At 62.3% G+C, this 55,657-nt stretch carries 58 protein-coding genes, 1 pseudogene and 1 riboswitch (2 of these 60 only partly in view); of the genes and pseudogenes, 21 read left to right on the forward strand and 38 right to left on the reverse strand.

Annotated elements, in window-relative coordinates:
* Nucleotides 1–152, reverse strand: partial view of an exodeoxyribonuclease VII small subunit gene (locus WBQ96_RS05315; RefSeq protein WP_165115114.1) — the 5' portion only. The gene continues 100 nt to the left of window position 1, outside the view; the window shows 152 of its 252 coding nt (coding positions 1–152); it begins with the start codon at nt 150–152; its stop codon lies off the left edge, out of view.
* Between the two features lie 3 nt (nt 153–155).
* Nucleotides 156–1,082, reverse strand: coding sequence for a histone deacetylase family protein (locus WBQ96_RS05320; protein ID WP_336548048.1), 927 nt, complete (start codon nt 1,080–1,082; stop codon nt 156–158).
* 122 nt (nt 1,083–1,204) lie between these two features.
* Nucleotides 1,205–1,388: riboswitch (cobalamin riboswitch) on the forward strand.
* A gap of 46 nt (nt 1,389–1,434) precedes the next feature.
* On the opposite strand from WBQ96_RS05320, the gene bluB reads away from it, so the two are divergent.
* The gene (gene bluB, locus WBQ96_RS05325) at nt 1,435–2,157 is read left to right on the forward strand and encodes a 5,6-dimethylbenzimidazole synthase (protein WP_336548050.1); all 723 of its coding nucleotides are present in this window, start codon (nt 1,435–1,437) and stop codon (nt 2,155–2,157) included.
* On the opposite strand, the gene WBQ96_RS05330 is transcribed toward bluB, so the two are convergent.
* Complete coding sequence (locus WBQ96_RS05330; RefSeq protein WP_336548052.1) at nt 2,154–2,753, reverse strand: TetR/AcrR family transcriptional regulator; 600 nt, start codon at nt 2,751–2,753, stop codon at nt 2,154–2,156. The genes bluB and WBQ96_RS05330 overlap by 4 nt on opposite strands.
* A 116-nt stretch (nt 2,754–2,869) precedes the next feature.
* Here WBQ96_RS05330 and WBQ96_RS05335 point away from each other — a divergent pair, with 116 nt between their 5' ends.
* Nucleotides 2,870–4,084 carry an MFS transporter gene (locus WBQ96_RS05335; RefSeq protein WP_336548054.1) on the forward strand — a complete coding sequence of 405 codons (1,215 nt, stop codon included), beginning with the start codon at nt 2,870–2,872 and terminating at the stop codon, nt 4,082–4,084.
* A 67-nt stretch (nt 4,085–4,151) separates the two neighbouring features.
* Here the strand turns inward: WBQ96_RS05335 and ribB are convergent, their stop codons facing one another.
* Together ribB and aroC are read right to left on the reverse strand one after the other, a co-directional pair.
* Nucleotides 4,152–5,249: a 3,4-dihydroxy-2-butanone-4-phosphate synthase gene (gene ribB / locus WBQ96_RS05340; RefSeq protein WP_336548057.1), complete on the reverse strand. Its 1,098-nt coding sequence runs from the start codon at nt 5,247–5,249 to the stop codon at nt 4,152–4,154.
* A 110-nt stretch (nt 5,250–5,359) separates the two neighbouring features.
* Entirely contained in the window at nt 5,360–6,460 is a 1,101-nt protein-coding gene (gene aroC / locus WBQ96_RS05345; protein ID WP_336548059.1) for a chorismate synthase, read from the reverse strand.
* 185 nt (nt 6,461–6,645) lie between these two features.
* On the opposite strand from aroC, the gene WBQ96_RS05350 reads away from it, so the two are divergent.
* Entirely contained in the window at nt 6,646–6,894 is a 249-nt protein-coding gene (locus tag WBQ96_RS05350) for a DUF1344 domain-containing protein (RefSeq protein ID WP_165115100.1), read from the forward strand.
* A 160-nt stretch (nt 6,895–7,054) separates the two neighbouring features.
* Here WBQ96_RS05350 and WBQ96_RS05355 read toward each other — a convergent pair whose 3' ends face one another.
* The 4 genes from WBQ96_RS05355 to WBQ96_RS05370 form a co-directional block, all read right to left on the reverse strand.
* Entirely contained in the window at nt 7,055–7,642 is a 588-nt protein-coding gene (locus tag WBQ96_RS05355) for a histidine phosphatase family protein (protein ID WP_336548062.1), read from the reverse strand.
* A gap of 32 nt (nt 7,643–7,674) precedes the next feature.
* Nucleotides 7,675–8,493, reverse strand: a complete 819-nt coding sequence (gene fabI / locus WBQ96_RS05360) for an enoyl-ACP reductase FabI (RefSeq protein WP_165115096.1) — start codon at nt 8,491–8,493, stop codon at nt 7,675–7,677.
* A gap of 110 nt (nt 8,494–8,603) precedes the next feature.
* Nucleotides 8,604–9,533 (reverse strand): DnaJ C-terminal domain-containing protein, encoded by a 930-nt coding sequence (locus WBQ96_RS05365; protein WP_336548066.1) that lies wholly within the window; start codon nt 9,531–9,533, stop codon nt 8,604–8,606.
* A 376-nt stretch (nt 9,534–9,909) separates the two neighbouring features.
* Nucleotides 9,910–10,347: an RT0821/Lpp0805 family surface protein gene (locus WBQ96_RS05370; RefSeq protein ID WP_336548068.1), complete on the reverse strand. Its 438-nt coding sequence runs from the start codon at nt 10,345–10,347 to the stop codon at nt 9,910–9,912.
* Between the two features lie 76 nt (nt 10,348–10,423).
* On the opposite strand from WBQ96_RS05370, the gene pdxH reads away from it, so the two are divergent.
* Nucleotides 10,424–11,041, forward strand: coding sequence for a pyridoxamine 5'-phosphate oxidase (pdxH, locus tag WBQ96_RS05375; RefSeq protein ID WP_336548071.1), 618 nt, complete (start codon nt 10,424–10,426; stop codon nt 11,039–11,041).
* Nucleotides 11,042–11,121: 80 nt separating this feature from the next.
* Here pdxH and WBQ96_RS05380 read toward each other — a convergent pair whose 3' ends face one another.
* On the reverse strand, nt 11,122–12,063 hold the full coding sequence (locus WBQ96_RS05380) for an adenylate/guanylate cyclase domain-containing protein (RefSeq protein ID WP_336548073.1): 942 nt from the start codon (nt 12,061–12,063) through the stop codon (nt 11,122–11,124).
* Nucleotides 12,064–12,271: 208 nt separating this feature from the next.
* Between WBQ96_RS05380 and WBQ96_RS05385 the strand changes: the two are divergent.
* Nucleotides 12,272–12,732, forward strand: a pseudogene (locus WBQ96_RS05385) (BA14K family protein).
* A gap of 55 nt (nt 12,733–12,787) precedes the next feature.
* On the opposite strand, the gene WBQ96_RS05390 reads toward WBQ96_RS05385, so the two are convergent.
* Together WBQ96_RS05390 and WBQ96_RS05395 are read right to left on the reverse strand one after the other, a co-directional pair.
* Nucleotides 12,788–13,537 (reverse strand): crotonase/enoyl-CoA hydratase family protein, encoded by a 750-nt coding sequence (locus WBQ96_RS05390; protein ID WP_336548075.1) that lies wholly within the window; start codon nt 13,535–13,537, stop codon nt 12,788–12,790.
* 23 nt (nt 13,538–13,560) lie between these two features.
* Nucleotides 13,561–15,339 carry an acyl-CoA dehydrogenase gene (locus WBQ96_RS05395; protein WP_336548077.1) on the reverse strand — a complete coding sequence of 593 codons (1,779 nt, stop codon included), beginning with the start codon at nt 15,337–15,339 and terminating at the stop codon, nt 13,561–13,563.
* 233 nt (nt 15,340–15,572) lie between these two features.
* On the opposite strand from WBQ96_RS05395, the gene WBQ96_RS05400 reads away from it, so the two are divergent.
* Nucleotides 15,573–16,697, forward strand: a complete 1,125-nt coding sequence (locus tag WBQ96_RS05400) for a glycoside hydrolase family 25 protein (RefSeq protein WP_336548209.1) — start codon at nt 15,573–15,575, stop codon at nt 16,695–16,697.
* Between the two features lie 226 nt (nt 16,698–16,923).
* Here the strand turns inward: WBQ96_RS05400 and arsC are convergent, their stop codons facing one another.
* On the reverse strand, nt 16,924–17,331 hold the full coding sequence (gene arsC, locus WBQ96_RS05405; RefSeq protein WP_336548079.1) for an arsenate reductase (glutaredoxin): 408 nt from the start codon (nt 17,329–17,331) through the stop codon (nt 16,924–16,926).
* Nucleotides 17,328–18,602, reverse strand: coding sequence for a phosphoribosylamine--glycine ligase (gene purD, locus WBQ96_RS05410; protein ID WP_336548081.1), 1,275 nt, complete (start codon nt 18,600–18,602; stop codon nt 17,328–17,330). The genes arsC and purD overlap by 4 nt, the downstream gene beginning before the upstream one ends.
* A 137-nt stretch (nt 18,603–18,739) precedes the next feature.
* Here purD and ubiA point away from each other — a divergent pair, with 137 nt between their 5' ends.
* Complete coding sequence (ubiA, locus tag WBQ96_RS05415; protein ID WP_336548083.1) at nt 18,740–19,723, forward strand: 4-hydroxybenzoate octaprenyltransferase; 984 nt, start codon at nt 18,740–18,742, stop codon at nt 19,721–19,723.
* A 233-nt stretch (nt 19,724–19,956) separates the two neighbouring features.
* On the opposite strand, the gene WBQ96_RS05420 is transcribed toward ubiA, so the two are convergent.
* From WBQ96_RS05420 to WBQ96_RS05430, 3 genes are all read right to left on the reverse strand, one after another.
* Nucleotides 19,957–20,523: a DUF6101 family protein gene (locus WBQ96_RS05420; protein ID WP_336548086.1), complete on the reverse strand. Its 567-nt coding sequence runs from the start codon at nt 20,521–20,523 to the stop codon at nt 19,957–19,959.
* A 213-nt stretch (nt 20,524–20,736) separates the two neighbouring features.
* Nucleotides 20,737–22,167 (reverse strand): FAD-binding oxidoreductase, encoded by a 1,431-nt coding sequence (locus WBQ96_RS05425; RefSeq protein WP_336548211.1) that lies wholly within the window; start codon nt 22,165–22,167, stop codon nt 20,737–20,739.
* A gap of 9 nt (nt 22,168–22,176) precedes the next feature.
* Nucleotides 22,177–23,121 (reverse strand): L-threonylcarbamoyladenylate synthase, encoded by a 945-nt coding sequence (locus WBQ96_RS05430; RefSeq protein WP_336548213.1) that lies wholly within the window; start codon nt 23,119–23,121, stop codon nt 22,177–22,179.
* A 188-nt stretch (nt 23,122–23,309) separates the two neighbouring features.
* Between WBQ96_RS05430 and WBQ96_RS05435 the strand changes: the two genes are divergently transcribed.
* Entirely contained in the window at nt 23,310–23,729 is a 420-nt protein-coding gene (locus WBQ96_RS05435) for a hypothetical protein (RefSeq protein WP_336548088.1), read from the forward strand.
* 26 nt (nt 23,730–23,755) lie between these two features.
* Here the strand turns inward: WBQ96_RS05435 and glyS are convergent, their stop codons facing one another.
* The 4 genes from glyS to WBQ96_RS05455 form a co-directional block, all read right to left on the reverse strand.
* Nucleotides 23,756–26,080 (reverse strand): glycine--tRNA ligase subunit beta, encoded by a 2,325-nt coding sequence (gene glyS, locus WBQ96_RS05440; protein WP_336548090.1) that lies wholly within the window; start codon nt 26,078–26,080, stop codon nt 23,756–23,758.
* Complete coding sequence (locus WBQ96_RS05445) at nt 26,081–27,016, reverse strand: glycine--tRNA ligase subunit alpha (protein WP_336548215.1); 936 nt, start codon at nt 27,014–27,016, stop codon at nt 26,081–26,083.
* Between the two features lie 94 nt (nt 27,017–27,110).
* Nucleotides 27,111–29,135: a tetratricopeptide repeat protein gene (locus tag WBQ96_RS05450; protein WP_336548091.1), complete on the reverse strand. Its 2,025-nt coding sequence runs from the start codon at nt 29,133–29,135 to the stop codon at nt 27,111–27,113.
* Between the two features lie 135 nt (nt 29,136–29,270).
* Nucleotides 29,271–30,287, reverse strand: a complete 1,017-nt coding sequence (locus tag WBQ96_RS05455; protein WP_091913752.1) for a polyprenyl synthetase family protein — start codon at nt 30,285–30,287, stop codon at nt 29,271–29,273.
* A gap of 226 nt (nt 30,288–30,513) precedes the next feature.
* Between WBQ96_RS05455 and WBQ96_RS05460 the strand changes: the two genes are divergently transcribed.
* The 7 genes from WBQ96_RS05460 (at nt 30,514) to moaB (ending at nt 36,220) form a co-directional block, all read left to right on the forward strand.
* Complete coding sequence (locus tag WBQ96_RS05460; protein WP_336548096.1) at nt 30,514–32,166, forward strand: alpha/beta hydrolase; 1,653 nt, start codon at nt 30,514–30,516, stop codon at nt 32,164–32,166.
* A 401-nt stretch (nt 32,167–32,567) separates the two neighbouring features.
* On the forward strand, nt 32,568–32,792 hold the full coding sequence (locus WBQ96_RS05465) for a putative signal transducing protein (protein ID WP_091913750.1): 225 nt from the start codon (nt 32,568–32,570) through the stop codon (nt 32,790–32,792).
* A gap of 8 nt (nt 32,793–32,800) precedes the next feature.
* A complete protein-coding gene (locus tag WBQ96_RS05470; RefSeq protein ID WP_336548217.1) occupies nt 32,801–33,580 on the forward strand; it encodes a tRNA1(Val) (adenine(37)-N6)-methyltransferase in 780 nt (259 codons plus the stop codon).
* A gap of 73 nt (nt 33,581–33,653) precedes the next feature.
* Nucleotides 33,654–34,523 carry a S49 family peptidase gene (locus WBQ96_RS05475; RefSeq protein WP_336548099.1) on the forward strand — a complete coding sequence of 290 codons (870 nt, stop codon included), beginning with the start codon at nt 33,654–33,656 and terminating at the stop codon, nt 34,521–34,523.
* Nucleotides 34,524–34,595: 72 nt separating this feature from the next.
* A complete protein-coding gene (locus WBQ96_RS05480) occupies nt 34,596–34,781 on the forward strand; it encodes a hypothetical protein (protein WP_165115067.1) in 186 nt (61 codons plus the stop codon).
* 20 nt (nt 34,782–34,801) lie between these two features.
* Nucleotides 34,802–35,668: a 4-(cytidine 5'-diphospho)-2-C-methyl-D-erythritol kinase gene (locus WBQ96_RS05485; RefSeq protein WP_336548102.1), complete on the forward strand. Its 867-nt coding sequence runs from the start codon at nt 34,802–34,804 to the stop codon at nt 35,666–35,668.
* A gap of 3 nt (nt 35,669–35,671) precedes the next feature.
* Nucleotides 35,672–36,220, forward strand: coding sequence for a molybdenum cofactor biosynthesis protein B (gene moaB, locus WBQ96_RS05490; RefSeq protein ID WP_091913745.1), 549 nt, complete (start codon nt 35,672–35,674; stop codon nt 36,218–36,220).
* Nucleotides 36,221–36,241: 21 nt separating this feature from the next.
* Here the strand turns inward: moaB and WBQ96_RS05495 are convergent, their stop codons facing one another.
* Nucleotides 36,242–36,748 (reverse strand): glycosyltransferase, encoded by a 507-nt coding sequence (locus WBQ96_RS05495; RefSeq protein WP_336548105.1) that lies wholly within the window; start codon nt 36,746–36,748, stop codon nt 36,242–36,244.
* Nucleotides 36,749–37,733: 985 nt separating this feature from the next.
* On the opposite strand from WBQ96_RS05495, the gene WBQ96_RS05500 reads away from it, so the two are divergent.
* Nucleotides 37,734–38,888 (forward strand): PA0069 family radical SAM protein, encoded by a 1,155-nt coding sequence (locus tag WBQ96_RS05500; protein ID WP_336548107.1) that lies wholly within the window; start codon nt 37,734–37,736, stop codon nt 38,886–38,888.
* Nucleotides 38,889–39,148: 260 nt separating this feature from the next.
* Nucleotides 39,149–39,847, forward strand: a complete 699-nt coding sequence (locus WBQ96_RS05505) for a ribonuclease HII (protein ID WP_336548110.1) — start codon at nt 39,149–39,151, stop codon at nt 39,845–39,847.
* Nucleotides 39,848–39,937: 90 nt separating this feature from the next.
* Here the strand turns inward: WBQ96_RS05505 and WBQ96_RS05510 are convergent, their stop codons facing one another.
* From WBQ96_RS05510 to WBQ96_RS05545, 8 genes are all read right to left on the reverse strand, one after another.
* Complete coding sequence (locus tag WBQ96_RS05510) at nt 39,938–40,417, reverse strand: F0F1 ATP synthase subunit B (protein WP_336548113.1); 480 nt, start codon at nt 40,415–40,417, stop codon at nt 39,938–39,940.
* 9 nt (nt 40,418–40,426) lie between these two features.
* Nucleotides 40,427–41,008: a F0F1 ATP synthase subunit B gene (locus WBQ96_RS05515; protein ID WP_165115061.1), complete on the reverse strand. Its 582-nt coding sequence runs from the start codon at nt 41,006–41,008 to the stop codon at nt 40,427–40,429.
* A gap of 66 nt (nt 41,009–41,074) precedes the next feature.
* Nucleotides 41,075–41,299 (reverse strand): F0F1 ATP synthase subunit C, encoded by a 225-nt coding sequence (locus WBQ96_RS05520; RefSeq protein ID WP_091918644.1) that lies wholly within the window; start codon nt 41,297–41,299, stop codon nt 41,075–41,077.
* Between the two features lie 72 nt (nt 41,300–41,371).
* Complete coding sequence (locus tag WBQ96_RS05525; protein ID WP_336548118.1) at nt 41,372–42,121, reverse strand: F0F1 ATP synthase subunit A; 750 nt, start codon at nt 42,119–42,121, stop codon at nt 41,372–41,374.
* 36 nt (nt 42,122–42,157) lie between these two features.
* Nucleotides 42,158–42,568, reverse strand: coding sequence for an AtpZ/AtpI family protein (locus WBQ96_RS05530; protein ID WP_336548120.1), 411 nt, complete (start codon nt 42,566–42,568; stop codon nt 42,158–42,160).
* Between the two features lie 254 nt (nt 42,569–42,822).
* On the reverse strand, nt 42,823–44,010 hold the full coding sequence (locus WBQ96_RS05535; RefSeq protein ID WP_442920796.1) for a cell wall hydrolase: 1,188 nt from the start codon (nt 44,008–44,010) through the stop codon (nt 42,823–42,825).
* Nucleotides 44,011–44,306: 296 nt separating this feature from the next.
* Entirely contained in the window at nt 44,307–45,737 is a 1,431-nt protein-coding gene (gene der / locus WBQ96_RS05540) for a ribosome biogenesis GTPase Der (protein WP_336548122.1), read from the reverse strand.
* A gap of 9 nt (nt 45,738–45,746) precedes the next feature.
* A complete protein-coding gene (locus WBQ96_RS05545; protein ID WP_336548124.1) occupies nt 45,747–46,412 on the reverse strand; it encodes a tetratricopeptide repeat protein in 666 nt (221 codons plus the stop codon).
* Nucleotides 46,413–46,630: 218 nt separating this feature from the next.
* On the opposite strand from WBQ96_RS05545, the gene WBQ96_RS05550 reads away from it, so the two are divergent.
* A complete protein-coding gene (locus tag WBQ96_RS05550) occupies nt 46,631–47,644 on the forward strand; it encodes a polysaccharide deacetylase (protein ID WP_336548126.1) in 1,014 nt (337 codons plus the stop codon).
* Nucleotides 47,645–47,673: 29 nt separating this feature from the next.
* Here the strand turns inward: WBQ96_RS05550 and sbmA are convergent, their stop codons facing one another.
* Both sbmA and WBQ96_RS05560 read right to left on the reverse strand, forming a co-directional pair.
* Entirely contained in the window at nt 47,674–48,930 is a 1,257-nt protein-coding gene (gene sbmA, locus WBQ96_RS05555) for a peptide antibiotic transporter SbmA (protein WP_336548128.1), read from the reverse strand.
* 122 nt (nt 48,931–49,052) lie between these two features.
* Complete coding sequence (locus WBQ96_RS05560) at nt 49,053–50,219, reverse strand: YbfB/YjiJ family MFS transporter (RefSeq protein WP_336548130.1); 1,167 nt, start codon at nt 50,217–50,219, stop codon at nt 49,053–49,055.
* Nucleotides 50,220–50,348: 129 nt separating this feature from the next.
* On the opposite strand from WBQ96_RS05560, the gene WBQ96_RS05565 reads away from it, so the two are divergent.
* Entirely contained in the window at nt 50,349–50,756 is a 408-nt protein-coding gene (locus tag WBQ96_RS05565; protein ID WP_336548132.1) for an MAPEG family protein, read from the forward strand.
* Here WBQ96_RS05565 and WBQ96_RS05570 read toward each other — a convergent pair.
* Nucleotides 50,753–50,956 carry a hypothetical protein gene (locus tag WBQ96_RS05570; RefSeq protein WP_337035870.1) on the reverse strand — a complete coding sequence of 68 codons (204 nt, stop codon included), beginning with the start codon at nt 50,954–50,956 and terminating at the stop codon, nt 50,753–50,755. The two genes, WBQ96_RS05565 and WBQ96_RS05570, sit on opposite strands and share 4 nt — an antisense overlap.
* Before the next feature lie 99 nt (nt 50,957–51,055).
* On the opposite strand from WBQ96_RS05570, the gene WBQ96_RS05575 reads away from it, so the two are divergent.
* Nucleotides 51,056–52,006 (forward strand): LysR substrate-binding domain-containing protein, encoded by a 951-nt coding sequence (locus WBQ96_RS05575; RefSeq protein WP_442920797.1) that lies wholly within the window; start codon nt 51,056–51,058, stop codon nt 52,004–52,006.
* A gap of 33 nt (nt 52,007–52,039) precedes the next feature.
* Nucleotides 52,040–53,293: an aminopeptidase gene (locus tag WBQ96_RS05580; RefSeq protein WP_336548136.1), complete on the forward strand. Its 1,254-nt coding sequence runs from the start codon at nt 52,040–52,042 to the stop codon at nt 53,291–53,293.
* A gap of 91 nt (nt 53,294–53,384) precedes the next feature.
* Here WBQ96_RS05580 and WBQ96_RS05585 read toward each other — a convergent pair whose 3' ends face one another.
* From WBQ96_RS05585 to WBQ96_RS05605, 5 genes are all read right to left on the reverse strand, one after another.
* On the reverse strand, nt 53,385–53,738 hold the full coding sequence (locus WBQ96_RS05585; RefSeq protein WP_336548139.1) for an ArsC family reductase: 354 nt from the start codon (nt 53,736–53,738) through the stop codon (nt 53,385–53,387).
* 35 nt (nt 53,739–53,773) lie between these two features.
* Entirely contained in the window at nt 53,774–54,352 is a 579-nt protein-coding gene (locus WBQ96_RS05590) for a 2'-5' RNA ligase family protein (protein WP_336548141.1), read from the reverse strand.
* Nucleotides 54,353–54,477: 125 nt separating this feature from the next.
* Nucleotides 54,478–54,891, reverse strand: coding sequence for a GFA family protein (locus WBQ96_RS05595; protein ID WP_336548143.1), 414 nt, complete (start codon nt 54,889–54,891; stop codon nt 54,478–54,480).
* Between the two features lie 99 nt (nt 54,892–54,990).
* On the reverse strand, nt 54,991–55,473 hold the full coding sequence (locus WBQ96_RS05600) for an SRPBCC family protein (protein ID WP_336548145.1): 483 nt from the start codon (nt 55,471–55,473) through the stop codon (nt 54,991–54,993).
* Nucleotides 55,470–55,657 carry the 3' portion of an ArsR/SmtB family transcription factor gene (locus WBQ96_RS05605; protein WP_165115033.1) on the reverse strand. The gene runs 142 nt beyond the window's last position, so only the last 188 of its 330 coding nucleotides appear in the window; its start codon lies beyond the right edge, outside the window; it ends in the stop codon at nt 55,470–55,472. Before WBQ96_RS05605 ends, WBQ96_RS05600 begins: the two co-directional genes overlap by 4 nt.

A 55,657-nucleotide genomic window follows, 5' to 3' on the forward strand; every position in this document is an offset into this window, starting at 1 on the left:
TGGGTTTTCAGCGCTTCGCCGCGCTCGTAGATCTTGATCGACTGGTCGAGCGGCACGTCGCCGCGTTCCAGGTCGTCGACGATCTTTTCCAGCGCCTCCAGCGCCTGCTCGAAGCTCATCGCCTTGATCTCATCACTCGGCTCGTTGGCCATGCTTTATCCTTTCATCAGGCGCTTCACATGCGCCGCGACCGAGAACGACAGGCCCTCAAGGTCGTATCCGCCTTCCAGCAGGCTGACGAGCCGGTTGCTGGCATGGCGCCCGGCGCGGTCCATGAGTTCGCCGGTCGCCCAGTCGAAATCGTCTTCGGTCAGGTTGATCTCGGCCAGCGGGTCGCGGTGATGCGCGTCGAAGCCCGCCGAAATGATGATCAGGTCCGGCGCGAAATCGTCGATCGCCGAAAACACGCGCGAGCGCATCGCCTCGCGAAAAATGTCGCTGCCGGTCTGGGGGGCCAGCGGCGCGTTGACGATGTTGCCGGCGCCGGTCTCGCTCTTCGCCCCGGTGCCGGGATAAAGCGGCATCTGATGCGTCGAGCAGTAGAGCACGGACGGATCTTCCCAGAAAATGTCCTGCGTGCCGTTGCCGTGGTGAACGTCCCAATCGACGATGGCGACCCGCTCGGCGCCATGCTTCTTCTGCGCGTAACGCGCGGCAATGGCGGCATTGTTGAACAGGCAGAAGCCCATCGCCGTGGTCTTTTCGGCATGGTGCCCCGGCGGGCGGCTGGCGACGAAGACATTGTCGGCCTTGCCTGAAAACACGTCGTCCACCGCAGCGTTGGCAGCGCCGATCGCCGTCAGCGCCGCAACCCAGCTTTTCGGGCTGGCCACCGTGTCGGCGTCGATGGCGCGGATGCCCTCTTGCGGGATCGCAACCCGCACCTTTTGGACATGACTTTCGGGATGGGCGTAGAGAATCGTTGCCTCGTCGCCCTCCGGTGCCTCGATGCGGTCGAGTGCGGCAAAGGCCTCGTCTTCCAGCACGCGCGCGATGGCACGCAAGCGATCAGGCCGCTCCGGGTGGCCGGGCGGCGTCAGATGCTCGAGATAGATCGGATGTGAATAGAGGCGCGTCGTCATGCAAACATCCTATCAGGAAAGACCGTGCCGCCGCCATGCGTCGGCGCCCGAAGCCTGGGGAAAATCCTCTTTGCGAAATCATAGGTCGGCATCGGGGGATGATTTTGCAAGCGCGCCGGGTTAAGTCTGCGGTGCTGTCAGGTGCCCGCCGCGAGGCGGGAGAATCGGGAACACGGTGAAAATCCGTGGCGTGCCCAACGCTGTAAGGGGAACCGCATCGGCAAAGGCCACTGTTCGCGAGAATGGGAAGGCGCCGGAGGCGGATTGAGCCCAAGCCAGAAGACCGGCCCGGCAGAAATAGTCATCCGCGTGGACGGGCGGAGCGACGTTTTCGATCGCAAGGGGAAATGCGATGAATGCTGTCCGCAACCACGCCTGCCGTGAAAATGCCTTCGAAGACGCCGGGCGCGATGCCGTCTACCGCGCCATCTTCACGCGCCGCGACGTGCGCAGCCATTTTCGCCCCGACCCGATAGACGACGCGGTGCTGGCCCGGCTGCTGCTCGCCGCCCATCATGCGCCCTCCGTCGGCTTCATGCAGCCGTGGAACTTCATCGTCATCCGCGACATGGAGCGCCGGCGGGCGGTGCGCGACCTTTTCCTTGCCGCACGCGAGCAGGAATTGCCTAATATCGCCGAGGAGCGGCAGGCGCTCTACCGCAAGCTGAAACTGGAAGGAATCTGCGAAAGCGCGTTGAACCTCTGCATCACCTGCGACCGTACACGCTCGAAAGATTCACCGCTTGGCCGCTGGCATAATCCCGAGATGGATATCTACAGCACCGTCTGTGCGGTACAGAATTTCTGGTTGGCGGCGCGCACTGAGGGCATCGGCGTCGGCTGGGTCAGCATTCTTGACGCAGAGGCGCTGAAACGGGCGTTGGACATTCCCGACCTCGTCGTTCCGGTGGCTTATCTCTGCGTCGGCCATGTCTCGGAATTTGCGCCGCGACCGGACCTCGAACGGAATGGATGGGGCGACCGCCTGCCACTTTCAGACCTGATCATGAGCGAGACCTTTGGGGGCGAAGGCGAAGACGCGCTGAAGGCCGTCGCCGACGAGGCCCGCCGTTAGGCCCTGTTGACCAACAGCCCGTTAAGCAAAGTCTTGAAAGCCGCGACGGCTTTCCGTGAGGTCGCTTCGGGATCGTCGGAATTCGCGATCTTCTGCGCTGCCTGGCTGCTCGCGCCATTGATCAGCCGCGCTGCCGTCGCCGGATCGAGATCGGGAACAACCACACCCTCGTCCTGCAGATGAGTCAGGTTTTCCGTCATCGAAGCTTCGCAGGCGCTGGCGTTCGGCCATTGCGACGGGTCGCCCAGCACGGCGGGGGCGTCACGGAACATGATGCGCTGGATTTCCGGCTCCAGCGCCAATTCGATGTAACTGGTGCATTCATCGACGAAATACTGCCAGCGCGTCGGCGCCTTTTCGGCGATCTCGCGCACCCGCACCGCCATTTCGCCATCGATCTCGGCGATGACAGCCTGGAGCAGTCCCTTCTTGTCGCCGAAGTGATGATAAAGCGCGCCCCGCGTCAGGCCGGCGGCGGCGGTGAAATCGTCCATCGACGCTTCCGCATAGCCGACCGTGCCGAAAGCATGACGCGCAGCGTCCACCAGCTTGGTGCGCGTTTCGGCTATCATCTCCTTGCGTGGTTTATGCGCCATCAAATCTCCTTCGCATACGGTACGTATATTATTTGACATACGTGGCGTATGCAACTATCTAGATTTCATACGCCACGTATGTAAGTGGTGCCCCTCTGGAAATCCAGGAGCATTCGATGCCCAACCCCTATAGCGAAATCTTCAGAGCTCCGGGAGCCAAAGGCTTCGCCGCCGCCGGTTTCGTCGCACGGCTGCCGATCGCCATGGCACCGATCGGCATCGTCGCCATGCTGTCGCAGACCCATGGCGAATACTGGCTGGCCGGTGCCGTCTCGGCAACCTATGCGCTGACCAACGCCGTCCTTGCCCCTCAAATCTCGCGGCTGGTCGACCGGCACGGGCAAGCGAAAGTGCTTACGCCGACAACGATCGTCTCGGTGATCGCCTTTGCGGCACTGCTGGTCGCAACCAACCAGAACTGGCCGATCTGGACGCTGTTCGTGTCGGCGCTGATGGCCGCGGCAATGCCCAGCATGCCGGCAATGGTGCGGGCGCGCTGGTCCGAGATTTTCCACGACCGTCCTGAACTCAACACCGCCTTCGCCTTCGAATCGGCTGCGGACGAACTCGTTTATATCGCCGGCGCATCGCTGTCTGTGGGCCTAAGCGTGGCCCTGTTCCCCGAAGCGGGAATGCTGGCGAGCACGCTGTTCCTCGCATTCGGATCGGCGGCGTTCATCCTGCAACGCGCGACGGAACCCAGGATCAGGCCGCTGGAACATGGCGGAGGCGGCTCGGCGATCCGGCAGCGGCCAGTCCAGATCATCACCTTTGCCCTGATCTTCATCGGCGCGACCTTCGCGACCGCAGAAGTCAGCGCGGTGGCGATCACCAAGGAACTCGGCCAGCCGAGCGCTGCAAGCCTCGTCATCGGCGTCTATGCCGTCGGTTCCTTCGTGGTCGGCCTGATCATCGGCGCACTGAACCTGACCATGCCTTTGCAGCGCCAGTTGGCCATCGCGGTCGCCATAATTGCGCTGACGACGCTGCCGTTGCTGGTCGTGAATACGGTGCCGATGCTGGCGCTGGCGATCTTCGTCAGCGGCGTGGCGATCTCGCCCACCTTCATCACCGCCTTCGGCCTGATCGAGCGCCGCGTGCCGGCAGCAATGCTGACCGAAGGGGTCACCTGGGTGATGACCGGCATCGGCATCGGCATGGCGCTCGGCTCATTCGCAACCGGATGGGTGGTGGATAATTACGGCGCACATAACGGCTTCTGGGTGTCGGTAGCGGCCGGGACGATTGCGCTGCTGACCGTGCTGTTGGGTCAGAGGTCGCTCGGCGGCGAACGACGCACGGTTTCGGCCTTGCCGCAGCCGGCGGAATAAGCTGGCTTGGAAAAACAAAGGGCTCCGGTCGGTCGACCGGAGCCCTTTGTCTTGCAGGTTTTCCGTTTTACAGGATTTCCGTCTTGGCGATCTTGATGCCAAAACCTTCGAGGCCGATGTAGTGGCGCTCGCGCGAGGCGATCAGGTTGATCGAGGAGATGCCGAGATCCTTCAGAATCTGCGCGCCAAGGCCGATCTGGCGCCATTCATCCTCGCGCCGCAGCGCCTCGGCGTGATCCTCGCGATCGGCTGAAGGCCGGTTGCGGCCCTGGTCGGCGACGCCGACGGAACCCTCGCGCAGATAGACGATGACGCCGCGCTTGCGCTCGCCCAGTGCCTTCATGATCTGGTCGAGACGGCATCCGGTGCCGAACACATCCGTCACCACATCCTCGGCGTGAAGCCGCACCGGCACCTCGACGCCGTCACGGATATCGCCAAAGACGATCGCCAGATGGTGCATCGTGTCCCAGGGCAGCGTGTAGGTGAAAGCCTTGGCCTTGCCGCCGGGTGTCTCGACATCGAAGGTATCGACGCGCTGGATCAGCGTTTCCTGGCGCTGGCGATAGGCGATCAGGTCGGCGACCGACACCTGCTTCAGCCCGTTCTTTTCGGCGAACGCCTGCACCTGCGGGCCGCGCATCACCGTGCCGTCATCATTGACCAGCTCGGAAATAACGCCGACCGGCGGCAGGCCGGCAAGCTTGCACAGATCGACGGCCGCCTCAGTGTGGCCCGAGCGCATGAGCACGCCACCCTCGCGCGCGATCAGCGGGAAGATGTGGCCCGGACGCACGAAATCATTCGCGCCGACATTGCCGTTGGCGAGGTTGCGCACCGTCAGCGTGCGGTCGTCGGCGGAAATACCCGTCGTCGTGCCGTGTTTGAAATCGACACTCACAGTGAAGGCGGTGGTGTGGGCCGAATCATTGTCGGCAACCATCGGCGCAAGGTTGAGCCGCCGCGCATCCTCACGCGTCATCGGCGTGCAGACAATGCCGGACGTATGGCGCACGATGAACGCCATCTTCTCGGCCGTGCAATGCACGGCAGCAACGATCAGGTCGCCCTCGTTCTCGCGCCCGTCATCGTCCATGACGACGACGATCTCACCGCGCTCGAAGGCCCGCAGCGCCTCGACGACTTGTTTCTGGTCATAGGACATGGGGCTCACTTTCGTTCGCAAGGGAGTATGGCAGTAGGGGAATAAGGCAGTAGGGCAATAGGGAATTCGACGGGTAACATACTGCCCTACTCCCCTATTCCCCTACTGCCCTAAACTCTTCCCGTTTGCCCGCGATGGCGCAGATAATGATCGGCGATGGTGCAGGCAATCATGGCCTCGCCGATCGGCACGGCGCGGATGCCGACGCACGGATCGTGACGACCCTTGGTGCGCACCTCGACATCCTTGCCGTCGACGTCGATCGACTGGCGCGGGGTCAGGATCGACGAGGTCGGCTTGACCGCGAAGCGCGCGACGATCGCTTGCCCGGTGGAAATGCCGCCGAGAATGCCACCGGCATGGTTGGACAGGAACACCGGCTTGCCGTCATTGCCGATGCGCATTTCGTCAGCGTTTTCCTCGCCAGTGATGCGCGCTGCCTCGAAGCCGTTGCCGATCTCGACACCCTTGACGGCGTTGATCGACATCAGGTTCGAGCAGATATCCTGGTCGAGCTTGGCGTAGATCGGCGCGCCAAGGCCCGCCGGCACGCCATCGGCCACGATCTCGATGACCGCGCCGACCGAGGAGCCGGCCTTGCGGATGCCGTCGAGATAATCGGCAAACACCTGAACCGAGCCGGGATCGGGCGTGAAGAACGGGTTTTCCGGGTCGTCGATAAAATTCCAGTTCCAGCGGCTGCGATCGATCTCCTTGACGCCCATCGAGATCAGCGCGCCGCGCACCGTCATGCCCGGCACGACCTTGCGGGCGAGCGCACCGGCGGCAACGCGTGCAGCCGTCTCGCGCGCCGAGGACCGGCCACCGCCGCGGTAATCGCGAATGCCGTATTTGACGTCATAGGTGTAGTCGGCATGGCCGGGACGATACTGCCGGGCGATCTCGCCATAGTCCTTGGAGCGCTGGTCGACATTCTCGATCATCATCGACACCGGCGTTCCGGTGGTGATCATCGTCTCGCCATCCTCGTCCATGACGAAGCCGGACAGGATTTTCACCTCGTCGGGTTCGCGGCGCTGGGTAACGAAGCGCGACTGGCCGGGGCGGCGCTTGTCGAGTTCGCTCTGGATCTCGGCCTGGGTGAAGCGGATGCCCGGAGGACAGCCATCGACGACGCAGCCCAGGGCCGTGCCGTGGCTTTCGCCCCAGGTGGTAACGCGGAACAGATGTCCGAAAGTGTTGTGCGACATGAGAAACAGCCCTGCCCGGCCGCTAGCCGGTTTCGTGCTGCGTTCTATTGGCGTTTTCGGCGGTGGTCAAACCGTCATCCGAAAGGATTAAGTTTTGACACATTCACGATGTTAATGAGCGTCTCGCTCTATCATCCGCTGTTCGCTGCCACCCGCTGGCGCGTAAGGAATTTGGGAGGACACCCATGCGTACCCTGATCGGCGCTATTGCCACTGCATTGATGATTTCAAGCGCCGCGTATGCTGCCGAAGCTGAAGGCCACATCAAGAAGATCAACCGCGATGCTTTGACCATCACCCTCGAAGACGGCAAATCCTACAAGCTGCCGGACGAGTTCGACGTGGCTGCGCTGAAGGAAGGCATGGACATCGTGCTCGCCTATGACGAGGTCGGCGGCGTCAACCAGATCACCGACATGCAGTTGCCGGAATAGACGTTCGCTCATTTCTCAGAGACCGTTTGATAACTCGCCCTGCTGAGACATATGGCGTGGTTTTCGAGAACCGGAGCGGAGCGTACATTTAAGTACGTGAGCACCGGAAGCGCAGAAAACCGCGGCAGATGGCCGACAGGGTAGAGTTAGCAACGGTCTCTTACTGCCATTCCAGATAATCATCCTGCAGCCGCAGCACCATGTCCTGAGGCACTTCAAGTGCTGCGGCCTGACGCCCCGGCATGTTTTCGACCAGCCGGAAGATGGTGCGGATGACGCCGCCGTGGGTCACGCAGACCGTCGGCCTTCTCAGTGCCTCGAACCACGGCTGCACGCGCTCAAGCAGCATCTGGTAGCTTTCACCGGCATCGCCCGGCGGAACGAATTCCCATTTGTTGGTCTTGCGAGGGCGCGTGCAGCCTGGCTCGCGCGCTTCCAGTTCGGCAAAGGTGGACCCCTGCCAGTCGCCAAAATGCACCTCCATGAGACGCGCGTCGGTGCTGTAGCCGGTGGGGTCGAGCCCCATGACGGTGCGCACGCGCTCCATGGTCTCGCGGGTACGCCGCATCGGGCTGGCGACGAAGTCGAAGCGTAGCGGGTTTTCGATCAGCTCCGCCAGCCGAGCGCCATTGCGGTCGGCCTGGGCGCGACCGACATCGGTGATGTCGGTGTCGGCCTGTCCTTGCAGGCGGCCTTCGGCGTTCCATTCGGTCAGGCCGTGGCGCACGAAATACACGAGCGGGGGCATAGCAATTCCAAAAATGCGGGATGGCCCGACTATCAGTCCTTGACGGTCGAGATGTCCGGCGCGTCGACGGCCTTCATGCCGACGACGTGATAACCCGAATCAACATGATGCACTTCGCCGGTCACACCGCGCGACATGTCCGAGAGGAAATAGAGACCCGAATCGCCGACTTCCTCGATCGAAACGGTACGGCGCAGCGGCGCATTGTATTCGTTCCATTTCAGGATGTAGCGGAAGTCGCCGATGCCCGACGCGGCCAGCGTCTTGATCGGACCGGCCGAGATCGCGTTGACGCGAATGTTCTTCGGGCCGAGATCGACGGCAAGATATTTGACGCTGGCTTCGAGTGCTGCCTTGGCGATGCCCATGACATTGTAGTTCGGCATCACCTTTTCTGCGCCGTAATAGGTCATGGTCAGAAGCGAGCCGCCATCGGTCATCAGCTTCTCGGCGCGCTGCGCGATCGCCGTGAAGGAATAGACCGAGATATCCATGGTGCGCAGGAAATTGCCATGCGTGGTGTCGACATAGCGGCCGGTCAGCTCATCCTTGTCGGAAAAGCCGATGGCGTGGACGACGAAATCCAGCTTGCCCCATTCTTTCTCGATCTTGGCGAAGCAGGCATCGATCGTTGCCATGTCGGTGACATCGCAATGGCCGCAGACAAGCGCGCCAATTTCGGCCGCAAGCGGCTCGACACGCTTCTTCAGGGCCTCGCCCTGATAGGTGAAGGCAAGCTCGGCGCCCTGGTCGGCGCATGCCTTGGCGATGCCCCAGGCGATCGACCGGTTGTTGGCCACGCCAAGAACAAGACCGCGCTTGCCGGCCATCAGGCCCTGTCCAACCGCCATGTGATCATTCTCCGCGTTCTGAAATCAGGAGATGCCCCTATCGCATAGCCACCGGGCACCTTCAAGCTTTCAAAAAAGCGGATGAGACACCCGAGCGACCCGCGAAGTGGTTACTTGACCGACTTCTTCATCAGCATTTCGAGTTCCGGATCGCCGTGTTCCGGCAGCATGACCCGGACATGAGCGTAAAGATCGCCATGGCCGCCGGCCTTTTCCGGCAGGCCCCGGCCCTTGAGCCGCAAGACCTTGTCGGAGCTCGACCAGGCCGGCACGTTGACCGCGAGCCGCCCGGTGGGCGTTTCCACGGCAACCTTGGCACCAAGCACGGCATCGTTCAGCGGCACCGGAAGATCGGCATGTAGATCGCGGCCCTCGACGCGGTAACGCGGATGCCTCCTGAAGCGGATTTTCACCAGCGCATCGCCCGGACCGCCGGGACCCGCCTCGCCCTGCCCCTTCAGGCGAATCGTCTGTCCGTCCTCGACATAGGCCGGCAGCTTCACCGCAATCTTGCGGCCACCGGGAAACATCGCCATGACCTTGGCAGCCGTGGCGGCATCCTCGATGCTGACATCGAGCGTCGCGTTGAGATCGGCGCCTGCCGGTGCACGCTGCCCGCCCGCGCCGCCAGGACGCTGGTTGAAGGCGTGACCGAAGAGTTCGCTGAAGATATCGCTGTTGGAGCCGAACGGATCGGGACCCGTGCCATCGGTACGGAACTCGAAGCGTGAGCCGCCCGGACCCTGGCCCTGCTGGCGCCGGAAGCCGGCGAACGGGTCGCCGCCACCGGGATGACCCTCAAAACCCTGGAACTTCGGCTTGCCCTCGGCGTCGATCTCACCGCGATCGAAAGCGCCCCGGCTCTTCTCGTCGCCGAGGATCTCATAGGCCTGGTTCGCAGCCGAAAACCGGTCCTTCGCCTTGGGATCGTCCGGGTTCTGGTCCGGATGGTGCTTCTTGGCGAGCTTGCGGTAAGCCGATTTTATCTCTTTGGCCGATGCGTTCTTGGCAACGCCCAGCACTTCATAGGGATCGCGCATGCTTGTGTAACTGCCTGCCGGAATCTTCTGGAATTCTTGCTCGCCCCCTATATGCGCCTGCGTAGGAAGAAATTCCAGCCTTTGGGGCAGAGACTGCGCTTAAAACCATGATCGGGTTTGGCGCCCTACGTTTCCCCCTCTGGCCTGCCGGCCATCTCCCCCACAGGTGGGGAGATCAGCAGTTTCGTTCACACCGCCCATTCTGCAACGTTGAAGGTTAGCGAAAGTCGTGATGACAGCTAATCTCTCCACCTGTGGGGGAGATGGCCGGCAGGCCAGAGGGGGGCGCGACAGAACGTAAGCCGAGCGCAAGTTCAGGCTGGAGTGCTAGGATGCTTCGAGATTCAGGCAGGCAGTTAGGGCTCGACCGCCGCCCCTAAGACACCGGCTGGAAGGCCAGCATGCGCCACGCCCCGGCATCGGCCAGGCAGGCTTCGCCCTGATAGAGGCTGACGCCGTCGAAGCTCTCACGCGAGGCGGTGAACTTGCGGCAGAGCGCGCCGTTTTCCTTGTGCTCGATCATGTTGCTGATGGCGCCGCGCGAGCCGGTGTTGGCGTTTGCCCAGGCCAGCGGGCTGGTGCCGAGACCATTGATGTCGGCAGCCGAAACGGCATTGCGGATGGTCGATTCGTCGGAAAGCCTGTCGGCGTCGACCGGAGCCTGCGGATTGGAGGCGACCGTTCCCGTCAGCAGCGAACGGTCGACCTCAGCCTTTTCGAGGCTGAAACCGCCGGCTGCACAGGCAGAAAGTGATAGGCCAGCGGCTATCACGGCCGCCAGTTTCAGGCAGTTCGACCGGAAAAGGCACGACAAACCATCTCTCCACGCTTGCGCAAGGCGCGACAATCGGCAATCTCCCGGGCCAGCAACATCACATTGAGCGGAAACTATGGCTGAGACAGACTTAACAGAAGGTGACTTCACCGACAGTCCTGAACCGTTTCGGCTTTTTGCGCAATGGCTGAACGACGCTTCCAAGAGCGAAATCAACGATGCGAACGGCGTTGCGCTCGCAACGGTCGATACCGACGGCATGCCGGATGTGCGCATGGTGCTGCTGAAAGGCTTCGACGAGCAGGGTTTCGTTTTCTACACGAATTTCGAAAGCGCCAAGGGCCGCGAGATTCTCGCGACCATGAAAGCGGCCATGTGCTTTCACTGGAAATCACTGCGCCGGCAGGTGCGCGTTCGCGGGCCTGTCGAGATCGTCAGCGACGCCGAGGCCGATGCCTATTACGCCACCCGCCCGCGCGGCAGCCGAATCGGCGCGTGGGCGTCAAAACAATCGCGCCCGCTGGAAAGCCGCTTCGCGCTGGAAAAGGCGGTTGCCGAGTACACCGCGCGCCATGCGATCGGCGACATCCCGCGCCCGAAACACTGGTCCGGCTTCCGCATCGTGCCACAGCAGATCGAGTTCTGGCATGATCGCCCTTTCCGGCTGCACGACCGGATCGTTTTTACGCGAGCGAGCGACGGCGGCTGGGACAAGGAGCGGCTTTATCCGTAGAGCAATTCCGTCCGGAATTGCGAAAAAACAAATACCTAGAGCGGTTCGTTCCTATCAACAACTGAACTGCTCTAGAGTGATCAGGTACGTTTCCGGCGCATCGTCCTGCTCAACCCCGCGGCGATCGCTATGGCCAGCAGCGGCCATTTGGCCCAGAAGGTGTCGGTCCAGGTCAGAAGGTTGATTGCGACGAGCATCGCGCCGATTACGCCGAGCGACGCCAGCTTGCGGTCGACGAGGTTGGTGGTTCCGGCCCATGACAGCCCGGCAAGAACGCAGTAGGCGAGAACCGGCCAGGCAGCCCAGAACGTGCCATGCCAAGTGAACAGATTGATCGCCACAAGGCCCGCAGCGACCAGCCCCATGACCGAAAAGCTGCGGGAAACGGTTTTCTTCGATGGAACTTGCGTCCAACCGGTTGTCCGCCCCCACTCGGCCGCAGCGGCCTGCGACCTCGCCTCTTCTTCCGCGCGAGCCGCATATGCCCGCGCATTTTTCACGTCGCCGACCTGGACGGCATAGCTCGGCACGGCCTCGCTGATGTTCTTGACCGACAGCTGGCCGAGGAACTCGAAGCCAACCGTCATCTTGTTGCGGACCTGATCGTGCACCGTGTTCGAGATCACGATGCCGCCAGGCGCTGCCGAGGTCTGAAGTCGCGCGGCGATGTTGACGCCGTCGCCGTAGATGTCCTCGCCATCAGCGATAACGTCGCCGAGGTTGATGCCGATCCGGAATTCCATCCGGGCTTCGCTTGGCTGATTGGCATTGCGGCCTGCCAGCTCGTTCTGGACGTCGATCGCCGCGCGCACCGATTCCACCACGCTGGGGAACTCGGCAATCAGCCCGTCGCCCCAGGTGTTGATGACGCGGCCGCCATGGGCCTCGATCAGCCGCACCATGGCATCGCGATATTGTTTCAGCGTAGCAAGCGTCTGCTCTTCGTTCGCCTCCATGAGGCGCGAATAGCCCTGAACGTCCGCCGAGAAGATGGTCGTCAGTTTGCGATGCGTGGTTGCCATCGACGTCCTGCAGTCAGTCGATTCCAGTCATTGTGTTTCTAGACCAGCGAAAACGGCGGCGCTAGGCACAAACGATTTTTCCGGTGCCCAGATGCCGGTCGGCAAGGGCACCAACGTTACAAATAATTAATGATTTCATTCAGTTGGCATTCATAGTCCAAGCACCAGATTGCCGTGCATGGGCTTGGGCAAACCGAATGAGGAAACGATGAAAAAGATCCTGACCACAGTATGCGCAGCCGCCATGGCACTGACTGCAGTCGCTTCGACGATGACGTCTGCGGGTGCCGTCACCATGCCGCTGCCGAAGCTGGAATCGGGCAACACCGACGTTCAGCAGGTCCGTGACGGACCGGACCGCTTCTACCGTCGCGGCGGCAACTATTACTACAACGGCCATCGCGGCTACCGTAACCACCGGCCCGGCTGGCGTCAGCGCAATGGCTACTGGTTCCCGCCGGCAGCCTTCATAGCCGGCGCCATCATCGGCGGCGCGATCGCCAACCAGCCGGGACCGGCCTATCGCCCCGCGCCCGCCTACCGGCCGGCAAGCAATGCCCATGTGCGCTGGTGCTATACAACCGCTATCGCTCCTACCGCGCGGCGGACAACACCTTCCAGCCGAACTACGGCCCGCGCCAGCAGTGCGCATCGCCCTATATGCGATAAGCCTCGGCAGTTGCAGAAATGGCCCCGCTTCGGCGGGGCTGTTTGTTTCGGCTGGTTACTTCTTCCGGCTCATGAAGGCGACGAACGCTGCCTTGGCCTCGTCGGATTTCAGCCGCTCGCGGAAGTGCTCGCCTTCCTGCTTGATCCGGGCGATCAGTTCGCCACGTGGTGCCCGCATCAGGTCGCGTGAGATTTTCAGCGCCTGCGGCGGCTTTGCGGCGATCGCCTCGGCGGCGGTCAATGTCTCGGCCTCCAGCCTGTCTTCTTCGACCACCGCATAGATCAGCCCGGCATCGCGCGCACGCTCGGCCGAAAAGCCTTCGCCCAGCCCCAGCAGCGCGAAAGCCTGCTGACGGCCAAGCACGGCCGGCGCAAGCAGGCTGGAGCCGGCTTCCGGCACGAGGCCGAGATCGACGAACGGGGTCTTGAACACCGTGCGTGGCGTGGCGAAGGTCAGGTCGCAATGCAGATTGAGCGTCGTGCCGATGCCGACCGCGATGCCATCGACGCCCGAAACAAGCGGCTTTTCCGACTCAGCCAGCGCCAGCAGGAAATCCCAGACTTCCCCACCACCGTCGCCGCCCATGGCGACCGCCATGAAATCGGCGAGGTCGTTGCCGGCCGAAAACGCACCGGGAACTCCGAACACCACATTCACCCGGATTTCAGGATCGGCATCGGCCGCTCTGAGTGCCGCGGAGAAGGCCGCATACATGGCGCGGGTCAGCGCGTTCTTCTTGTCCGGGCGGTTCATCCGGATGATCTGCACGGCGCCCCGCCGTTCGATGAGAATATGCTCGGTCACGGTCAAATCCTTGTTGGGATGCTTCAGGCAGAAATCAGGCTCTTGGCCGCGGCCGAAAGGCTCGCCGCGCCGCCGACGACACGATCCTTAAGCGCCCGCGTTTCGCCGAGCAGATTTTCGGCGAAGAAGCGGCAAAGCGCTTGCCGTGCTTCATTCTCCTCGGCCAGCGCGCCGCGCGCCAGATAGGCGCCACCGGAGGCCAGCGCGAACAGGCGCAGGTAAGGCGTAGCGCCGGCCAGCGCTTCGTCAACGCGCCCGTCGGCTGCGAGCTTTTGCAAATGCCGCGTTGCGTTGGAAAGATCGTCCAGAGCATTGTCGATAGCATTGGCAGTCTGGCCGAAGCCATGCAGGTTGGAGGTGCGCAGCTCGCTAACGATCTCGGCCAATTCGGAAATATAGCCGAAGACATGCTCGCCGCCGCCCTGCGGCAGTTTGCGCACCACAAGGTCGATCGCCTGGATGCCGTTGGTGCCTTCATAGATCGGCGCGATGCGGGCGTCGCGGTAAAGCGCTGCCGCGCCCGTTTCCTCGATGAAGCCCATGCCGCCGTGGATCTGCACGCCGAGCGAGGCGACATCGACACCGACATCGGTCGAGAACGCCTTGGCGATGGGCGTCAGCAGATTGGCGCGGTCCTGCCAATGCTGCCTGTCCTCTCCATCGGATGCCCGCACCTTGTCGGTGGCGTAGGCGCAGGAATAGCTGATGGCGCGCGCGATCTGCGTCAGCGCCTTCATCGTCAGCAGGTTGCGCTGCACGTCAGGGTGATGGACGATCGGCGCCATGCCCTCGCCCTGATAGGTCGAAGCCTTGCCCTGCCTGCGATCATTGGCATAGGCGAGCGCCTTCTGGAACGCGGCTTCCGCTACCGCCACGCCCTGCATGCCGACGGCAAGACGGGCGTTGTTCATCATGGTGAACATGCAGGCGAGACCCTTGTTCTCCTCGCCGATGAGCCAGCCGACCGCGCCCGCTTCACTGCCCTTCACGAAGCCATCGCCATAGATCATCGTGCAGGTCGGCGAGCCGTGAATGCCGAGCTTTTCCTCGAGGCCCGAGCAGAAAACATCATTGCGGCCACCGAGCGAGCCATCCTCGTTGACGAAGAATTTCGGCACCAGGAACAGCGAGATGCCGCGCGTGCCGGCTGGCGCATCAGGCAGCCGCGCCAGCACCATATGCACGATGTTGTCGGTGAAATCATGCTCGCCATAGGTGATGAAAATCTTCTGGCCGAAGATGCGGTAGGTGCCGTCGCCGGCGCGCTCGGCACGGGCGCGAAGCGCTGCCAGGTCCGAACCAGCCTGGGGCTCGGTCAGGTTCATCGTGCCCATCCACTCGCCGGAGACGAGCTTTTCGAGATATTTTTTCTTCAGATCCTCGGTGGCGTGCTTTTCCATCGCCTCGACCGCTCCCATGGTCAGCGTCGGGCCTATCGCAAAAGCCATGGAGCCGGAATTCCACATTTCGAGCGCTGCAACCCCGAGCATCGCCGGCAGCGCCTGCCCGCCATATTCCTCCGGGCCTTGCAGCGCGTTCCAGCCGCCATCGATCCAGCGGCGGTAGAGCTCTTTCCAACCGGGCGGCGTGGTTACCGCCGCATCCTTCAGCACGGCGCCCTTTTCGTCGCCGACCTTGCGCAGCGGCGCAACCTCGTCGGTGGCGAAGCGGCCGGCTTCCTCGAGGATCGCGTCGACCAGATCTTCGCTCAGCTCGCCAAACGCGCCTTCGTCCAGCCCGGCTTTCAGCCCGGCCACGTGTTTCAGCGTGAAGGAAATCTCCTCGACAGGTGCACGGTACATGTTTGGCTGCTCCTCCTCAGGCACGTTTGACGCTCGCCCGGCACCCTATGCGGTGCGGGTGCTCACCGCTAGTTTCTTTTGACGTTTACGTCAAATTTCACGCAGATGTAGCGCGTCCACATATTTCATTAACCATGATGGCCCAGGATGCCCCCTTGAATCCCGGGAACCGTCCTTTGCGCCTTTTCGACCATCGTCTTCGCCGCAATGCGCTTCTGGCGCTCGGCGCGGCAATGGCTCTTCACCTTGCACCCGCCATGGCCGCGGATTTTTCCGAGCCGTGGAAGAGTTCCGACCGCGCGCTGGTGGTCGATGCCTATGAGTACAACGCCATCGACTGGCAAAAACTCGCCACCGACAAGCGTATCGTCGGCTTCATCAACAAAGCCTCCGACGGGCTTTCGCCGCCCTATACCTGCTCCGGCAACGAAACCGAGGTTAAGCTGTGCAAGGCGCTGTGGAAGCGCCATGCGGTTGCGCGCGAGCTCTACCAGACCCGCAAATCCATGGCCAAGGCGCTCGGCCTGAAATGGGGCGCCTATCACCTCGCCCGGCCCGGCAATCCGATCGACCAGGCCAATAATTTCATCGATTTCGCAGCACCCGACGCCGACGACCTTATGGCCATCGACATCGAGGAGAACGACCCGACGAAGTGGATGTCGCTGGAGGATGCCGAGGAGTTCGTGCGCCACATCCAGCGCCGCACCGGCCGCTTTCCGATCCTATACACAAATGGCACCACCGCGCAGCACATTGCCGATAACCGCGATAAATACCCGCTGCTGTCGCGCCTGCCGCTCTGGTATGCGCGCTACAAGCCGGAAATCGGCCTGCATTTCCCGAAAGGCAACTGGCAGAGCTACGCGCTGTGGCAATTCTCCGCGCAGGCCAATTGCAGCGCGCGCAGCTGCCCCTATCGCGTGCCCGGAACCGAGATCGACATCGACGTCAATGTCGCGCCGATGAACGCGGAGGACCTGCGCAGGGCCTGGCCCTTCGGCGGGTTGCTCGACGTGCCAATGGAAATGATCGCCAGCGTGCCTGTGCCCATTGGCCGCGAAGCGGGACTGGCCGGCAATGTCACGCTGTCATACGCTTCCGTTCAGCCGGCCAGCGCGATCGCAGCACTCGAAAACGCCTTCCAGGTGCGCGGCCAGCAGCATCCGGACCGATTTGGCATGGAAGTCGTGGAAGAGCCGGCAATCGCCTTGGCTAAGATCGAGGCCGGCCTTTTCAGCAAAGTGGCCGCTTATTTCGCGTCGCTGAAGCAGAGGGTTGTATTGGCGTTCAGCGACACGCCGGGGATTGATCCCATCACGACGGCGACTATCCCGGCGAGGACGGAAGTGCCCTGAGTGGGTGCGACTCCTTTTGAGGTTTCGCCCTACGTTGCCCCCCCCTCTGGCCTGCCGGCCATCTCCCCCTCAGGTGGGGAGATTAGCAGCGGCTCTCGCCTCGCCCATCCTGCAGCGTTCAAGATTGGCGAAAGTCACGATGAAGGCTGATCTCCCCACCTGTGGGGGAGATGGCCGGCAGGCCAGAGGGGGGCGCGAAGGAACGCAGCCGTCCCGAACCCCACCTCTAACCCTGTTTACCGGCCACCACCTCGCCGTCTTCCTTGGTAAAACCGCCAACGGGCTTCGCCAAAACCTCCAGCACCTTCTCCGAGGGCCGCGCCAGAACCGCACCCATCTGCGACACCACGATCGGACGGTTGATCAGGATCGGATGCGCCATCATGAAATCGATCAGCTCATCATCGCTCCATTTGGGATCGTTCAAGCCCAGTTCGGCAAAGGGCGTGCCCTTCTCCCGCAGAAGCTCGCGCGGCGTCATCTTCAGTAGCCCGAGCAGCTCCACCAGCCGCTCCCGCGATGGTGGCGTCTTCAGATATTGGACGATCACCGGTTCCTCGCCGGAAGCGCGGATCATCGCCAGCGTGTTGCGCGAGGTGCCGCAGGCCGGATTGTGATAGATGGTGAGGGTCATTTTTTCCCCTCCCGCTCCACCGCGCGCCAGCCGATGTCGCGCCGGCAGAAGCCTTGCGGCCAGTCGATACGGTCCACGGCTTCATAGGCTTTCTTCTGCGCCTCGCTCACCGTCTTGCCCATCGCGGTAACATTCAGCACGCGCCCGCCATTGGCGACGATCTCACTGTTGCGCGAAGCTGTGCCGGCGTGGAAGATTTCAACGCCGTCGGCAGGATTGTCGAGCCCGCGTATGACGGACCCTTTCTCTGGCGTGGCCGGATAGCCGTTTGCCGCCATCACCACAGTCAAGGCAGCATCATCACGCCAGCGCGCCGACATATGCGCGAGTTGGCCGTCGGCAGCGGCATTGAGCAGGACCAGAATGTCGTCCTTCAGCCGCATCATCAGCACCTGGCATTCGGGATCGCCGAAGCGGGTGTTGTATTCGATCAGTTCCGGCCCCTTGTCCGTGAACATCAACCCGGCAAACAGGACGCCGGAGAATGGCGCGCCCATCTCGGCCATGCCGCGCATGGTCGGCTCGATGATTTCGCGCATGGTACGCTCGATCATTTCGGGCGTCATCACCGGAGCCGGCGAATAGGCGCCCATGCCGCCGGTGTTGGGTCCGGTGTCGCCCTCGCCGACGCGCTTGTGGTCCTGCGCCGTGCCGAAGGGCAGCGCCGTCTTGCCGTCGCACAGGCAGAAGAAGCTCGCCTCCTCGCCGGTCAGGAATTCTTCCACGACCAGTTCGGCACCAGCACCGCCGAATGCGCCGTCGAAACAGGCATCGATGGCCTCGAACGCTTCGTCATTGGTCATCGCCACCGTCACGCCCTTGCCGGCGGCAAGCCCGTCGGCCTTGATGACGATCGGCGCGCCGAGCTTTTCGACATAGGCTTTTGCCGGACCGGCCTCGGTAAAGCGCTCGTAAGCTGCGGTCGGGATGCCATATTTGCGGCAGAGATCCTTGGTGAAGCCCTTCGATCCTTCGAGCTGCGCCGCATTTTTCGACGGCCCGAAGACGCGGATGCCGGCGGCGCGCAGATCGTCGCCAAGGCCAGCGACCAGCGGCGCTTCCGGCCCGACGACGACGAGGTCGATCGCCTTGTCCTTGCAGAAGGCTGCGATTGCCTGATGGTCGGTCGCATCGAGGCCGACGAGTTCGGCCTCCTTCGCAATGCCGGGATTGCCGGGCGCGGCATAGAGTTTCGTCAGCATCGGCGAGGCCGCGATCTTCCAGGCCAGCGCGTGTTCGCGGCCACCCGAACCAATCAGAAGAACCTTCATGCTGTCGCTCCGTGCCTTCATGCCAATCGGCGAGCTTTCCGGTATGGCGCAAGGGCGCGCGGGTCAACCTTGACCGTAGCTTATCAAGGACAATTCATCGTCTTGACGCCCGCTTCGGCTGCTGTCACGTCAGACGCATGGAAAATATTCAGTCGAAAGAGGCGCAGGGCCGTGTTGCCGATGCGCCAAGCGGCCACTGGGTTTACCGCGTCCTGCCGCGGTGGATATGGCCCTATGCGCAACTCGCCCGCTGGGACCGGCCTATCGGCTGGATACTGCTGCTCTGGCCATGCTGGTGGTCGACCGCACTTGCCGCCAGCGCCTACTGGCTGCCGGGCGACTCGCTGAAGTCGCTGCTGCCTGACCCGTGGTATCTCGGCCTGTTCCTCGCCGGCGCCATCGCCATGCGGGGTGCGGGCTGTACTTTCAACGATATCGTCGACGAGAACATCGACGCCAAGGTCGAGCGCACGCGCTCACGCCCGCTACCGTCTGGCCAGGTCACCCGCCGCCAAGCCTGGACCTTCCTCGTGCTGCAGGCGCTCATCGGCTTCCTGGTGCTGTGGCAGTTCAACTATTTCGTCGTGCTCGTCGGCCTGTGCTCGCTCGGCATCGTCGTCATCTACCCCTTCATGAAGCGATTCACCGACTGGCCGCAACTCTTTCTCGGCCTTGCCTTTTCCTGGGGCGCGCTGATGGGCTGGGCGGCAGAGTTCGCCGACATCGATGGCCCTGCCATCATGCTCTATATCGGCTCGATCCTGTGGGTGATCGGCTACGACACCATCTATGCCCATCAGGACAGGGAGGACGACGCGCTGGTCGGCGTGCGCTCGACAGCGCGCCTGTTCGGCGAGAACACCAAGGTATGGCTGATCGGTCTCTACAGCGGCGCGCTGTGTTGCTTTGCGCTGGCTTTCGCCTTCGCCGAAGCGCCGATGCCGGCACTCGCCGGCCTCGTCGCCGCCGGCGCGCATATGGCGCGCCAGATCCGGGTCCTCGACATCAATGACCCGGATCAGTGCCTGAAACTGTTCAAATCGAACGGCACTGTCGGCTGGCTGATCTTCCTCGGCCTGCTCGGCGGTGCGGCATGGGTGGCGCTGAAACCGTTGGTTTGAGGTCGCGACTTAGGCAGGCAGACAAGCGCGGGGACGTTGCTTCGTTCACCCGGCGCAAGAACCCCTCTCCGTCTCGGCTTCGCCGAGCCACCTCTCCCCATTTCATGGGGCGAGGAACCTAAATCCTGACATGCAGCTGCCTAGCAAAACTTGGGTTCCTCGCCCTGCTTGCGGGGAGAGGTGGCGCGCGAAGCGCGACGGAGAGGGGAAACTTCAACCCTCGCCGATATCTCCTACTGCCGGGCGATAATCTCTTCGCCATCGATCACCAGGCGCATGCCGAGATCGCCGGACTTGCGGCGGGCGAGAAAACGCGGGCGGCGCATCGGGGTGGCGCGGCCCTTTCGGCGTTCACGCGGCGGCGCGACCTTGATCGCGGCACCCAGCGATTCCTCCAGTGTACGGGCGACACCGTCGGCCTCGATCAGCAGCATCGGCAGGCGATAGGCATCGGCCCAGGCGCGCCAGTCGGCGGCGACATCTTCCAGATTGTCGGCCACCAGCAGCGGCACCGACAGCATCGGGTCGTTGTGCAGGAGTTCGAGCGTCACCGTGACGTTGTACTGTTCGTCCTCCAGCGCACGGGCGGCCACGCCGCGGAAGGCGTTGGCGGGCAGCACCACGGTTGCCGGCAGGCCGCTGTGCTGAAGGATGCGCCGGACGATCGCGCCGCGCTGGTCGATGGTGAAACTGACGTCGCCATAGTCGTCGCGGGCGGCGTAGCTGGTCATCTGGGGCAAGCGGAAAGGGTCGAGGCGCATGTTGCGTCCCGCCCAGACTGGCTTCAGTCCGGTGCTCATTGATTATGCCTTCTTCCTGTTACTCCTGAGAGCCGGTGTTCCGGTCTCTCCGAACCGGTTTTCCCGGTCTCGTTATGGGAAGAAGCCTAGCGTGGGGTTCTTACCGCCGCGCTTAAGAAAGTCGGTTAAATTTTTCTGATCTATGGAATGGTTATCGGAATCCCACCGGCCACAAGATGTTGTAAAGGTGTGTGAAGAGGTGGTGAATGGGGCTCAGATCACCTTGCCGGGGTTCATGATCCCCGCAGGGTCGAATGCCACCTTCACCCGTCGCATCAAATCTATGCCGACGGGCGGCGCGGTGGCGATGAGTTCGTCGCGCTTGAGCTGGCCGATGCCGTGCTCGGCCGAGATCGAGCCGTTAAGCGCGCGCACGATGTCGTGCACCGCCTTGTTCATCGGGCGATAGAGTTTCAGGAATGCCTCGCCATCGGCACCCGCCGGCTGCGAGATGTTGTAGTGCAGATTGCCGTCGCCCATATGGCCGAAGCAGGCGATGCGCGCCTGCGGGCTGACCGAGGCCACCGCCGCAGCACCCCGCTCGATGAACTCGGGAACCGAGGCCACCGGCACCGAGATATCGTGCTTGATCGACGCGCCCTCCGGACGCTGCGCATCCGACAGGCTTTCGCGCAACCGCCAGAAGGCAGCCGCCTGCGACAAGTTCGAAGCAATGACGGCGTCGCCGACAATGCCGGCCTCGAAACCAGCCGTCAGCACCTCCTCCATCAGCGCGCTTGCGTCCTCGGCGGAACGGCCCGACGAAATCTCGATCAGCACGTGCCACGGCCATTCGCTTTGCAACGGCCGGTGCGTATCGGCAATGTGCTCCACCGCAAAGCCGAGCACCATTTCGGAGATAAGCTCGAACGCGGTCAGGCCGCTGCCCGCCTGGTCCATCGCGCGACCGAACAGGTCGAGCGCTGCTTCGGGCGAGGACAAGCCCACCCACGCAACCTCCCTGCCCTTCGGCTTGGGAAACAGTTTCAGCACCGCAGCGGTGATGACGCCCAGCGTGCCCTCTGCACCGACGAACAGGTTCTTGAGATCGTAGCCGGTGTTGTCCTTCTTCAGCTTGCGCAGATCGTCGAACACCTCGCCCGTCGGCAGCACGACCTCGACGCCGAGGCAAAGCTCGCGCGCATTGCCATAGGCCAGCACGCCGGTGCCGCCGGCATTGGACGACAGATTGCCGCCGATCTCGCACGACCCCTGAGAACCGAGCGACAGCGGGTAGAGCCGGTCGACCTTGTCGACGGCCGCGTGCAGCGTCTCCAGTACGACGCCGGCCTCGACCGTCACCGTGTTCGACAGCACGTCGATCTCGCGGATGCGGTTGAGCCGCGACAGCGACAGCACGACCTGCCCGCCAGAACGGTCCGGCATCTGCCCGCCGACCAGCCCGGTATTGCCGCCCTGCGGCACGATCGGCGTTCCCGTTTCGGTAGCGAGTTTCATGATCGCGCTCACCTCCTCGACGCTGCCCGGCCGCAGCACCAAGGGCGACAGGCCGGCAAAAAGCCCGCGGGGTTCGATCAGATAGGGCTCGATATCGGCCCCGGCGCGCACGGCATGGCGTTCGCCGACGATTGCCGCGAAGCGGTCGAGCAGAGCGGGGTCGAGAGCGGTCGAATTGTGAGTCATCTCGGTCACTTATGAATCGATGCTGATGTTGTCGCGGGGTGCTGCGGCCCGGGCCAGCCGGTCGTTGATCGCCTCGCCCAGACCATGATGCGGTACCGGCTCGACGGCGATGGTTTTCGCGCCGCTGCGGTCCAGCGCTTGAAGATGAGAGAACAGGTTGCTCGCCGCCTCGCGCAGGTCGCCGCGCTCGGAAAGGTTCAGCATGGCTGCCGCGCCTCCGGCACCCGCCACCCGCTTCGGCCCGAATGCCAGCAGCGCCTCATGCGGCTCGACATTAGAAACGTTCAGCCGCACGGCAGCGCCCGGCGCATAATGCGATGCCATCATGCCCGGCGCCTCGATGCCGGCCTTGGCGTTGCGCAAAAGCTTCGTACCGGCCACCGCCTCAAGCTCTTCGGCCGGAACGCCGCCCGGCCGCAGCAGCCGCAAGCGGCCGTCCTCGACCTTGACGATGGTCGATTCCAGCCCGACAGGCGTCGCGCCGCCATCGACCACCAGTTTTATCCTGCTGCCCAGATCGGCGGCCACGGCCTCGGCCGTCGTGCCGCTGATCTTGCCCGACGTATTGGCGCTGGGTGCTGCCAGCGGCCGGCCCAGCCTGCCGATGAGTTGTGCGCCAAGGCCCTTCGGCATGCGCAGCGCGATCGTGTCCAGGCCCGCCGTTACCAGCGGGTGAATGCCGCTTGCCGCGCGGTGCGACAGCACCATGGTCAGCGGCCCCGGCCAGAATTTTTCAGCGAGTTTTTGGGACAGCGGGTCGAAGTCGGCGATGGCCTCGGCCATCTCCATCGAGGCGACATGGGCGATCAGCGGGTTGAAGCGCGGCCGGCCCTTGGCCTCGAAAATACGCGCCACCGCCTCGCCATTGGTGGCGTCGCCGGCAAGGCCGTAGACCGTCTCGGTGGGAATGGCGACGACATCGCCGGCCGCCAGCAGCGCCAGCGCCCGTTCCATTGCCCGCTCACCGTCGAGGATTTCCGCCACGCAACCGACCTCGTTCAAGACTGCGCCTGCCTATCGCGGACGGCGTGCAGCGGCAAGGGCCTCGCCGGTATTTCGCCGGATCGCTAAAATGCCACGCTTCGCCGCAAGCGGGCATCAACGCCAAGCCGCTATGACAAGATAGCAACATGGGTGGGGCTATGCGTATTCAGAGTGTTTTTCTTCTCGGCGGCATCTTCCTGACCGGTACGGCGCAGGCCGGTTCGATCCAGCATCTCGAGGCGATGACGGTACCGCTCGGACCATCGATGGTGCTGGAGGGCACAGCAACGGTGCCGGCGAAGCCTGCGCAGGCAGGCGAAAAGATCAGCACCTCGGTGATCGCGCTTGGCGATGCGATGCCGAATGTCGATGGCGCGAAGGTCGCGGCGATCCCGCCGGCCGAGCCAGCGCCGAAGCCGCGTCATCAGCAAGCGCCGATGGTCATGCGCGGCGGCATTTCCGGCGACACGTTCGTCCGTGGCACCGGCGTGAGCACGCCGGCTCCGACGCAGGTCGCGGCTGACACGCCGGCGAAGCCGTCAGGTCCGCCGCTTGCTCCGATGGCCCCGGCGAAATAGGCCGAAGACCGAGCCGGGTCTCCGGCTCAGCCCGCGATCTTCGAGAAATCGGCGACCTTGTCGGTCGCCGCGCGAATACGCGACAGCAGCGCCAAACGGTTGGCGCGCACGGCCTCGTCCTCATCATTCACGAGAACGCCTTCAAAGAATGAATCAACCGGCTCACGCAGCACGCTAAGTGCGAGCATGGCGGCAGAAAAGTCTTCATTCTGAATCGCTTGCGCGGCTTGGCTCTCAGCGTGATTCACCGCAGCAAACAGCTTGTGCTCTGCCTCCTCGCAGAACAGCGCGGGGTCGACGGCGTCGGCAACACGCGTGCCCTTCTTCTCCTCCGCCGCCAGAATGTTGGCCCCGCGCTTGGTGCCGGCCAGCAGGTTCTTGCCGTCCTCGGTGTCGAGGAAGGAGCCCAGCGCTTCGACGCGGCGGACGATTTGCAGGAGGTCGTCGTTGGAAGATTGCCCCTCACCCTTACCCTCTCCCCGTAAGGACGGGGAGAGGGGGGCGTCAGCGTTGCGGCCATCCTCCTTCTCCCCGTTTTTACGGGGAGAAGGTCCGGCAGGGGATGAGGGGCCTGCGCCACCGCCTGCCAGCACCGCATCAATCAGATCATGCCGCGCACCTTGGTCACGGAGATAGACTTTCAGGCGATCGTGGAAGAAGGAGAGGAGGTCAACGTTGCGTACCGGACGCATATCTGTCTTCGACAGTGGCGTTGCCGCTTCAATATTCTCGGGTGCAAGGGAAGTTTCCCAGAACGAGAAAATTGGCCCAAGTCCCAACCGCACCCCATTCTCGATCAATGTCCGCACCACCCCCAACGCCGCCCTGCGCAGCGCATAAGGGTCTTTACTCCCCGTCGGCTTCTCATCAATCGCCCAGAACCCGACCAGCGTATCGAGCTTATCGGCCAGCGCTACGGCAACCGATACCGGGTCGGTCGGCACGCGGTCGGACGGGCCTTGCGGCTTGTAGTGCTCTTCGATGGCAGCAGCTACCGAAGGATGCTCACCCTGAAGCAACGCATATTTGCGGCCCATCGCTCCCTGCAGTTCCGGGAACTCCCCGACCACTTCCGTTTGCAGATCGGCCTTGGCGAGCACGGCGGCGCGCCCAGCGAGGACCGGATCAGCACTAACTATCGGTGCAATCTCATGCGCCAATTGCCTGATGCGCTCCACCCGCTCGCCCTGCGTGCCGAGCTTGGCATGGAAAGTCACGCCGAGATGGTCGAGCCGGGCCATGCGCTGGTCGAGGGGCTTGGCCATATCGAGCCCGAACTTCTCGCCAGAGTCCGTCAGCTGGTCGAGGTCGGGCAGATCGTGCTGGTCGGTCGTCCAGAAATAGAGCGCGTCCGACAGGCGCGCGCGCACGACCTTGCCGTTGCCGTGGGCGATTTCCTTGCCGCCGTCCTTCGCCTCGATGTTGGCGGTAAGGATAAAACGGTTGGAGAGCTTTTCCGTCTCGCCCTGCACGCGCGTCACGAAACACTTCTGGTTGGCGCGGATCGTCAGGCGGATGACCTCGGCCGGAATGGCAAGGAAATCCTGCTCGAACTCGCCCATCAGCACCACCGGCCATTCGACGAGGCCGGACACTTCCTCCAGCAGCAGATCGTCCTCGACCAGCTCAAGCCCGTTGGCGAAGGCGAGGTTCCTGGCATCCGCCAGGATGATCTGCTTGCGGCGGTCGGCATCGAGCACGACCTTGGCCGCTTCCAGCTTGGCGATGTAGTCCTCGAAACGGCGCACGGTGATGGCGCCCGGCGCGTGGAAGCGGTGGCCATAGGTGACGTTGCCGGCGCGGATGCCGTCGATCTCGAAATCGACAACCACCGGCTCTTCCGTTTCCGGGCCGAAGGTGCAGACGATGGATTGCAGCGGGCGCACCCAGCGCAGGCTGCCCGGCTTGGCCGAGGCCTTGCCCCAGCGCATCGATTTCGGCCACGGGAAGGTGCGGATGATCCCCGGGATCAGCTCGGCGATGATCTCTTCCGCCGCCCTGCCCGGCTTGGAAATATGGGCAACATAGAAGTCGCCCTTCTTCGGGTCGGAATGGATATGGGCCTGGCTGATGTCGGTCAGGCCGGCCGAGCGCAGGAAGCCGGCAATCGCCTGCTCCGGTGCCTTGGTGCTCGGGCCCTTCTTCTCCTCATGCACGTCCTTGGAGCGCGCGTTGAGGCCACGGATGTCCAGCGTCAGCCGGCGCGGCGTCCAGTATTCCACCGCCGCCTCATAGGTCAGGCCGGCTTCCACCAGCCCGTCCGTCACCATCTTCTTCAGGTCGCCGGCAGCCTTGCGCTGCATGCGGGCGGGGATTTCTTCGCTGCGAAGTTCTAGAAGCAAATCAGGCATTTATGCAGCCTTGTCGTTTAGTTGGAACCCGCCTGCGTCTGTCTGCAGGAAGGCTTCGCCGCAGGCCTTGGCAAGGTTGCGCACGCGCAGGATATAGCTCTGCCGCTCGGTCACCGAGATGACGCCGCGCGCGTCGAGCAGGTTGAAGACATGGCTGGCCTTGATGCACTGGTCGTAGGCGGGAAACACCATCTTGTGCAGCGGCTGGTTGTCCTTGGAGGACGGCGCGCCGGCGTCCAGCAGCGCCTTGCACTCGGCTTCCGCGTCCTCGAAATGGCGCAGCAGCACCGCCGTGTTGGCGTGTTCGAAATTGAAGCGCGAATATTCCTGCTCGGCCTGCAGGAAGACCTCGCCATAGGTGACCTTCTCGTCGCCCTCGCGGCCGTTGAAGTTCAGGTCGTAGACATTGTCGACGCCCTGCACATACATGGCCAGCCGCTCCAGGCCGTAGGTCAGCTCGCCGGCCACCGGCGCGCATTCGATGCCGCAGACCTGCTGGAAATAGGTGAACTGCGACACTTCCATGCCGTCACACCAGCATTCCCAGCCAAGGCCCCAGGCGCCCAGCGTCGGGCTTTCCCAGTCGTCCTCGACGAAGCGGATGTCATGCAGCAGCGGGTCGATGCCGATCGCTGCCAGCGAGCCGAGATAAAGCTCCTGCAGGTTCGATGGGTTCGGCTTCAGGATGACCTGATACTGGTAGTAATGCTGGAGCCGGTTCGGGTTCTCGCCATAGCGCCCGTCCTTGGGGCGGCGCGACGGCTGGACATAGGCGGCATTCCACTTCTTCGGCCCCAGCGCGCGCAGTGTAGTGGCCGGGTGGAAGGTACCGGCGCCGACTTCCATGTCGTAGGGCTGCAGCACGACGCAACCGTATTCGGCCCAGTAATTGTGCAGCGTCAGGATCAGCCCCTGGAACGAGCGGCTGGGGTGCATATGGGCAGGCAGACTGGCGGTCACGGGATAAGCCTCAGAACATCGGGGCCAAAAGACGGCCCGTCCTATTCCGGCCTGCCGGAAGCGTCAAGTTTCAGTTCGGCTGAACCGGCAGGATCAATTGCTGGCCGGGAACGATGCGTCCGGGATCGCCGCGAAGCTGCGGGTTGAGGTTGAGAATCTCCTGATAGCGACCGCCATTGCCGAGCACCTCGTTGGCGATCGACCACAGCGACTGCCCGCGCTGCACCTTGTAGGCGGCCGGCGTCGCGGAAATCTTCTCGACCGGGGAGGATTGCGGCGTGGCAGCAGGTGTGTCGCTCTTCTTCTCCGCATCGGGTGCGGGAGCAGGCGCGACCTCGGGCACCGAAGGCGTGACAGGCGGTGCTTCTGCCGCGGTCTTGCCTTCCAGCGGCGGCAGGCCCTCGCTAAGCTTCTTCAGCACGGTCGCCAGCACATCCGGCTCCGGCTTCATGTCGCGGGCATGGCTCCACTGGAAGGTGGCTTCCAGCTTGCGGCCGACGCGCCAATAGGCGTCGCCGAGATGGTCGTTCAGCACGGGATCATCGGGCTTCAGCGACACCGCGCGCTCAAGCTCGGTCACCGCTTCGTCGAAGCGGTTGAGGCGATAATAGGCCCAGCCAAGCGAATCGACGATGTAGCCGTCGCTCGGACGAAGGTCGACCGCCTTGCGGATCATGTCGAGGCCTTCATCCAGGTTCATATTCATGTCGACCCAGGAATAACCCAGATAGTTCAGAACCTGCGGCTGGTTCGGCATCAGCTTCAGCGCTTCGCGGAAATTCGGTTCGGCCTTCGGCCATTCCTTCAGCCGCTCATAGGCGATGCCGCGCTGGTAGTAGATGTTCCAGTTGCTGGCGTCCGGCGTCTTCAGCCGCTCGACGGCCTTGTCGTAGATGTCGGCAGCGGAACGGTAATCCTCCTTGGAGGAATAGACGCCGCCGAGCGCCAGATAGGCGCGCATGTCGTCGGGGCTCTCGTCGAGCAGCGCCTTGAGATGGGTGATCGCCTCGTCATGGCGCTTGAGGTCGGCAAGGTTCAGGCCGAGCTGCAATTCGGCGGCGCGCTTGAGCGAGGAATCGGCCGGCACGCGGCGATAGAGCTCGATCGCCTCCTCGGCGTTCTCCTGCTGCTCGGCAACGGCTGCAAGCTGCAGCAGCACGGCGTCGCTGTCGTGCTTCAGCGCCAGCGCATATTGCAGATAGAGCCGCACGAAGGGCTCGCCGCCGCCGCGGTTCAAAGCGCTCGCCAGATCGAGCAGGATTTCGCTCGCGCCGTCGGCGGGTCCTGCGACCAGCGGCGTGATCTTCTCGCCCTTGTTGATCTTCTCGCGCAGCGCCATCAGCGGCAGGCGGCCGGTGGCGAATTCGTCGGCCTTGTCGAGCACAGCCAGCGCCTTGTCCTTCTCGCCGCGACCGGCGAGGAAGCCGGCATAGGCTTCGGCCGCGCGCAGCCATGTCTCGGGCGCGGCACCGCCGGCGGCGACATTGTCGATAGTCTCGCTATAGATCTTGTCGGCTTCCTTGGCATTGCCCGCAGCCTCGGCGATCAGCGCGCGATGATAGGTCGTGAACAGCGTGAACCATTCGGGCCCCTGCAGCTTTTCGAGATAGGCGAGCGCGTCCTTGGCATCGCCAGCACCGGCCTTGGCCCAGGCTGTCATGACGCCGGAAATCAGCTTGTCGAGATCGGATTCCTGCGCAAGCTTCAGGAAGGTCTCGGCCGAGCGGTATTCCTTCTTGCGGATGGCATCGACCGCCAGCGCGAGCCGCGAGAAGCGCTCGATATCCGGTACCGACTTCAATTTTTCGGCATAGGGCAGCGATTCGTCGAAACGGCCCTGCGAAATCAGCGCCAGCATCAGGCTCTGCTGCAGCTGCTGGTTCTCGGTGTCGAAGGCGAGCGCGCGCTTGTAGTAGGCGATTGCGCTGTCGAGATCGTTGTCGACTTCCGCCACGCGTGCGGCAAGGTAAGCGCCGGAAAACGAGTTGATCTGCACCGGCTCTTCGGACTGCTTCGCCAAAGCCGGCTGGCCGACCACCATAAGACCCGCCAGTGCCGAAACACCTGCAAGCCAGCCCACATTCTTACGCCGCATTATCGTCCTTCCCGCCGCGCCGTCCCTGTGACAGCATGACTCGCTCAAGCGATAGTTCGCAAAAGCATGGCCTTTTTGCGGTCGCGGTTCAATCGTTACTGTTTCACAATCCGGTCAAAGCGCGGGCAACCGCCCTCAGACGACGCGGCTTATGCAGAAATCGATGACATCGATAAGGGCTGCTTTCTGCGGCGTCGCCTCCAGCGGCGCCAGCGCATCACGCGCAATTTCGCCGAAATGGCGGGCACGGCCGATCGTGTCGGCAATGGAGCCGTGGCGCGTCATCAGGCCGACCGCTTTTTCGAAAGCGGCGTCGTCGGCATTGTTTTCCTCGATCGAGCGCTTCCAGAATTCGCGCTCGGCAGCGGTGCCGCGGCGGTAGCTCAGGATCACCGGCAGCGTCACCTTGCCTTCGCGGAAATCGTCGCCGACATTCTTGCCGAGGTCTTTGGAATTGCCACCATAGTCCAGCGCATCGTCGATGAGCTGGAAGGCGAGGCCGAGATTCATGCCGTAGGAGCGCAGCGCCGCACGCTCGGGCTTCGAGGCGCCGGCAATGACCGGGCCGACTTCTGCGGCTGCCGAAAACAGCGCTGCCGTCTTGGCCTTGATGACGGCGAAATGCTCGTCCTCGGTGGTTTCGAGGTTCTTGGCGGCCGCAAGCTGCATGACCTCGCCTTCGGCGATGATCGAGGCGGCGGTCGAGAGGATATCCAGCGCGTCGAGCGAACCGACCTCGACCATCAGCCGGAATGCCTGGCCGAGCAGGAAGTCGCCAACCAGCACGCTGGCCTGGTTGCCCCAGATCATGCGCGCTGTCTTCTTGCCACGCCGCATGCCGCTCTCATCGACCACGTCGTCGTGCAGCAGCGTTGCCGTGTGCATGAACTCAACGCTGGTGGCGAGCTTGACGTGGCCCTCGCCCGAATAGCCGAACATCTGGGCGGCAGCGAGCGTCACCATCGGGCGCAGGCGCTTGCCGCCGGACGAGATGAGGTGATTGGCGATCTCGGGAATCATCTCGACATCGGAGCCGGCCTTGGACAGGATCAGCTTGTTGACGCGCCCCATGTCGGACGCCGTCAGGTCGATCAGCTCCTTGATGGAAGCGCCTTCACGCTTCCCGTTATCGATGTTGAGAACGACACCCACGACAAACTCTCCGTCCTTAGAGACGAGCCTTCAGCCCTGAGCATGATTTAGGTCGGCAAGGCCTAGCTGGGCAAGAGGCGAATTGGCGCGGCAATCGCAACTCACTGTTGCCGTATGCGCGACATCGGGTAATTCTGCTGCAATAGACGCTCTTCTCGTGAAGCCGTTGGGTCCGTTCACTTTTCAGCGACCGGGCTGGCGGCCTTCAAACCAGGCAGAGAGACCAATGGATGTGATTCAGCGCTGGATAATCAGATTTTGGCTGTCGTTCTCGACTGTCGGCCTGCTGGTCGGCACGCTGTTTTTCGCGGCATCGCTCACACCCTCGCTCATTCCGCGCAGTTTTTTGATGCAGGGCATTCTCTCCGGATTCTCCTTCGCGGCGGGCTACGGCATCGGCGTGTTCGGGCTGTGGCTGTGGACCTATCTGGAACTTCCACAACCTCGCGAGCGCAACGCGCACATCATCAAGCTTGCTGCCGCAGTCATTTGCGCGGCAATCGCCCTCGTCTTTCTGTGGCGTGCTTCGGGCTGGCAGAACTCGATCCGGGTGCTGATGGACATGCAGCCGGTGGACAGCGCGCACCCGCTGCGCGTCGGCGCGATAGCCTTGCTGACCTTCATCGTGCTGCTCACATTTGCGCGCCTCTTTCAGCTCACCTTTCTGTTTCTGGCGGGCAGGCTTCGGCGCTACGTCCCCCGGCGTATCGCCTATGTCATCGGCATTGCGATTGCCGCCGTGCTGTTCGGCACGGTCGTCAACGGCGTCATCTTCAGATATGCGCTGCATGTCCTCGACGGCTCCTATCAGAAGCTCGACGAGCTTGTGGAAGACGACACCATCCAGCCCACTGATCCCAACAAGACGGGAAGTGCCGCCTCGCTGCTCAGCTGGGAAGAACTCGGGCGCGCAGGACGCGACTTCATTGCGGCCGGACCTACCCAACAGGACTTACAGACCTTCCTGAATCACGACGCGCTCGACCCCATCCGCGTCTATGCCGGATTGCGTTCGGCTGATACGCCCGAAGCAAGAGCCAAGCTGGCGCTTGCGGAACTGAAACGCGTCGGCGGGTTCGACCGGTCTGTCCTCGTCGTCATCACGCCGACCGGCACCGGCTGGATCGACCCTGCCGCCATGGACACGGTCGAATATCTGCACGACGGCGATATCGCCAGCGTGGCGATCCAGTATTCCTATCTCGCAAGCTGGCTGTCGCTGCTGGTCGAGCCGAGCTATGGCAGCGAGGCTTCGCGCGCGCTGTTTTCCGAAGTCTACGGCTACTGGACGACGCTGCCGAAGGACAAGCGGCCAAAGCTCTATCTCTATGGCCTGAGCCTCGGCGCCAAGAACTCGGAACAATCCAGCGAACTGTTCGAGGTGCTCGGCGATCCTTACCAGGGCGCGCTTTGGGCCGGCCCACCCTACTCCAGCCGCATCTGGCGCTCGATCACCGCCGACCGCAACGCTGGCTCACCCGCCTGGCTGCCGCGCTTCCGCGACGGCTCCTATGTGCGCTTCACCAACCAGAAGAACGCGCTGACCATCCCCGGCGCGCATTGGGGGCCGATGCGCATCGTTTATCTGCAATATGCCAGTGACTCCGTCACCTTCTTCGACCCGCAATCCGTCTACCGGGCACCCGCCTGGATGGCCGAGCCGCGCGGGCCCGATGTTTCGCCGCAACTGCGCTGGTATCCGATCGTGACGTTCCTGCAGTTGCTGGTCGACATGGCCGTCGCCACGACGACACCGATGGGCCACGGCCACGTCTACGCGCCGGAGCATTACATCGACGCCTGGATGGAGGTGACGGATGTGCAGGGCTGGTCGGGAGAGGACGTGGCGCGGCTTAAGGAGCATTTTGCGCGGCGGTAAATTTGGCATGAGAGGCTGGAAACTTTGGCCCGAAGGTATTCTGAACCACATGCGGCGCTTCGACGTTCAGGCATGGATTCCCGACACTCTCCGCTCGCTGACGCTCGCTCACGAGGTCGAGAATGACGAACTTAACGTAGGCCGCAACCGCAAATCTCCAACGTTGGAAGATCACCGACAAGCCTAAATGCAATTCGTCATTCTCGACCTCTTGAGCGAGGAACGAGCGGAGAGTGTCGGGAATCCATGCCTCAAAAGAACAAGACGTCAGAGTCGGTTCAGAATGCCACCCGAGGCTCGATCTCATGGAAAAGGCGATCCTACCGGCGTCGGGCAAAAGGACCGACAGACAGATACCCCCACCCGTTTACTTCCCCCAGGCAACCTGCGAGTTTCAGCGCATGATCGAGCTCATCCGCACCAACGATATCGTTCTCATATCCTTCATCGAATCGCTGCTGCGCGATGCGGAGATCGAATTCCTTGTCGCCGATCAGAATATGAGCATTCTGGACGGCTCGATCGGCATCCTGCCGCGACGGGTGCTGGTGTCTGACGACGATGCGATAGCGGCTAGGCGTCTCCTGACCGACGCCGGTTTCGCCAAGGAAATGCGCGAAGGCTGATGGCGTCTATGACATCCGAGCGCGAGCCCGCGGACCATACGATCGACGCCTTCCACCGCGGCAATTTCTGGCTGGTGCAGCCGCGCGCCGGACATCGCTCCGGCATGGATGCGCTGATGCTGGCGGCTTGCGTGCCGTCGGATTTCAAGGGCGTGCTTTGCGATTTCGGCGCAGGTGCTGGTGCGGCCGGTCTCGCCGTTGCCGCGCGATGCCCCAAGGCGACGATCAACCTCATCGAGCAGTCGCCCGGAATGGCGGCTTTCGCACAAAAGTCCCTCGCCCATGAAGGCAACGCCCACCTGCGCGACCGCATCTCGGTCCTCGTCGCGGATGTCGCGCTCACCGGCAAGGCGCGCGTGAAAGCCGGCCTTGCCGACAAATCCTGCGATTTCGTCATCATGAACCCGCCTTTCAACGAAGCGCGCGACCGGGCGACGCCTGACGCCCTTCGAAAGCAGGCGCATGTGATGGAGGACGGGCTTTTCGAAAGCTGGCTGCGCAGTGCGGCCGCCATGGTCAGGCCGCGCGGCGGACTGGCTTTGATCGCACGTCCGCAATCGCTGGCTCCGATCCTTGCAGCGCTCGAGGGCCGCTTCGGCTCGGCCGAGATCGTGCCGGTTCACCCCCGCGCCGACAAGCCCGCGATCCGCATTGTGCTCAGGGCGCGGCTCGGCGCGCGCGGTGCGCTTTCGCTCATGCCGCCGCTCATCCTTCATGACGACGGCAACGCACTTTCGCCACACGCGGACGCGATCAGCAACGGCCGCGCTTCACTTTTCGGCGATTGAGCAGCCTGCGCGGGATTGTGGTTTGCGCTCAGATACCTACATGCGAAGCATCAAGGACCGGAGAAACACATAAGTGAGACGACTGCTCAGCCGCCTTCTGCCGAAATCGATGCGCTCGCAGGCAGTCACGATCCCGGTCATCCGGCTTCACGGAACCATCATGTCGGGCGGCGGCCAGTTCCGGCCGAGCCTGTCGCTGGCTTCGACCGCCAGCCTGATCGAAAAGGCATTCGCCTTCACCGACGCGCCCGCCGTCGCCATCTCCATCAATTCACCCGGCGGCTCGCCGGTGCAGTCGCGGCTGATCTACAAGCGTATCCGCGATCTCGCCAATGAGAAGAACAAACGCGTGCTGATCTTCGTCGAGGACGTCGCGGCGTCCGGCGGCTACATGATCGCGGTGGCCGGCGACGAGATCATCGCCGATCCCTCCTCCATCGTCGGCTCGATCGGCGTGGTCTCCGCCTCCTTCGGCTTCACCGAGTTGATGAAGAAGATCGGCGTCGAACGCCGTGTCTACACCGCCGGCAAAAACAAGGCCGTGCTCGACCCGTTCAAACCGGAGAACAAGGCAGACATCGAGCGCCTCAAGGCGCTGCAGCTCGAAGTGCATGACACCTTCATCGATCTGGTCAAGGAACGGCGCGGCTCGAAGCTCAAGGACGATCCCGATCTGTTCACCGGCCTGTTCTGGACGGGCAAGAAGGGGCTCGAACTCGGCCTGGTCGACGCGTTGGGCGACATGCGCACCGTGCTGAAGCAGCGCTTCGGCCCCAAGACGCGGCTGCAGCTGATCACGCCGCCGCGCGGCTTTTTCGGCCGCCGGCTTGGCATTCTCGGCTCAGCTTCTGGCTTCTCGGCGCCCGACATTGCGGGTGCCGCGGCCGGTGGCCTAATCGATGCGGCGGAAGAGCGCGCGCTCTGGTCCCGCTTTGGACTTTGAAAAGCCGTACCATTGTGCCTATGATGGGCTCTCCCTGACCGGCAGCCCGAACCTCCAGGAGGACAAGGACAGATGCCACAGATTATCTTTTTCGCCCTCGTCGGCCTGGCCGCCTATTACGGCTATCGCTCCTTCGTCAAGGAAGCCGAGCGCGTGACGGCGAAAGTCCGCCGCGCCGAGCGCCAGTCTGCCAACGGCACGATCGGCACGCTGGTCAAGGATCCCAAGACCGGCGAATACCGTCTGGCCAAGGACTGATCAGGGTACCTCAGAGCATCATGGATTCCGGCTTCGTGTCGTCCGCCGAACACGCGCCGGCGAAAATCAACCTCGCGCTCCACGTCACCGGGCAGCGCGCTGACGGTTTTCATCTGCTCGAAAGCCTCGTCGTCTTCACCGAATTCGGCGACCACATCACCGTTGCCGCCGCCGAAGAAGACAGCTTCGTCGTCATGGGCCATTTCGCCGCCCAGGTGCCGCTGGATGGCGGCAATCTCGTAATCCGCGCCCGCGATGCCCTGCGCGAGGCCTATCCCGACGCTGCCGCCGCGCCCGTCGCCATCACGCTGGAAAAGAACCTTCCCATCGCCTCGGGCATAGGTGGCGGCTCCAGCGATGCGGCAGCGGCCCTGCGCGCGCTGGCGCGTCACTGGAACATCGATGCCGACCTGTCGGTTCTGGCCCTGCGGCTCGGCGCCGACGTGCCGATGTGCCTGCTCGCCCGCCCGCTTTTGGCACGCGGCATCGGCGAGATCGTCGATCCGCTGGAAAATTACCCGGCCCTGCCGCTGGTGCTGGTCAATCCCGGCATCGGCGTCGCGACGCCGGACGTATTTCGCGCGCTCGAAAGCCGCGAGAACCCTTCCTTTTCACCGCCGCCCGCCGACCCGGAGCCGGCGCATGTGATCGAATGGCTGCGCGCCACGCGCAACGATCTCGAAACGCCGGCAAAGGCGCTTGCCCCGGCCATCACCGAGGCGCTCGACGCGCTGCGCAGCACGGGTGCAGCCTTCGTCCGCATGTCAGGTTCGGGCGCCACCTGTTTCGGTGTCTTCGAAACCACGGGTGCTGCCGCAAACGCTGCAAATGCGATCGAACAGGCCAAGCCCGGCTGGTTCTCGGTCGCGACCTCGAGCATGAGATAGCCAATGGCAAACGAAACGCGCCCCTTCATCCCCGTCCGCATCGCAGTGCTGACCGTCTCCGACACGCGCACGCTGGCCGATGACAAATCCGGCCAGACGCTTGCCGACCGCATCACCGAGGCCGGCCACATGCTTGCCGCACGTGACATCGTCACCGACGACAAGGACAAGATACGCGCGCAGGTTCTGGAATGGTCGCGCAACGACGCCATCGACGTCGTCATCACCACCGGGGGCACCGGCTTCACCGGCCGCGACGTGACGCCCGAAGCGCTGGAACCCATCTTCGAAAAGCGCATGGATGGCTTTTCCGAGGTCTTCCACCGCATTTCCTACGACAAGATCGGCACCTCGACGATCCAGTCGCGGGCGACCGGCGGCGTCGTCAACGCCACCTTCGTCTTCGTCCTGCCCGGCTCGCCCGGCGCCTGCAAGGACGCCTGGGACGGCATCATTAAGGCGCAGCTCGACTACCGTCACATGCCCTGCAATTTCGTGGAAATCATGCCGCGGCTCGACGAGCATCTCAAGCGCGGCGACAAGACGGCCTGATCTTGGCCGCTCTGCTATGGGTTATTTGCGCAGCGGCGCCACACGAATTTCGGCCGAAATCCGCTTCGTCGCCAGTCCGCGCGCAACCGCTTCGGCGTCTGCCGCATAGCGCGACAGGGGAAGCGCCTGCGACTTCCTGATGACCAGCCCCTCGCTCAGTGCTGTTCTCGAGGTCAGCACGCGCGAGAAGAAGGGCTGCCTGTCCAGCCGCGAGCGGGAAAAGCGGGCAGGCATGGCCATCATCTCCATGTGGTCCTGCACGGCCTCGGTCCAGCCATCCACCAACCGCGCCCCGGGTTCCAGCAGCAGCAGCCAGTCGCTCTTGGCCTGCGCCACGCCGGCACCTATGCCGCCGGTGATGTAGTGACAGCCGGCCTGATCGGCGACCTTATGCGTCTGATCCGACGAGCCGAGATCGCACACGATAACCTCGCGCACCGTGCCCTCAACAGCAGCACCAACCAGCGACGCCAGCGTGCGGGCCAGCGCTTCCTCGTTGTTCCGGGTTTCGATTACAACCGACAGCATAATATTCGCGTAGCCTAAACTTTTACCGAGCGCCACTTCGTAATTAGCCGGTTAGGGTTCAGCGGGCTGAATCTGTGTGGCACGCGCCTGCGTTGACGATGAGCGAAGACGGAACATGCAGTTCGTCATCCCGGGCGGAACATACGCGAAGCGGATGCGCAGACCCGGGATCCATGCCGGAACATCTGTGACGGCTGCCGCGGTGCAGAACTTCTAACGCTGAAAGTGGGGAAAGATTCTCACTCGATTTCGACCCAACCCACTGTTTTCCCTCACCCCACACATTTTTTCACGCCCAATCTATCCACACCCCAAAAAACCGCCTGCATAATCCCCACATCGCTCTTGCGGGACCGGGTTCTGGAACCGGGATCGGGGAGAGCGGCGGTGACCTCCCGCCCTGGTGTGGTAGCCAGGGCCCCGAGGGCCCGACACAGGCCGGCGTCCTGCGGCCGCATGCTCTGGCTGGAAGCTTCAGGTGAAAGCCTGTGGCGGAAAGATCAAGGGCAGATCGCGCAGGATGCGGAGAACCCGCGGCGTCTTGTCCATGGAATGTACATGGAGCGGGCGTTGTGACCGGCCGACTTCGGGACAAGCACCGAGCGGGGTGCAGAAGCTGCGCCACGTATTTTACACTAGGAAGGCACGGCCATGCGCCCCGCTTCCCGGCTCTTTGACAATGGCCAGATGCGAAAGCAGGCGTGGCGATGATGAAGCGCGCCTCTCCTTCTCCCCTTGTGGGAGAAGGTGGCCAACCCGAAGCGGAGGTCGGATGAGGGGTGTTGGACGGAGTGTGGACGCCGGAATTTCTTCCAACACCCCTCATCCGTCTTGGCGCTGCGCGCCAATCCACCTTCTCCCACAAGGGGAGAAGGAAAGGGACCTAATTCACAAAGTTCTTGCTTTGTTCTCATTTTCAAAATAGGAATAGTTTCATGAACGGCGCGATTCGCGCCCCCGCAAAACCCGGTTGGAGAACAGCGGAATGGAACCGATTGCACGCGCAGATGTTGCGGCTTTCAGGAACGGAGGTTCCGCGATGGCCAATGCGATGATCGAGGAAAGCGGCATCCGAATTCACGACGAACGCCGTCGTGGCCGCGCTGCCGGCATCAATCCGACCGGCCGGTTCGAGCCGGTGACGCGTCACGTCTTCGACGATGGCTGGAACAGTTTTGAGGAACTGCCGCCCTTCAAGACGGAGGTGCAGACCGAAAAGCCGCGCACCATCATCACCCGCAACACCTCGCCTGACATTTCCTTCGACCGTTCGATCAATCCCTATCGCGGCTGCGAGCATGGCTGTGTCTATTGCTTCGCCCGGCCGACCCACAGCTACATGGGCATGTCGCCGGGGCTCGATTTCGAATCCAAGCTGTTCGCCAAGCCGGATGCGGCAAAGCTGCTGGACAAGGAGCTTTCCAAGGAAGGCTATCAGGCCCGCACGATCGCCATCGGCACCAACACCGACCCCTACCAGCCGATCGAAAAGCAGTGGCGCATCATGCGCGAAATCCTGGAGGTCCTGGAGGCGCGCAACCACCCGGTCGGGATCGTCACCAAGTCGGCGCTGGTCACGCGCGACATCGATATCCTGTCGCGCATGGCCGAGCGTGGGTTGGCCAAGGTGGCATTGTCGGTGACAACACTGGACCGGATGCTTGCCCGCACCATGGAGCCGCGTGCTTCGACGCCGACCAAGCGCCTGGAGGCCATTCGCCAGTTGAGCGATGCCGGCATTCCGGTCGGCGTGATGGCCGCGCCCATCATTCCCGGTCTCAACGACCAGGAGATCGAGCGCATTCTGGACTCGGCTCGTGCCGCCGGCGCGCGCGAGGCAGGCTATGTCATCCTGCGCCTGCCGCTGGAGGTCAGCCCGATCTTCAAGGATTGGCTGCTGCGCCACTATCCCGACCGCTACCGGCACGTCATGTCGCTGATACGCTCGATGCGCGACGGCAAGGATTACGATGCCGAATGGGGCAAGCGCATGAAGGGCACTGGCCCCTATGCTTGGCAGATCGGCCGCCGCTTCGAAATCACCGCGCGCAAGCTCGGGCTCAATGTCGAGAGAAAGCAGCTGCGCACCGACCTGTTCGTCGGCGTCGAAAAGAAGAACGAACAGCTGATGCTGCTTTAGCCTTTGGTTTGTTGAGATTCGGGTCAGGCCGAGTCGAAAGTGATGGTTTTTGAGAACCGGAGCGGAGCGTACATTTGGGTACGTGAGCACCGGAAGCGCAGAAAGCCATCACTTGCAGGCCGGCATCACCCGAATATCGATAAACCGAAAATCCCGTCGGCTTTTCCCCGACTGCCGACGGTACCTTCCCTGCCCCCGCCCCTCGGCTCGGCTCGGAAGGACTTGCGGAGAATCGGGGCCGATGCGACCATCGCCGCACCATGGCTCGCGCACGCTCCGATTCTCCGCCCCTCTTCGAAATCCTCGAACGACCCGACTTTTCCGTCGAGACGCGAGCGATCGCGCGCGGTCAGTGGCCGGTCGCAGGAATGGACGAGGCCGGCCGCGGCCCGCTCGCCGGGCCGGTGGTCGCGGCAGCCGTCGTGCTCGACCCGCAGCGCATCCCGGCAGGGCTCGACGATTCCAAGCGGCTCACCGGCATACAGCGCGAGGAGCTGTTTTCGGAAATCCTTGCCACCGCTCTCGGCGTCTCGATGGCGTCGGTCTGCGCTGAAGGCATCGACCGCAGCGACATTCGCAAGGCCAGCCTGGAAGCCATGCGGCGTTCCTTGTGCGGCCTGCCGCTGGCGCCGAAACTGGCGCTTGCCGATGGCCGCGACGTGCCGCCCGGCCTGCCCTGCGATTGCGAAGCGCTGGTCAAGGGCGACCAGCGCTCGCAGTCGATCGCTGCGGCTTCGATCGTCGCCAAGGTCATGCGTGACCGCATGATGACCGGCTGCGGCCAGACCGACACACGCTACGGCTTCGAAATCCATATGGGCTACGCGACTGCGCGCCATCGCGCGGCTATCGACATCCACGGCGCGGTTGCGCGCTGGCACCGCGTCTCGTTTGCGCCATTCCGGCTTGCTGAAGAGCTGCAGGCTGGCGCTGCCAACGACGACGAACTCGCGCTCTGATGGCCCCTGCACCGCACAAGAAAAAAGCCGCCGGAATTTCCAGCGGCTTTTTTGATCTTTGAATTTCCGGCAAGAGCCAGAAGCAAAAACTCAGTTGAGCTTAGACTTAACTTCCTGCAGCGACGCCTTGAAGATGTCGCCGTCGGCCTTTGTATCTACCCTGCCGGCGAGCAACGCCCGCGCTGCTTCGACCGCCAGATCTACCGCGCTCGAGCGCACTTCATTGACGGCGTCACGTTCAGCCTGGCCGATCTTCTGCTCGGCAAGAGCGGTGCGGCGGGTAACGTAGTCTTCGGTCTTCTTCTGCGCTTCTGCGACAAGAAGTTCGGCTTCGCGCTTGGCGGCCTCGACGATTTCGGCAGCTTCCTTCTCGGCTTCCTTCCGCTTGCGCTGGAATTCGGCGAGAAGCTGCTGGGATTCCTCGCGCAGCCGGCGGGCTTCTTCGAGTTCGTCGCTGATGCGCTTGGCGCGCTCATCCAACGACTTGCCGATCACGCCAGGCACCTTCAGGTAGAAGACGACGGCGAGGAAGATAACGAGGGCTACTGTTGCCCAAAATGTTGCGTCCATGGCCCTCTCCTACTCCCGAACCGCTTTCACGGCGGCAGCGACGGCAGCCTTGTCGGCCTTGCCGCCGATCAGTTCCTGTACGATGGCAGCGGCCGTGTCCTCGGCGATCGTGCCGACTTCCTTCATCGCTGAAGTCTTGATCGAGGCAATGTGAGCTTCTGCCTCACCGAGCTTCTGCTCGAGCGCTGCTTCAACCTTCTTGCGTTCGACGTCGGCGTCGGCCTTGGCACTGTCGCGCGCCTGCTGGCCGATGGTATTCGCCTTGGCCTTGGCTTCGGCAAGTTCCTGCTCGTAGGCAGCAACTGCCGCATCCGCCTCGCTTTTCATCAAGGCAGCCTGATCGAGATCCTGCGCGATGCGATCGCGACGGACTTCCAGAATGCCGCCGATGCGTGGCAGGACGACCTTTTTCAAAAACAGGTAAAACAGGCCGAACGTGATGGCCAGCCACAGGATCTGCGACGCGAAGGTCGAAGAATCGAATGGCGGAAACGACGGCTTGCCGCCAGCTTCATGGCCCGCACCGGTTTCGGTGTGGGTTTCACCTTCAGCGGGGGCAGCTTCCTGCGCGTATCCCGGTGTCACAAACATCTGCTTCCCCTGTCCAGACAAACCGGCCGCACTGCGCGGCCGGCAGTATCATCGCTTTCGCAACTCTTATGTGAAGAGGAGCAGAAGAGCGACGAGGAGCGAGAAGATGCCCAGAGCTTCGGTCACGGCGAAGCCGAAAATCAGGCGGCCGAACTGACCGTCGGCAGCCGACGGATTGCGCAGTGCGCCCGCCAGATAGTTGCCGAAAATCGTGCCGAGGCCAATGCCTGCGCCACCCATGCCGAGGCAGGCGATGCCCGCGCCGATTGCCTTTGCTGCGTCTACTTCCATGTCCAACTCCTTGTGGATCGTAATTCAGTCAATGCTTTCGTTTGGCGGAAGGAACCCGCCGGCGACAGTTTCCTAGTGGCTCGGGTGCAGAGCATCGTTGAGGTACATGCAGGTCAGCACCGCAAAGACATAGGCCTGCAGGAAGGCCACGAGAAATTCGAGGGCGGTGATCGCAACCGTCATGGCGAGCGGCAGGATCGAGCCGGCGACGCCGACCGCGCCAAGCGTGCTCAGCGAGGCGACGAAGCCAGCGAAAACCTTGAGCGTGATATGTCCGGCCAGCATGTTGGCGAACAGACGAACAGAAAGGCTGATCGGCCGCGACAGGAACGAGATAACCTCGATGAGCACCACGAGCGGCACGAGAATGCCCGGCACGCCCTGCGGAACGAAGAGTTTAAAGAAGCCGAAACCGTGCTTCATGATGCCGTAGACGACGACGGTTCCGATCACCAGCAGCGCCAGCATGAAGGTGACGATGATGTGGCTGGTGATGGTGAAGAAATACGGGAAAAGCCCGAGCAGGTTCGCGACGAGCACGAACATGAACAGCGAAAACACCATCGGGAAGAACTTCATCCCCTGCGAGCCCGCCGCATCTCGCAGCATGGATGCCACGAATTCATAGGACATTTCCGAGATCGACTGAAGCCGGCCGGGGATCAGGCCGCGGCTCGAGGTCGTCAGGAACAGGAAAAGGCCGGCGGCTGCGACGGTCGCAACCATGAAGGCGGACGAATTGGTGAAGGAGAAATCGAGACCGCCGATTTCGATCGGAATCCATTTCGTGATGTGAAACTGATGGATCGGATCGTTGGCCACCTGGACCCCCTCGGCATGAAGCGCCCGCAGGCGCGATTACGTATTATCTCGATCCTCAGGGCCTTTCTTCGGCACCCTCGGACCCGTATCTGCAACGACGCCCGCGGAACGCAGGACATTGAGAACCCCAGCGCCAAATCCCAGGAGCAGGAAAATGATCAATCCCCATGGCGAAGTCCCCGCCACTCGGTCGATCACCCAGCCGAGCCCGACACCAACCGCTATTCCCGCGATGAATTCGCTGGACAGCTTCAAGGCCTGACCATAGCCGGCAATACCGCTCGACTTAGCACCCTCTCGACTGGCGCTTCCATCCGGTCTTCTTGTCGCAAGAGATGCTTCAAGCTGACGCCGGCGGCGCTCCAGGTCGTCGTCGCGGAAGTCCAGCTTGTCTTGATCTCCAGGCCCGGTTTTTCCGGTTTCGTCTGGCCTTTTCTTGTTGGCCACCGCAACCCCCTGCCTGGATAGAACAGCACCGTCCATCCGCTTCAAAGTCGCCGGCAACATAGTTAGCGGGGCCATCCCCGTCAAGCCACGGAGTGGGTGGTCAAACCATGTATTTTACGAAGGAAAATCAATAGCTTAAAAAAGTGCGACAACCTGCCCGACATATATCGCGCATCATGGCGCGCGAATCCGCGGGGAATCCCCTCCGCAGGCTACCCGGCTCAGGCCGCAGACAGGAGGCTGGCTTACGACAATCAGCTCCAGCCGCCGCCATAGGTGCGGTAGAAAATATGAAGACCGATTTTCTTCATCTTCTCCATCGTCCGCGCCCAGCGCGGGCTCACATATTCCGCGTAATAATGCGTGGAGGAGGCAACCTCGGGAATGAAGATCTTTCCGGCCGTGACCGCCATGGCGATATCTTCGGCGATCTTGTAGTGCTCGCGGCTGGTCACGACCTTCTTCCTGCCGTCGCAGGCGAAGGAGAACTGGCAGCGGTTGAGCCAGTTGTCGTTCTGGTAGACGACGCCGCAGATCGTGCTGGGATAGGCGGGGTTGCGGACGCGGTTCAGGATGACCTGGGCGACAGCCGCCTGCCCTTTCAGGCTTTCGCCGCGCGCTTCGAAATAAATGGCCGTGGCCAGGCACTTCTGCTCGGGCTTGGAGAATACGCTCGCCGGCAGCGGCTTGCTCATCCAATTGTGGTCCCCCTCCGATACCGGCGGAATGAAGCGGCCGTCATTCGGCGTTTCATCCTTGAGCAGGCTCTCGAAAGGAGAGGACTTGGCGTAGTCGGGCTCGGCGGGGGCATAGGCCGTAGCCAGAATGTCGGGCGTGTCGTTGTTGACGAGATCGGCGAGCATGGCGGGAACGCCCGGCGCCACCTTCTTGTCTTCCTTGACGTAGAAGGCGGTCGCGATCTGGATCTCCTTGCCCTTGATCGTCGATTTGACGAAGGCCTGCTTGAGGCCGGCATCGAATTGCGGGAGAATGAGAGAACTGGTGCGATCCAGCACCGAGCCGGCATTGAACGCCTTGGGCGGGGCGACCGGCGTGACATTGACGATGCGCCCTTTCTTCTCGCTGCGATTGATGCGCTCTTCGTCCGGCACGTCGTTGGCTGCGGCACCCTTGCTCTTGAAGGCAACGGAGCCGATGCCGGGAGCGTTGACGCCCGAGCCGGAGATGGAGCCCGTGGGCATGTTTGTATCGGCGAACGGCATTTCGGCCGCGTGCACCGAACCAGCGACAGAGGTCTGCACGAAGGCATTCCAGCGCGTCTGCGATGTTTCGACACCGGACACCAGGCTGCGCATGTCCTGATAGGCCACCGTGGTCGGAAATCCGACCCAGATACCCAATCCGACAACAAGGGGAGGCAGGAACGAACGCTTTTTCAGATTGGCAACAACCATCTGCAGCGTCGGTAGACGTCGATGCACAGAAACTCTCCAGAACGCAACAGAAACCCTCTGAAGAGAAAATCGTCTATTAACCTTGATGCATGGTTAACAGCCGCCGCCAATATTCGACGGCGGGCCTCGATCGGGCGCGGCGGATCGCGCATTCATGAATTTGCACGATTTCACGCGACGATGATATGGAACAGTCGCCCTTAGCCAAGCCGGGAGGCAAGACCTGGCGAGGGGAAAAGCTGGGGCTCCGAAAGGAGCAGAAGGGTTTCTCCCTCCCAGCACAAGTCAGCGTCCTGATGTGCACGCTGATGCAGACCGAGGCGTTAGGTTCGCTTCTTCGCGCGTCCGGCAAATGGATTTTCGGAAGCCCTGAGCGCCATGCGAATCGGTACGCCCGGCATGTCGAAGGATTCGCGCAGGCTGTTGACCAGATAGCGCACATAGGACTGTGGCATCGAGTCCGGCCGTGTGCAGGAGAGCACGAAGCCCGGCGGGCGCGTCTTGGCCTGCGTGATGTATTTGATCTTGAGGCGGCGGCCGGCAACGGCGGGCGGCGGATGATGGGCGAGGATGCCCTCAAGCCAGCGATTGAGACGTCCGGTCGAAATGCGGCTGTTCCAGACCTTGTGGGTCTTGAGGACCGCGTCCATCAGCTTGTCGAGGCCGCGGCCGGTTTCAGCCGAGATCGGCACCGCCTGAAGCCCGCGCACCTGCGGCAGAAGCCGCGTGGTTTTCTCGCGCAGCTCGGCAAGCGTTTCCTGCGGGTGCTCGATCATGTCCCATTTGTTGAAGGCAATCACCAGCGCCCTGCCCTCGCGGATGATCAGGTCGGCGATCTGGAGATCCTGCTTCTCGAATGGAATGGTCGCATCGAATACGACGACCACTACTTCGGCGAAACGGATGGCGCGAAGCCCGTCGGCGACGGAAAGCTTCTCGAGCTTTTCCTGCACCTTGGCCTTGCGGCGCATGCCAGCCGTATCGAAAAGCCTGATGAGACGGCCGCGCCATTCCCAGTCGACCGAGATCGAATCGCGGGTGATGCCGGCCTCAGGGCCGGTCAGCAGCCGCTCCTCGTCGATGAGCGCGTTGATCAGCGTCGACTTGCCAGCATTCGGCCGGCCGACGACGGCAATGCGCATCGGCTTGGTGTCGTCATATTCGTGCTCGGCGTCCGGGTCGGCAATGTCTTCCCCGACCAGCACTTCGGTGACGGCGATTTCGTCTTCGTCCTCTTCGTCCTCGCCGAAGACGCGCGCATGGCCGAGAGCGTCGACGACAGCGTCGCGAAGATCCGGCAGTCCCTGCCCGTGCTCGGCTGAAATCGGGATCGGCTCGCCGAGCCCGACTTCCCAGGCTTCCAGCATTCCGCCTTGAGAACCGCGCGCTTCTGATTTGTTGGCAACCAGCACCACCGGCTTGCCCGCGCGGCGGACGATATCGGCGAAGGCCTTGTCGTCCGGCATCAGGCCGGATTTCGAATCGACTACGAAGAAGATGAGATCGGCTTCGCTGATGGCGATCTCGGTCTGCGCCCGCATACGGCCCTGAAGCGTGGTGGGTGCAGCCGTCTCGAAGCCTGCCGTATCGATCACGTCGAAATGGAGATCGTAGAGCTTTGCCGCATGCACGCGGCGGTCGCGCGTTACGCCCGGCGTATCATCGACCAGTGCCAGCTTCTTGCCGACGAGACGGTTGAAAAGCGTAGACTTGCCGACGTTAGGCCGGCCGATGATTGCGACTTTGAATGTCATCTCTCAGCATCACGACGCAGCGCCCGAACCGCGGATCAGTTCGGACATGAGGGTGGCACGTTCGCGTGCGTTGCGCGGCGCGCCGTCGTCGGATGAAATCTGCTCGAAAAGCTTCAGTGCGTCGCCGGCCTTGCCTTCCTTCCAGGCGGAAAGGCCGAGTGCCTCGCGTGCAGCGTGGCGCAGCGTGTTGGTGTCGGCGGTCAGGTCTTCGACGCGCTTGGCGACGTCTTCATAGGAGCCATGATCGACCAGCACCAGGCCGGCACGCAGACGGGCCATATCGCGGATGGGGGCGGGAATGGCAGTGTCGGCCGCAACCGCGTCGAACGCCTTCACCGCGCCGTCGAAATCGCCCTTGTCGACAAGCACGGTGGCCGAACGCATTCGCGCCAGCACCGGATAGGCGCCGTAGCCTTCCGTCTCCAATGCCTTCAGCGCTGCCAGCGCCTCGTCGGGCTTGCCGGAATTGGCGAGCGTCAATGCCTGCGAGAATTCGTCGCCGGAACGGTTTGCCTGGTTTCCGGTCCAATATTCATAAGCCACGAAAAGTGCTGTGCCGAGAACGACCAGAACGGCAAGCACGATCAGTGCGGGGCCAAAACGCTCCCACAGATCCCTGGCCCGCTGCTGGCGGATCTCCTCGTTGACTTCGCGGAAGAAACTGTCGTCCGACATACACTCTAACCATGTTTGCCCGCTCGGGGCTGTTGTGAGCCAGCGTTTTAGCGATATTTCGCCGGCATGGAAGGGGCGTGAAGCCAAAAATCAAAGAAACCGGCCTGTAATGAAGCTCAGAAGCCGTCGCACCTGGCGTGCGGCTACCGCTTTGTCCGCATCCGTGCCATATTCGAGCCCTAGCCCTCCAAGCTGATCCCATCATTTAGAATTGTATCATGTCTGTAGCCTTCCGCGTTTGTCTGTTTGCCAGTGTCTCCCTTTCCCTCGCCATGCCCGCCTCGGCAAAGCCTGCGGAGCTACCTGTTTCCGCCAAGCCGCAATATGTCATCATCTCCTTCGACGGCGCGCACGAACTGGCGCAGTGGCAGCGCAGCCGCAACCTTGCCGCCCGCACCGGCGCAACGTTCACCTATTTCCTGTCCTGCGTTTTCCTGCTGACGCGCGAGGACCGCAGTCAATATCTTGCTCCCGGCAAATCGGCCGGACGCTCCAATGTCGGCTTCGCGCAGTCCAAGGACGAAGTGCGCGCCCGGCTCGGCCAGATCTGGCTGGCACGTTCGGAAGGCCATGACATTGCCAGCCACGCCTGCGGCCATTTCGACGGCAAGGACTGGACCAAGGCGGACTGGCTGAAGGAATTTTCCGCCTTCTCGACGATCCTGCGCGACGCCTACGCGACCAACGGCATCGCCGGCGAGCCGAAAGGCTGGCGGCAGTTTGCCGAAACCGAGATCAAGGGTTTTCGTGCGCCGTATCTTTCGACCAGCAAGAACCTTTACGCAGCACTTGGCGAAGCCAACTTCTCATACGACGCAAGCGGCGTTTCGCGCGGCCCGGCCGAGCCTGCAACAGTCAACGGCATTGCCCGCTTCGCCCTGCCGCAAATCCCTGAGGGGCCGAACAAGCGCCGCGTCATCGCCATGGACTACAATATGTTCGTGCGCCATTCCGGCGGCTTCGAGCGCGAGGACAAGGACGCGGCATTCGAAAACCGCGCCTATGATGCCTTCAAGACTGCGTTCGACGGCGAATACAAGGGCAGCCGCATTCCGTTGGAAATGGGGTTTCACTTTACCCTGATGAATGGCGGCGCCTATTGGCGCGCGCTGGAGCGCTTTGCCGGCGAAGTCTGCGTGAAAGCCGACGTGAAATGCGTCAGCTATGCGCAGTATCTTGCCGAGACCGGGCAAAAGCCCGACCCACAACAGACATCCGCCCCCGGCGGCTGAGACCGAAATCAGCCACCTTCCCCGAAAGCTTATTCGACAGTCTGAGCCTGCTGTTCCAGATAGTGCCGGTCGAGTTCCGGCAGCGGTGCATCCTCAAGTGTGGCTTCGAACGCGCGCAGACGTTTCTGGATGGAGATGAGTTCGACGATCGTCGGCCATGCATTGACCAGATATTGAAATGACGAGCTGACCTGGCTGAAGGCCGTTGAAACCTGCTGCCATAGGCCCATTGTGATCGCGCCGGCCGCGATAGTGGGGATAAGGATCACGCTGGCAAAGATGGCATCTGCTTGGATGTAGCCGGAGCGTACTACGTTGAAATAGGCGTAGTGAAAATAGAGCGTGAAATAGTTGCGCCTAACATGGAAAAAGAGTTCGGCAACCGTCGGCGGCTGCGCCCGCGCAGCGTCATCCTCGCCATAGACAAGTTCCTTTCGATAGGCGGCCTCCACTCGCTGGTTCTTGAATTCCAGCCCCGGCAGTTTGACGCCGGCAATCATCAGCAGCACCGTGCCAAAGATCGACCAGGTAACCGCGGCCACGACCAGCGAATAGGGAATTTCGCCGACAAGCGGCAAGACTTTCACATGGGTCGAAAGCTGTGCAAGCAGCGGGAGGAACGCAATCAGCGTCATCACGGAATCAATCAGGGAAACACCCAGACCCTCCATGGTGGTGGAGAACCGCATCGTATCTTCCTGCACGCGCTGAGATGCACCTTCGATGTGCCGCAGCTTTTGCCAATAGCTCATGTAGTAGTCGTTCATCGCCGTGCGCCAGCGGAAGATATAGTGGCTGACAAAGAAGCGCGTGATCACGAACAGGCCCATCCCGGTTGCCCCGATCCAGGCGTAAATCGCAAACTTCGAATAGAGTTCGCCGGTGGAAACCGAATTGGGCGTCGTTATCGCTTTCTGAAAGAGATCGTAGAAAGGTCCGCGCCAGTTGTTGAGAGCGACATAGATCTGGACATTGAGATAGGTCGAAAACAGGATGAGCGACGACCCCAGGATCGACCAATTTTGCCAAGGGTGCGGAGAATAGACGCGCCAGAAAGCGTAAAAGGCTCCAACGAGAAAGCCGAAATATATGTAGAACCAGAGGAATGGCTTGGTCCACAAAACCGGAATGCCAAGAACCGGCGGAGCCTCCGCCGCAGCCGGAGGCAAACCGAAGACAGCGCCAAGCTGCTCACCGCCGAAGAACCAGAACAGAATTCCGGCCAAACACCAAATAGTCGCCGAGGTGAAAAACAGCTTCGGCTTCGGGAAAAACGATAGGAACACTTGAGCGATCTCCTTGTGGAGCGCGGAATGGCAGGGCTGCGGTTCACGGGCGTGAAGTCACAGTTCGGCGCCAAAGAAAAGAAAGCCCTTTCTTCAGCGCCGCTTGCTGAGAAAGCCCACGATCATGGCGAATTTGGCGCAGGCCCGGCCGACCATGCGATGGCGCCACAAAGCAGCAGCGCCAGCGCCGCGCCGATTGAGGGCACGGTGAAGCTGCCCGACCATTCTGCTACGAAACCGGCAAAGATCGGACCGATTATCTGGCCGACCCCGAACGCAGCCGTCATAAGAGCCAGCACCCGGCGGGGTGCCTCAGGCGCAAGCAGCCTGCCGGCCTGAATTCCCATCGCGGTGATTGCAATGAATGTGCCGCCGAGCAGAAAACCCGCCAGCAGCGGCCCGAAATAGCCGCCTATGCTCACACTGGCGATAACGCCGACAGCTTCGACGACGCAACCAACGGCAAGCGCAACGGTGAGACCGTGCCTCGCCGAGACCTTGTTCCAGAGCCAGATCGAAGGGATCGCAGCCAGGCCGGTGACCAGCCAGACGACGGCCTCGAATATGCGACCGGCCTCGCTTTGGCGCACGATGGCGACGAGGAAAGTGGCTGTCACCACATAGCCGAAGCCGAATATGCCGTAAGCGACGATGATCTTCGCCAGCGGCAGACTGTTGGGCAATTTCGACTCGCGGCGGGCGGTGCCTGTGACCAGAGGCCCCTCATCGATGAGAAACCAGACGACCAGAAAGCCCAGAGCCGACAGAACGGCTGAGCCGAGCCAGCCGTCGGGCCAGGCGGCATGCGCGCCGATAAGAACTGCCATCATTGCAGAGGAAATCGCGATGCCCGTGCCGACGCCGCCGAAATGCAGCGCCTGAAGATCGTTGCGCCCTGCCAGGACAAGATGGCTGAAGACGATGGTCGAGACGAACACCAGGACGAAGGCGCTGGCGATGCCGGCCAGGAGACGGATGGCCAGAAACATCGCAAGACTGTCGGTCAGTCCCATGCTTGCCGCAAGAACGGCAGTCGCGCCAAGCCCGACCAACATCACGCTGCGCTCACGCTCATCCGCCCACCCGCCGGCAGCCCCGACTGCACCGATCAGATAACCCACGTAATTTGCTGAAGCGATAAGTCCGGCATCGGCCGCCGACAGGCCGAGTTCATCCATCATGCCGGGCAGGATCGGCGTGTAGACGAAGCGGCCGAAACCCATGGCGACGGCCATGGCAATCATGCCACCGAGGGCGAAGCGAAGCGGACGAAGCGACTCTGGTCTCATTGCGCCGGACCATATTCCCGTGCGCCTGCGACGCAATCCCAATCCAATGGGCCAGAGCCGACGTGCCAGGCGTTTACCTTTCGAGCCACCACGCTTACAGATTTACGCAATCTTGCGGAGGGGAAGTTCGTGAACCAGGCAGCAATCGCCACAGTCGGTATCTACACAGCGCTGAATGCCTTCATTCTTCTGTGGCTGGTCCTTGCGACGAGTTCGCTACGCAATCGCTACAAGGTCTGGATCGGCGATGGCGGCGTAGAACATATCGCCCGGATCATGCGCGGGCACGCCAACGCCATAGAAAACATGCCGATAACGTTGATCCTGCTTCTGATAGCGGCGCTTATCGGCACGCCGGTCTATGTGCTGCACCTGCTGGGAGCAGCCTTCACGATCGGCAGGGCGATTCACGCTTGGCATTTCATTGTCGAGCGCGGCCAGAAGTGGCAGCGTTTCATTGGCTTCACGCTCAGCGCGTTGGCCTTGCTTATGACTGCGCTCGGCGTGCTGACCCACGCAATCTGGACGCTGTTCTAACCGCAAGTGCCGCAGGCAGCGCTGCGGTTGCGAAGCGGCTGATATCCGCGATTAAACGGCAGGTCGCCGAGTTCGCGCTCCGACATCGTTTCAAGTGCCGGATGGGCCAGCGGATCGTGCAGCCAGACGGTGACATCGTCATGGGCCGGTTGGCCGGAAGCAGATTCGAAAAGCGCCTGTACGAATGAGAGAAACTTCAACTCCATTTTCCTCACCTTGCATTTTCCGCCCCGAATTTAAGCTTATGCCGTCGTTCAGCAATCGACATTTCCGCGCGACTGCTTTAGAAAAACTAAATCATGAATCTCAGCGGCGTCCACCTCAACGGGCTGCGCGCGGTCGAGGCCGTCGCGCGATGCGGGTCGCTCCTCAAGGCGGCCGAGGAGCTTGGCGTTTCGCCGAGCGCTGTCAGCCAGCAGATAAACCGGACGGAAAAGCAGATCGGCCGAACGCTGTTCGAGCGCAGGCCGTCGGGCCTCGTCCCGACCGAATTCGGCGCCGTTTTCACGGCGCGCCTGAGCAGCGGTTTTCGCGAACTGGCGCAGGCCGTGGCTTTGGCCGACGATCGCACGTCGAACACGCTGATCGTCTCGATGGCACCGGCAATCGCCGCGCGCTGGCTGGTGCCGCGCCTCAGTCGCTTCTTTTCACAGTTTCCGGAGATCCTCATCCGCATTGATGCCTCGACCCAGATCGCCGATCTCAACCGCTCGGATGTCGATCTGGGTATCCGGCTGGGCAAGGGCCGATGGCCGGGTGCGCGGGCAGAACTGCTGCTTCCGATGGAGATATTTCCGGTCTGCTCGCCGCATGTCGCCCGCAAGCTGAAATCCATTCCCGATCTTGCCAAGGTCTGGGAGATTCGCGACGAGAATTCGATGATCTCGTGGAACGACTGGTTCAAGGCTGCCGGCGCCGAGCCAGTCATACCCATCCAGGGAGCCAGTTTCACCGATCCGATCCTGTGCCTGGAGGCGGTGATCGCCGGCCAGGGCATCATGCTCGCATGGCAGTTTCTTGCAGCGGACGCGCTCGCGGACGGCCGGCTGGTCGCGCCATTCGGCATCGCGGCACCGAGCGGGCTCGGCCATTACATCGTCACCGGCGAAGACAAGCGGGCAAGCCGCAAGGTCGATTGCTTTCGCAAATGGGTGCACGAAGAAGTGAGCGCAACCTTGGCGAATATGCAGTCGCCGCAGGTCCGGACGCTTGCCGGCAGAGGTGTTCAGCCATCGCTTTCGGAGCTATGAATCCTGCCAGACAGTCAAAGGAGCAGTTCTACCATGACCTCGCATATCAGCGCGATTGACGCTGCCATCGATCCCGTCAAACTCGACCGCCTGGCGGAAGTAGCCATCAAGATCGGCCTGCAATTGCAGCCCGGTCAGGACCTCGTCATGACGGCTCCGACTTCCGCACTTGGCTTCGTGCGCCGCATCGTCGAGCACGCCTACAAGGCGGGCGCCGGCATCGTGACGCCGATCTTCTCGGACGACGAGCTGACGCTGGCCCGCTATCGCCACGCGCCCGACGCCAGCTTCGACAAGGCCGACGGCTGGCTCTATGACGGCATGGCCAAGGCTTTCGCCGGCGGTGCTGCGCGGCTGGCGGTGCGCGGCGACAACCCGATGCTGCTTGCCTCGCAAGACCCGGCAAAGGTTTCGCGCGCCAACAAGGCCACCTCGATGGCTTACCGGCCGGCGCTGGAAAAGATCACCGGCTTCGACATCAACTGGAACATCGTCGCCTACCCGAACACCGCCTGGGCAAAGCTGGTGTTTCCCAACGACCAGGAAGATGTTGCCGTCGCCAAGCTGGCCGATGCGATCTTTTCGGCGTCGCGGGTGAATTCGGACGATCCGGTGAGCGCGTGGAAAGATCACAACGCAGCACTCGCCCGCCGCACCGCATGGCTGAACGGCAAGGCCTTCCATGCGCTGCATTACACCGGGCCCGGCACCGATCTCACCATCGGCCTTGCCGACGGCCATAAATGGAACGGCGGCGCAGAAACTGCGAAGAACGGCATCACCTGCAACCCGAACATCCCGACCGAAGAAGTGTTCACTACCCCGCATGCGCGACGGGTCGAGGGGCATGTCAGCAGCACCAAGCCGCTCTCCTATCAAGGCACGCTGATCGACAATATCTCGGTGCGTTTCGAGGAAGGGCGCATCGTCGAGGCTAACGCTTCAAAGGGCGCGGATGTGCTCGGCAAGGTTCTCGACACGGACGAAGGCGCGCGCCGGCTGGGCGAAGTGGCGCTGGTGCCGCATTCCTCGCCGATCTCGCAGAGTGGGCTCCTGTTCTACAACACGCTGTTCGACGAGAACGCCGCCAGCCACATCGCGCTCGGCCAGTGCTATTCCACCTGCTTCAACGACAGCAATCTGTCGCCGCAGGAAGTCGCCGCGCGCGGCGGCAATTCGAGCCTGATCCACATCGACTGGATGATCGGCTCCGGCAAAATCGACATCGACGGCGTCAACAAGGACGGCAGCACCGAACCGGTCATGCGCGCCGGCGAGTGGGCCTGAGCTATCTGAGCAACCTGCATCGCACGTCCTGCCGGATGCGCGATGCAACCTCTTGATCCTCCTTCGACGCCCCTGCCCGACATCGCCGCTGCTATCTTGCCGGGAACATTTCCGCGTAACGTTCCGGCTTGAAACCGACGAGCAATTTCCCACCGACATCGAGCACAGGCCGCTTGACCATGGAGGGTTGAGCCAGCATCAGCGCCATCGCTTTCTCGGTATCGAGGTCCTGCTTGTCGCCCTCGGCAAGCGTCCGGAACGTGGTGCCGGCGCGGTTCAAAAGCACCTCCCAGCCGAGTTCCTTGCACCAACTGGCCAGCAGTGCGCGGTCAAGCCCCTCGAATTTGTAGTCGTGGAAGCGGTACGCGACGCCGTGACTTTCCAGCCATGTGCGGGCCTTCTTCATCGTGTCGCAGTTCTTGATGCCGTAGATGGTGACGGTCAATTCCAGCCCTCTTGATCATGGTGCGCCAAGCAGTCTTACCCGCGCAGAGACCATCTGCCGAGCGTTTCGTATTTGGTCTGGCCCAGTTTGCTGTGGATGAGGAAGAACTCATCCACCTCGAAGCTGATGGGCTCGATCGAACACAGCGGAACGGAAATCGGTGCATAGAACAGCGTCATATGCGGGTTGAACTCAAACCCCGCCTTGAGGCCGTACTTTCGCATCGCAACGGCAAGGCGCTGGTGAAGTTCGAATGTTGCGGGGTTTTCGCCGCCACAGAGCACACAAGGATACCTGCCCGGCCGGCCGGTGAAGGATAAGGCTCGATCCAAAGAAACTGTGAAAGGTTTGCTCGACACGGCCTCTGCCGCCCGGCATGCAGCCCAGATATATTTGCTCTTCAGGCGGGGAAAATCGCCGACATGCTGCAGCGAAACGTGCAAATGATCAGGGGGACGAAGTTGCGCGCTGATACCATACAAGCTCTTGATATAATTTCCGATTTTCTCGACTAGCGCCTTCGCCATTCCGCCCAGAAAGAAGGTGAAGAATACGCGGTCCGGCAGCCTCCGAAGCGGGATATTTTCCTCCATGAACGCAAATTGTTCCTGCATGGCACACCTCCCTGGAATGCCCTCACCCTTCGGGGTTGACAGATAGAACAAAACAAGAACATTCGCAACGAAAATGATTCGCGAATGTGCTTCGGACAACCATGCCCGCCAGATCAGGCTGCATTTCAGGTCGGCGGCATCCTGTCGAATTTCGGCAGGGCTGGATCAAGGTGGTCCCATGCGTGACCGCCGGCGGTCCAGAAAACCATTTGCGGTTTGTATCGGTCTGGATCGTCGAGGCTCGCAGCGCTGACGATGAAAAGATCGGGCATGTCTGGAAACCTTATATAGACCGGTGACCCGCAGGTGGGGCAGAAGGCGCGCGCTTTGACCGTTCCGCCATCGCCCACCATGTTCCAATGGGTCGCTTCGCCCTGCACTTTCACAGGCGCTCCCTTGAAGGTCAGGTGGGATTGGTGCCCGGTGCCGCTGTCATACTGACACTGGCGGCACTGGCAGTCGCTCATCACGATCGGTTCGGCAGAAATCTCATAACGGATCGCGCCGCAGGCGCATCCGCCGGTGTAAGGCTTGCTCACGTCTTCTCTCCTGTTGTGAAGTGGTAGGGCCGAGAGACCTTCGCTCAGCCGTTGCCGTATTCGTAGCGCGGTGCCACCAGACGCCCTGTCGTTGGCCGCTCAGTGCAATTTTTTCGATGAAAACTGTTCTGCAGCCGCGACATCCAGCCTTTGGAAGCACTTCGGCCAGCCTTGGCTCATATTGTTGAAAGCCGTGTCATTCTTTGGCGTGACGAAGCCGGAATGGATGAGGCGAAGGCGCGTTCCATCGTCGACCCTGGACAGGATGAACGTGACGACCGTGTCCAGCCGCGAGCCGTAGCCGACGTTTCCGTCATCTCCGCCTTTCCAGGTATAGGCAAGGCGTTCGTTCGGCACGACCTCCAGCACCTTGCAGCGAATGACACCGTCCCACCTGCCTGCCGGCGTCGTCTGAAACGTGAACTTCTTGCCCTCCACGGGCTCGAATCCTGTCGGCTCCATCATCCAGCGGGCGATCAGCTCGCCGGTTGTCAGCGCTTTCCAGATCGTCTGCGGCGCATGCGGGAAGACCTCGTCGACCACGATCTCTTGCGTGCCGGATTTCAATGCAGCGTCATTCATGGATCGATTTCCTTCAGCAATTCTCGGAGATCTGCAAAGCGCTCGCGCCAGAAGACGCCGTAATGGCTCATCCAGTCGGCCAGCGGCGCGAGGCCTTCCGGCTGGGCGCGATAGTAGACGTTCCGGCCCTCGGGACGGTCGGCAACCAGACCCGCCTGCTTCAATGTCTTCAGGTGCTGGGAAA

Source organism: Mesorhizobium sp. CCNWLY176 (assembly GCF_037153935.1).
In the GTDB taxonomy this organism is placed as follows: domain Bacteria; phylum Pseudomonadota; class Alphaproteobacteria; order Rhizobiales; family Rhizobiaceae; genus Mesorhizobium_M; species Mesorhizobium_M zhangyense.

Excerpts from the sequence above, each read along its gene's own strand:
- WBQ96_RS05320 (WP_336548048.1), bottom strand. The coding sequence starts at position 1,082 with ATGACGACGCGCCTCTATTCACATCCGATCTATCTCGAGCATCTGACG.
- bluB (WP_336548050.1), top strand. The coding sequence starts at position 1,435 with ATGAATGCTGTCCGCAACCACGCCTGCCGTGAAAATGCCTTCGAAGAC.
- WBQ96_RS05330 (WP_336548052.1), bottom strand. The coding sequence starts at position 2,753 with ATGGCGCATAAACCACGCAAGGAGATGATAGCCGAAACGCGCACCAAG.
- WBQ96_RS05335 (WP_336548054.1), top strand. The coding sequence starts at position 2,870 with ATGCCCAACCCCTATAGCGAAATCTTCAGAGCTCCGGGAGCCAAAGGC.
- ribB (WP_336548057.1), bottom strand. The coding sequence starts at position 5,249 with ATGTCCTATGACCAGAAACAAGTCGTCGAGGCGCTGCGGGCCTTCGAG.
- aroC (WP_336548059.1), bottom strand. The coding sequence starts at position 6,460 with ATGTCGCACAACACTTTCGGACATCTGTTCCGCGTTACCACCTGGGGC.
- WBQ96_RS05350 (WP_165115100.1), top strand. The coding sequence starts at position 6,646 with ATGCGTACCCTGATCGGCGCTATTGCCACTGCATTGATGATTTCAAGC.
- WBQ96_RS05355 (WP_336548062.1), bottom strand. The coding sequence starts at position 7,642 with ATGCCCCCGCTCGTGTATTTCGTGCGCCACGGCCTGACCGAATGGAAC.
- fabI (WP_165115096.1), bottom strand. The coding sequence starts at position 8,493 with ATGGCGGTTGGACAGGGCCTGATGGCCGGCAAGCGCGGTCTTGTTCTT.
- WBQ96_RS05365 (WP_336548066.1), bottom strand. The coding sequence starts at position 9,533 with ATGCGCGATCCCTATGAAGTGCTGGGCGTTGCCAAGAACGCATCGGCC.
- pdxH (WP_336548071.1), top strand. The coding sequence starts at position 10,424 with ATGGCTGAGACAGACTTAACAGAAGGTGACTTCACCGACAGTCCTGAA.
- WBQ96_RS05380 (WP_336548073.1), bottom strand. The coding sequence starts at position 12,063 with ATGGCAACCACGCATCGCAAACTGACGACCATCTTCTCGGCGGACGTT.
- WBQ96_RS05395 (WP_336548077.1), bottom strand. The coding sequence starts at position 15,339 with ATGTACCGTGCACCTGTCGAGGAGATTTCCTTCACGCTGAAACACGTG.
- WBQ96_RS05400 (WP_336548209.1), top strand. The coding sequence starts at position 15,573 with ATGGCTCTTCACCTTGCACCCGCCATGGCCGCGGATTTTTCCGAGCCG.
- arsC (WP_336548079.1), bottom strand. The coding sequence starts at position 17,331 with ATGACCCTCACCATCTATCACAATCCGGCCTGCGGCACCTCGCGCAAC.
- purD (WP_336548081.1), bottom strand. The coding sequence starts at position 18,602 with ATGAAGGTTCTTCTGATTGGTTCGGGTGGCCGCGAACACGCGCTGGCC.
- ubiA (WP_336548083.1), top strand. The coding sequence starts at position 18,740 with ATGGAAAATATTCAGTCGAAAGAGGCGCAGGGCCGTGTTGCCGATGCG.
- WBQ96_RS05420 (WP_336548086.1), bottom strand. The coding sequence starts at position 20,523 with ATGAGCACCGGACTGAAGCCAGTCTGGGCGGGACGCAACATGCGCCTC.
- WBQ96_RS05425 (WP_336548211.1), bottom strand. The coding sequence starts at position 22,167 with ATGACTCACAATTCGACCGCTCTCGACCCCGCTCTGCTCGACCGCTTC.
- WBQ96_RS05430 (WP_336548213.1), bottom strand. The coding sequence starts at position 23,121 with ATGGAACGGGCGCTGGCGCTGCTGGCGGCCGGCGATGTCGTCGCCATT.
- WBQ96_RS05435 (WP_336548088.1), top strand. The coding sequence starts at position 23,310 with ATGCGTATTCAGAGTGTTTTTCTTCTCGGCGGCATCTTCCTGACCGGT.
- glyS (WP_336548090.1), bottom strand. The coding sequence starts at position 26,080 with ATGCCTGATTTGCTTCTAGAACTTCGCAGCGAAGAAATCCCCGCCCGC.
- WBQ96_RS05445 (WP_336548215.1), bottom strand. The coding sequence starts at position 27,016 with ATGCACCCCAGCCGCTCGTTCCAGGGGCTGATCCTGACGCTGCACAAT.
- WBQ96_RS05450 (WP_336548091.1), bottom strand. The coding sequence starts at position 29,135 with ATGCGGCGTAAGAATGTGGGCTGGCTTGCAGGTGTTTCGGCACTGGCG.
- WBQ96_RS05460 (WP_336548096.1), top strand. The coding sequence starts at position 30,514 with ATGGATGTGATTCAGCGCTGGATAATCAGATTTTGGCTGTCGTTCTCG.
- WBQ96_RS05465 (WP_091913750.1), top strand. The coding sequence starts at position 32,568 with ATGATCGAGCTCATCCGCACCAACGATATCGTTCTCATATCCTTCATC.
- WBQ96_RS05470 (WP_336548217.1), top strand. The coding sequence starts at position 32,801 with ATGACATCCGAGCGCGAGCCCGCGGACCATACGATCGACGCCTTCCAC.
- WBQ96_RS05480 (WP_165115067.1), top strand. The coding sequence starts at position 34,596 with ATGCCACAGATTATCTTTTTCGCCCTCGTCGGCCTGGCCGCCTATTAC.
- WBQ96_RS05485 (WP_336548102.1), top strand. The coding sequence starts at position 34,802 with ATGGATTCCGGCTTCGTGTCGTCCGCCGAACACGCGCCGGCGAAAATC.
- moaB (WP_091913745.1), top strand. The coding sequence starts at position 35,672 with ATGGCAAACGAAACGCGCCCCTTCATCCCCGTCCGCATCGCAGTGCTG.
- WBQ96_RS05495 (WP_336548105.1), bottom strand. The coding sequence starts at position 36,748 with ATGCTGTCGGTTGTAATCGAAACCCGGAACAACGAGGAAGCGCTGGCC.
- WBQ96_RS05500 (WP_336548107.1), top strand. The coding sequence starts at position 37,734 with ATGGAACCGATTGCACGCGCAGATGTTGCGGCTTTCAGGAACGGAGGT.
- WBQ96_RS05505 (WP_336548110.1), top strand. The coding sequence starts at position 39,149 with ATGGCTCGCGCACGCTCCGATTCTCCGCCCCTCTTCGAAATCCTCGAA.
- WBQ96_RS05510 (WP_336548113.1), bottom strand. The coding sequence starts at position 40,417 with ATGGACGCAACATTTTGGGCAACAGTAGCCCTCGTTATCTTCCTCGCC.
- WBQ96_RS05515 (WP_165115061.1), bottom strand. The coding sequence starts at position 41,008 with ATGTTTGTGACACCGGGATACGCGCAGGAAGCTGCCCCCGCTGAAGGT.
- WBQ96_RS05520 (WP_091918644.1), bottom strand. The coding sequence starts at position 41,299 with ATGGAAGTAGACGCAGCAAAGGCAATCGGCGCGGGCATCGCCTGCCTC.
- der (WP_336548122.1), bottom strand. The coding sequence starts at position 45,737 with ATGACATTCAAAGTCGCAATCATCGGCCGGCCTAACGTCGGCAAGTCT.
- WBQ96_RS05545 (WP_336548124.1), bottom strand. The coding sequence starts at position 46,412 with ATGTCGGACGACAGTTTCTTCCGCGAAGTCAACGAGGAGATCCGCCAG.
- WBQ96_RS05550 (WP_336548126.1), top strand. The coding sequence starts at position 46,631 with ATGTCTGTAGCCTTCCGCGTTTGTCTGTTTGCCAGTGTCTCCCTTTCC.
- WBQ96_RS05560 (WP_336548130.1), bottom strand. The coding sequence starts at position 50,219 with ATGAGACCAGAGTCGCTTCGTCCGCTTCGCTTCGCCCTCGGTGGCATG.
- WBQ96_RS05575 (WP_442920797.1), top strand. The coding sequence starts at position 51,056 with ATGAATCTCAGCGGCGTCCACCTCAACGGGCTGCGCGCGGTCGAGGCC.
- WBQ96_RS05580 (WP_336548136.1), top strand. The coding sequence starts at position 52,040 with ATGACCTCGCATATCAGCGCGATTGACGCTGCCATCGATCCCGTCAAA.
- WBQ96_RS05590 (WP_336548141.1), bottom strand. The coding sequence starts at position 54,352 with ATGCAGGAACAATTTGCGTTCATGGAGGAAAATATCCCGCTTCGGAGG.
- WBQ96_RS05600 (WP_336548145.1), bottom strand. The coding sequence starts at position 55,473 with ATGAATGACGCTGCATTGAAATCCGGCACGCAAGAGATCGTGGTCGAC.